The organism is Bradyrhizobium sp. AZCC 1693, assembly GCF_036924745.1.
Taxonomy (GTDB): domain Bacteria; phylum Pseudomonadota; class Alphaproteobacteria; order Rhizobiales; family Xanthobacteraceae; genus Bradyrhizobium.
The window spans coordinates 569,588-623,325 of the sequence record NZ_JAZHSD010000001.1; the positions used below are offsets into that span (position 1 = coordinate 569,588).

At 63.1% G+C, this 53,738-nt stretch carries 60 protein-coding genes (2 of these 60 running past the window's edge); 32 read left to right on the plus strand and 28 right to left on the minus strand.

All coding sequences use genetic code 11. From position 1 onward, the window contains the following. On the minus strand, positions 1-114 hold the beginning of the coding sequence (locus tag V1293_RS02740; protein ID WP_334506483.1) for a Bug family tripartite tricarboxylate transporter substrate binding protein. 870 nt of this gene lie to the left of the window's left edge; only the first 114 of its 984 coding nucleotides appear in the window; it begins with the start codon at positions 112-114; its stop codon lies beyond the left edge, outside the window. A gap of 208 nt (positions 115-322) precedes the next feature. Between V1293_RS02740 and V1293_RS02745 the strand changes: the two genes are divergently transcribed. From V1293_RS02745 to ilvD, 5 genes are all read left to right on the plus strand, one after another. After that, positions 323-1,216, plus strand: a complete 894-nt coding sequence (locus V1293_RS02745; RefSeq protein ID WP_334506485.1) for a LysR substrate-binding domain-containing protein — start codon at positions 323-325, stop codon at positions 1,214-1,216. Positions 1,217-1,311: 95 nt separating this feature from the next. Then, on the plus strand, positions 1,312-2,262 hold the full coding sequence (gene kdgD, locus V1293_RS02750) for a 5-dehydro-4-deoxyglucarate dehydratase (protein ID WP_334506487.1): 951 nt from the start codon (positions 1,312-1,314) through the stop codon (positions 2,260-2,262). 45 nt (positions 2,263-2,307) lie between these two features. Next, entirely contained in the window at positions 2,308-2,439 is a 132-nt protein-coding gene (locus V1293_RS02755) for a hypothetical protein (RefSeq protein ID WP_334506489.1), read from the plus strand. Between the two features lie 200 nt (positions 2,440-2,639). Continuing rightward, the gene (locus tag V1293_RS02760; RefSeq protein ID WP_334506491.1) at positions 2,640-2,990 is read left to right on the plus strand and encodes a Lin0512 family protein; all 351 of its coding nucleotides are present in this window, start codon (positions 2,640-2,642) and stop codon (positions 2,988-2,990) included. A gap of 113 nt (positions 2,991-3,103) precedes the next feature. Then, positions 3,104-4,825 (plus strand): dihydroxy-acid dehydratase, encoded by a 1,722-nt coding sequence (ilvD, locus tag V1293_RS02765; RefSeq protein ID WP_334506493.1) that lies wholly within the window; start codon positions 3,104-3,106, stop codon positions 4,823-4,825. A 54-nt stretch (positions 4,826-4,879) separates the two neighbouring features. Here the strand turns inward: ilvD and V1293_RS02770 are convergent, their stop codons facing one another. After that, a complete protein-coding gene (locus V1293_RS02770; RefSeq protein ID WP_334506495.1) occupies positions 4,880-5,410 on the minus strand; it encodes a GNAT family N-acetyltransferase in 531 nt (176 codons plus the stop codon). Between the two features lie 3 nt (positions 5,411-5,413). Next, positions 5,414-5,716, minus strand: coding sequence for a type II toxin-antitoxin system TacA family antitoxin (locus tag V1293_RS02775; RefSeq protein WP_334506497.1), 303 nt, complete (start codon positions 5,714-5,716; stop codon positions 5,414-5,416). 106 nt (positions 5,717-5,822) lie between these two features. Between V1293_RS02775 and V1293_RS02780 the strand changes: the two genes are divergently transcribed. Further along, the gene (locus V1293_RS02780) at positions 5,823-6,365 is read left to right on the plus strand and encodes a 2'-5' RNA ligase family protein (RefSeq protein ID WP_334506499.1); all 543 of its coding nucleotides are present in this window, start codon (positions 5,823-5,825) and stop codon (positions 6,363-6,365) included. 42 nt (positions 6,366-6,407) lie between these two features. On the opposite strand, the gene V1293_RS02785 is transcribed toward V1293_RS02780, so the two are convergent. Next, complete coding sequence (locus V1293_RS02785) at positions 6,408-7,043, minus strand: HAD hydrolase-like protein (protein WP_334506501.1); 636 nt, start codon at positions 7,041-7,043, stop codon at positions 6,408-6,410. Between the two features lie 21 nt (positions 7,044-7,064). Further along, positions 7,065-7,937 carry an SDR family oxidoreductase gene (locus tag V1293_RS02790; protein ID WP_334506502.1) on the minus strand — a complete coding sequence of 291 codons (873 nt, stop codon included), beginning with the start codon at positions 7,935-7,937 and terminating at the stop codon, positions 7,065-7,067. A gap of 78 nt (positions 7,938-8,015) precedes the next feature. Here V1293_RS02790 and V1293_RS02795 point away from each other — a divergent pair, with 78 nt between their 5' ends. Further along, on the plus strand, positions 8,016-8,720 hold the full coding sequence (locus V1293_RS02795) for a glutathione S-transferase N-terminal domain-containing protein (protein ID WP_334506503.1): 705 nt from the start codon (positions 8,016-8,018) through the stop codon (positions 8,718-8,720). Here V1293_RS02795 and V1293_RS02800 read toward each other — a convergent pair. Next, positions 8,717-9,274: a disulfide bond formation protein B gene (locus V1293_RS02800; protein ID WP_334506504.1), complete on the minus strand. Its 558-nt coding sequence runs from the start codon at positions 9,272-9,274 to the stop codon at positions 8,717-8,719. The two genes, V1293_RS02795 and V1293_RS02800, sit on opposite strands and share 4 nt — an antisense overlap. A 7-nt stretch (positions 9,275-9,281) precedes the next feature. After that, positions 9,282-9,440 (minus strand): DUF5993 family protein, encoded by a 159-nt coding sequence (locus V1293_RS02805; RefSeq protein ID WP_334506506.1) that lies wholly within the window; start codon positions 9,438-9,440, stop codon positions 9,282-9,284. Positions 9,441-9,552: 112 nt separating this feature from the next. On the opposite strand from V1293_RS02805, the gene V1293_RS02810 reads away from it, so the two are divergent. Beyond that, entirely contained in the window at positions 9,553-9,924 is a 372-nt protein-coding gene (locus V1293_RS02810; RefSeq protein ID WP_334506508.1) for an ArsC family reductase, read from the plus strand. On the opposite strand, the gene V1293_RS02815 is transcribed toward V1293_RS02810, so the two are convergent. Beyond that, complete coding sequence (locus V1293_RS02815) at positions 9,921-10,550, minus strand: hypothetical protein (protein ID WP_334506510.1); 630 nt, start codon at positions 10,548-10,550, stop codon at positions 9,921-9,923. The two genes, V1293_RS02810 and V1293_RS02815, sit on opposite strands and share 4 nt — an antisense overlap. A gap of 6 nt (positions 10,551-10,556) precedes the next feature. Next, positions 10,557-11,159 (minus strand): PAS domain-containing protein, encoded by a 603-nt coding sequence (locus V1293_RS02820; protein WP_334506512.1) that lies wholly within the window; start codon positions 11,157-11,159, stop codon positions 10,557-10,559. Positions 11,160-11,533: 374 nt separating this feature from the next. On the opposite strand from V1293_RS02820, the gene V1293_RS02825 reads away from it, so the two are divergent. The 7 genes from V1293_RS02825 (at position 11,534) to V1293_RS02855 (ending at position 18,109) form a co-directional block, all read left to right on the plus strand. Then, positions 11,534-12,289, plus strand: coding sequence for an ABC transporter ATP-binding protein (locus V1293_RS02825; protein ID WP_334506514.1), 756 nt, complete (start codon positions 11,534-11,536; stop codon positions 12,287-12,289). After that, positions 12,282-13,025, plus strand: a complete 744-nt coding sequence (locus V1293_RS02830) for an ABC transporter ATP-binding protein (protein WP_334506516.1) — start codon at positions 12,282-12,284, stop codon at positions 13,023-13,025. The genes V1293_RS02825 and V1293_RS02830 overlap by 8 nt, the downstream gene beginning before the upstream one ends. Before the next feature lie 38 nt (positions 13,026-13,063). Beyond that, the gene (locus V1293_RS02835; RefSeq protein ID WP_334506518.1) at positions 13,064-14,284 is read left to right on the plus strand and encodes an ABC transporter substrate-binding protein; all 1,221 of its coding nucleotides are present in this window, start codon (positions 13,064-13,066) and stop codon (positions 14,282-14,284) included. Positions 14,285-14,373: 89 nt separating this feature from the next. Continuing rightward, complete coding sequence (locus V1293_RS02840; RefSeq protein WP_334506520.1) at positions 14,374-15,261, plus strand: branched-chain amino acid ABC transporter permease; 888 nt, start codon at positions 14,374-14,376, stop codon at positions 15,259-15,261. 1 nt (position 15,262) lies between these two features. After that, entirely contained in the window at positions 15,263-16,231 is a 969-nt protein-coding gene (locus tag V1293_RS02845; protein WP_334506522.1) for a branched-chain amino acid ABC transporter permease, read from the plus strand. A gap of 152 nt (positions 16,232-16,383) precedes the next feature. Then, the gene (locus tag V1293_RS02850; protein ID WP_334506523.1) at positions 16,384-17,028 is read left to right on the plus strand and encodes a DUF47 domain-containing protein; all 645 of its coding nucleotides are present in this window, start codon (positions 16,384-16,386) and stop codon (positions 17,026-17,028) included. A gap of 76 nt (positions 17,029-17,104) precedes the next feature. Beyond that, on the plus strand, positions 17,105-18,109 hold the full coding sequence (locus tag V1293_RS02855) for an inorganic phosphate transporter (RefSeq protein ID WP_334506524.1): 1,005 nt from the start codon (positions 17,105-17,107) through the stop codon (positions 18,107-18,109). Here the strand turns inward: V1293_RS02855 and sugE are convergent, their stop codons facing one another. Then, positions 18,110-18,424 (minus strand): quaternary ammonium compound efflux SMR transporter SugE, encoded by a 315-nt coding sequence (gene sugE / locus V1293_RS02860; protein ID WP_334506525.1) that lies wholly within the window; start codon positions 18,422-18,424, stop codon positions 18,110-18,112. A 154-nt stretch (positions 18,425-18,578) separates the two neighbouring features. On the opposite strand from sugE, the gene V1293_RS02865 reads away from it, so the two are divergent. From V1293_RS02865 to V1293_RS02885, 5 genes are all read left to right on the plus strand, one after another. Beyond that, positions 18,579-20,198: a peptide chain release factor 3 gene (locus V1293_RS02865; protein ID WP_334506527.1), complete on the plus strand. Its 1,620-nt coding sequence runs from the start codon at positions 18,579-18,581 to the stop codon at positions 20,196-20,198. A gap of 306 nt (positions 20,199-20,504) precedes the next feature. Continuing rightward, positions 20,505-21,107: a hypothetical protein gene (locus tag V1293_RS02870; protein WP_334506529.1), complete on the plus strand. Its 603-nt coding sequence runs from the start codon at positions 20,505-20,507 to the stop codon at positions 21,105-21,107. An 87-nt stretch (positions 21,108-21,194) separates the two neighbouring features. After that, a complete protein-coding gene (locus V1293_RS02875) occupies positions 21,195-21,779 on the plus strand; it encodes an NnrU family protein (protein WP_334506531.1) in 585 nt (194 codons plus the stop codon). A 1-nt stretch (position 21,780) separates the two neighbouring features. Then, positions 21,781-22,602: a 3-methyl-2-oxobutanoate hydroxymethyltransferase gene (panB, locus tag V1293_RS02880; protein WP_334506533.1), complete on the plus strand. Its 822-nt coding sequence runs from the start codon at positions 21,781-21,783 to the stop codon at positions 22,600-22,602. A gap of 11 nt (positions 22,603-22,613) precedes the next feature. Next, positions 22,614-24,233 (plus strand): class I adenylate-forming enzyme family protein, encoded by a 1,620-nt coding sequence (locus V1293_RS02885; protein WP_334506535.1) that lies wholly within the window; start codon positions 22,614-22,616, stop codon positions 24,231-24,233. Here V1293_RS02885 and V1293_RS02890 read toward each other — a convergent pair whose 3' ends face one another. Both V1293_RS02890 and V1293_RS02895 read right to left on the minus strand, forming a co-directional pair. After that, complete coding sequence (locus tag V1293_RS02890; protein WP_334506537.1) at positions 24,234-24,533, minus strand: hypothetical protein; 300 nt, start codon at positions 24,531-24,533, stop codon at positions 24,234-24,236. A 95-nt stretch (positions 24,534-24,628) separates the two neighbouring features. After that, on the minus strand, positions 24,629-25,456 hold the full coding sequence (locus tag V1293_RS02895) for a hypothetical protein (RefSeq protein ID WP_334506539.1): 828 nt from the start codon (positions 25,454-25,456) through the stop codon (positions 24,629-24,631). A gap of 298 nt (positions 25,457-25,754) precedes the next feature. Between V1293_RS02895 and V1293_RS02900 the strand changes: the two genes are divergently transcribed. From V1293_RS02900 to V1293_RS02915, 4 genes are read left to right on the plus strand one after another with little or no spacing between them, the layout of a single operon-like run. After that, positions 25,755-26,408 (plus strand): tetratricopeptide repeat protein, encoded by a 654-nt coding sequence (locus tag V1293_RS02900; RefSeq protein WP_334506541.1) that lies wholly within the window; start codon positions 25,755-25,757, stop codon positions 26,406-26,408. A 33-nt stretch (positions 26,409-26,441) separates the two neighbouring features. After that, the gene (locus V1293_RS02905; protein WP_334506543.1) at positions 26,442-26,954 is read left to right on the plus strand and encodes a hypothetical protein; all 513 of its coding nucleotides are present in this window, start codon (positions 26,442-26,444) and stop codon (positions 26,952-26,954) included. Positions 26,955-27,009: 55 nt separating this feature from the next. Beyond that, a complete protein-coding gene (gene der, locus V1293_RS02910; RefSeq protein ID WP_334506545.1) occupies positions 27,010-28,395 on the plus strand; it encodes a ribosome biogenesis GTPase Der in 1,386 nt (461 codons plus the stop codon). Then, positions 28,392-29,642: a TCR/Tet family MFS transporter gene (locus V1293_RS02915; protein ID WP_334506547.1), complete on the plus strand. Its 1,251-nt coding sequence runs from the start codon at positions 28,392-28,394 to the stop codon at positions 29,640-29,642. Before der ends, V1293_RS02915 begins: the two co-directional genes overlap by 4 nt. Positions 29,643-30,077: 435 nt before the next feature. Here the strand turns inward: V1293_RS02915 and V1293_RS02920 are convergent, their stop codons facing one another. The 3 genes from V1293_RS02920 to V1293_RS02930 all read right to left on the minus strand — a co-directional run bounded on the left by V1293_RS02920 (position 30,078) and on the right by V1293_RS02930 (position 33,768). After that, positions 30,078-31,184, minus strand: coding sequence for an IS110 family transposase (locus V1293_RS02920; protein ID WP_334506549.1), 1,107 nt, complete (start codon positions 31,182-31,184; stop codon positions 30,078-30,080). Positions 31,185-31,380: 196 nt separating this feature from the next. Continuing rightward, positions 31,381-32,607, minus strand: a complete 1,227-nt coding sequence (locus V1293_RS02925; protein ID WP_334506551.1) for an ABC transporter substrate-binding protein — start codon at positions 32,605-32,607, stop codon at positions 31,381-31,383. 93 nt (positions 32,608-32,700) lie between these two features. Then, positions 32,701-33,768, minus strand: coding sequence for a hypothetical protein (locus tag V1293_RS02930; RefSeq protein ID WP_334516599.1), 1,068 nt, complete (start codon positions 33,766-33,768; stop codon positions 32,701-32,703). A 279-nt stretch (positions 33,769-34,047) separates the two neighbouring features. Here V1293_RS02930 and V1293_RS02935 point away from each other — a divergent pair, with 279 nt between their 5' ends. Then, the gene (locus tag V1293_RS02935; RefSeq protein WP_334506553.1) at positions 34,048-35,364 is read left to right on the plus strand and encodes an ISNCY family transposase; all 1,317 of its coding nucleotides are present in this window, start codon (positions 34,048-34,050) and stop codon (positions 35,362-35,364) included. A gap of 215 nt (positions 35,365-35,579) precedes the next feature. Here V1293_RS02935 and V1293_RS02940 read toward each other — a convergent pair whose 3' ends face one another. From V1293_RS02940 to radA, 4 genes are all read right to left on the minus strand, one after another. Further along, the gene (locus tag V1293_RS02940; protein ID WP_334506555.1) at positions 35,580-36,320 is read right to left on the minus strand and encodes an SDR family NAD(P)-dependent oxidoreductase; all 741 of its coding nucleotides are present in this window, start codon (positions 36,318-36,320) and stop codon (positions 35,580-35,582) included. A 157-nt stretch (positions 36,321-36,477) separates the two neighbouring features. Further along, positions 36,478-37,995, minus strand: a complete 1,518-nt coding sequence (purF, locus tag V1293_RS02945; RefSeq protein WP_334506557.1) for an amidophosphoribosyltransferase — start codon at positions 37,993-37,995, stop codon at positions 36,478-36,480. A 31-nt stretch (positions 37,996-38,026) separates the two neighbouring features. Then, positions 38,027-38,656 (minus strand): CvpA family protein, encoded by a 630-nt coding sequence (locus V1293_RS02950; protein WP_247778316.1) that lies wholly within the window; start codon positions 38,654-38,656, stop codon positions 38,027-38,029. Between the two features lie 164 nt (positions 38,657-38,820). Beyond that, positions 38,821-40,278: a DNA repair protein RadA gene (radA, locus tag V1293_RS02955; RefSeq protein WP_334506559.1), complete on the minus strand. Its 1,458-nt coding sequence runs from the start codon at positions 40,276-40,278 to the stop codon at positions 38,821-38,823. A gap of 145 nt (positions 40,279-40,423) precedes the next feature. Between radA and V1293_RS02960 the strand changes: the two genes are divergently transcribed. Beyond that, the gene (locus V1293_RS02960) at positions 40,424-41,320 is read left to right on the plus strand and encodes an alpha/beta fold hydrolase (protein WP_334506561.1); all 897 of its coding nucleotides are present in this window, start codon (positions 40,424-40,426) and stop codon (positions 41,318-41,320) included. A 324-nt stretch (positions 41,321-41,644) separates the two neighbouring features. Here V1293_RS02960 and V1293_RS02965 read toward each other — a convergent pair whose 3' ends face one another. Both V1293_RS02965 and V1293_RS02970 read right to left on the minus strand, forming a co-directional pair. Further along, entirely contained in the window at positions 41,645-42,367 is a 723-nt protein-coding gene (locus tag V1293_RS02965; RefSeq protein ID WP_334506562.1) for a sulfite exporter TauE/SafE family protein, read from the minus strand. A 150-nt stretch (positions 42,368-42,517) separates the two neighbouring features. Further along, positions 42,518-43,246: an adenylate/guanylate cyclase domain-containing protein gene (locus V1293_RS02970; protein ID WP_334516601.1), complete on the minus strand. Its 729-nt coding sequence runs from the start codon at positions 43,244-43,246 to the stop codon at positions 42,518-42,520. A gap of 165 nt (positions 43,247-43,411) precedes the next feature. Here V1293_RS02970 and V1293_RS02975 point away from each other — a divergent pair, with 165 nt between their 5' ends. Then, the gene (locus V1293_RS02975) at positions 43,412-43,852 is read left to right on the plus strand and encodes a cupin domain-containing protein (RefSeq protein ID WP_334506564.1); all 441 of its coding nucleotides are present in this window, start codon (positions 43,412-43,414) and stop codon (positions 43,850-43,852) included. A gap of 16 nt (positions 43,853-43,868) precedes the next feature. Here the strand turns inward: V1293_RS02975 and V1293_RS02980 are convergent, their stop codons facing one another. Together V1293_RS02980 and V1293_RS02985 are read right to left on the minus strand one after the other, a co-directional pair. Then, complete coding sequence (locus V1293_RS02980) at positions 43,869-44,840, minus strand: Bug family tripartite tricarboxylate transporter substrate binding protein (RefSeq protein ID WP_334506566.1); 972 nt, start codon at positions 44,838-44,840, stop codon at positions 43,869-43,871. A gap of 111 nt (positions 44,841-44,951) precedes the next feature. Next, positions 44,952-45,722: an exodeoxyribonuclease III gene (locus V1293_RS02985; protein ID WP_334506568.1), complete on the minus strand. Its 771-nt coding sequence runs from the start codon at positions 45,720-45,722 to the stop codon at positions 44,952-44,954. Between the two features lie 49 nt (positions 45,723-45,771). Between V1293_RS02985 and V1293_RS02990 the strand changes: the two genes are divergently transcribed. Next, a complete protein-coding gene (locus V1293_RS02990; protein WP_334506569.1) occupies positions 45,772-45,993 on the plus strand; it encodes a cysteine rich repeat-containing protein in 222 nt (73 codons plus the stop codon). 48 nt (positions 45,994-46,041) lie between these two features. Here V1293_RS02990 and alr read toward each other — a convergent pair whose 3' ends face one another. From alr to V1293_RS03005, 3 genes are all read right to left on the minus strand, one after another. Continuing rightward, positions 46,042-47,277: an alanine racemase gene (alr, locus tag V1293_RS02995; protein WP_442894202.1), complete on the minus strand. Its 1,236-nt coding sequence runs from the start codon at positions 47,275-47,277 to the stop codon at positions 46,042-46,044. Positions 47,278-47,323: 46 nt separating this feature from the next. After that, the gene (locus V1293_RS03000) at positions 47,324-48,823 is read right to left on the minus strand and encodes a replicative DNA helicase (protein WP_334506570.1); all 1,500 of its coding nucleotides are present in this window, start codon (positions 48,821-48,823) and stop codon (positions 47,324-47,326) included. Positions 48,824-49,131: 308 nt separating this feature from the next. Further along, positions 49,132-49,296 (minus strand): hypothetical protein, encoded by a 165-nt coding sequence (locus V1293_RS03005; protein WP_334506571.1) that lies wholly within the window; start codon positions 49,294-49,296, stop codon positions 49,132-49,134. A 102-nt stretch (positions 49,297-49,398) separates the two neighbouring features. On the opposite strand from V1293_RS03005, the gene V1293_RS03010 reads away from it, so the two are divergent. Next, entirely contained in the window at positions 49,399-49,605 is a 207-nt protein-coding gene (locus V1293_RS03010; RefSeq protein WP_334506573.1) for a transcriptional regulator, read from the plus strand. Between the two features lie 20 nt (positions 49,606-49,625). On the opposite strand, the gene V1293_RS03015 is transcribed toward V1293_RS03010, so the two are convergent. Continuing rightward, positions 49,626-50,876: a cyclopropane-fatty-acyl-phospholipid synthase family protein gene (locus V1293_RS03015; protein WP_334506575.1), complete on the minus strand. Its 1,251-nt coding sequence runs from the start codon at positions 50,874-50,876 to the stop codon at positions 49,626-49,628. Positions 50,877-51,135: 259 nt separating this feature from the next. Between V1293_RS03015 and V1293_RS03020 the strand changes: the two genes are divergently transcribed. From V1293_RS03020 to V1293_RS03030, 3 genes are all read left to right on the plus strand, one after another. Further along, positions 51,136-52,245 (plus strand): hypothetical protein, encoded by a 1,110-nt coding sequence (locus V1293_RS03020; protein ID WP_334506577.1) that lies wholly within the window; start codon positions 51,136-51,138, stop codon positions 52,243-52,245. 102 nt (positions 52,246-52,347) lie between these two features. Next, entirely contained in the window at positions 52,348-52,953 is a 606-nt protein-coding gene (locus V1293_RS03025) for a TetR/AcrR family transcriptional regulator (protein WP_334506579.1), read from the plus strand. Then, a complete protein-coding gene (locus tag V1293_RS03030; RefSeq protein WP_334506581.1) occupies positions 52,950-53,414 on the plus strand; it encodes a PaaI family thioesterase in 465 nt (154 codons plus the stop codon). The genes V1293_RS03025 and V1293_RS03030 overlap by 4 nt, the downstream gene beginning before the upstream one ends. Before the next feature lie 47 nt (positions 53,415-53,461). On the opposite strand, the gene rplI is transcribed toward V1293_RS03030, so the two are convergent. Then, a protein-coding gene (gene rplI / locus V1293_RS03035) for a 50S ribosomal protein L9 (protein WP_334506583.1) crosses the window boundary here: on the minus strand, positions 53,462-53,738 show its 3' end. Its footprint extends 323 nt past the window's final position; the window shows 277 of its 600 coding nt (coding positions 324-600); its start codon lies beyond the right edge, outside the window; it ends in the stop codon at positions 53,462-53,464.

Below are 53,738 nucleotides of genomic sequence, written 5' to 3' on the forward strand. Positions count from 1 at the left end.
GATGATGCGCACCGGCCGGTCGAAGTTTTGGGCGTAAGCGGCGCCGGGCAGTTGGCTGAACAGGATGGCTGCGGCGGCGGCAAGGGCGGCGCGGCGCCCGAAACGTGGGAGCATTATTTTTTCCTCCAGTCGGAATTTGCACAAGCGCTCTGCGGCGTCGCGCATCGCGGTCTTTGGCCGCGCTGTTGGCACGATAAGCGATCATCGATCCAATAGCGAACCAGAATGAGGATGGTCCGATACCAATTTTGGATCAAATCGTGGGATGCGGTAGGCTAGCGAGACGGAAACGATCAGTGCGGTTGCGAAAAAAGGAAGCGATATGTTCGAATTGAGCCAGGTGCGCTGCTTCGTGGCCGTGGCGGAGGAGCTGCATTTCGGCCGCGCCGCTGCCCGATTGAACATGACGCAGCCGCCGCTCAGCCGGCAGATCCAGATTCTCGAACGGATACTGGGTGCAAAACTGCTTCAGCGCGGCAATCGCCTGGTCAAGCTGACGCCGGCCGGCCAAAGCTTTCTGACCGAGGCGCGGCTGATCTTGAAGCTCACGGAGAGCGCGGCCCTGCTGGCAAGGCGCGTCGCCGAGGGCAAGGCCGGCTCGGTCAATATCGGCTTCACCGCCGCATCTTCCTACAGTTATGTGCCGGAATTGGTGGCGGCCTGTGGCCAGCAGCTGCCGGATGTCGAATTGATCCTCAAGGAGATGGTCAGCGGCGACCAGCTCAAGCGGCTTGGCGCCGGCGAGATCGATATCGGCCTGTTGCGGCCGCCGATCCCGCGCACCGGTCTGCAATTCTTCCGGGTGAAGGCCGAACCGATGATCGCGGCCGTGCCGGCCGGGCACAGGCTGGCCCGGACCGCGACGATCGGCCTCTCGGACCTCGCGGCCGAACCCTTCATCATGTATGCGCCCTATGAGGCCCGTTACTTCCACGACCTGCTGGTGGAGCTGTTTTCACGCGCCGCGCTGGCGCCGGTCTATATCCAGCACCTCGCGCAGATACATTCGATCCTGGCCATCGTGCATGCCGGCGTCGGCGTCGCACTGGTGCCGGAAGCGGCCGAGAATCTGCGGTTCAGCGGAGTCGCGCTGCGGCCGCTGGCCGATCCGCAGCAACGCGCGGCCGAACTCTACTTCGTCTGGCGGGACGACAACGACAATCCGCTGTTGCCGGTGATCGCGGCGATCGCCCGCAACCTCGTGGGCGGCCCCTGAGCCATCCAATCAATGGATCATTCGATCCAGCAATTGGTCTCCCGCGGCATCGAGCCTGGTCTAGTTCTGTGGCTTCCACAGCGAGGACCGGCACGATGAGCAGAATGACCCCGAAGGAGATGGCGCTGACGATCGGCAACGGGCTGCTGTCGTTTCCCGTCACGCCGTTCGACGCATCCGGCAAATTCGACGCTGCGCGCTATCGCTCCAATCTCGACTGGCTGTGCAGCTATGAGGTGGCCGGTCTGTTCGCGGCCGGCGGCACCGGCGAATTCTTCTCGCTGACGCCGGCCGAAGTCGTCGACGTCGTGACCACAGCCGTGCAGCAGACCGCCGGCCGCGTGCCGGTGCTGGCCGGTGTCGGCTACGGCACGGCGATGGCGACCGAACTCGCCGGCGCCGTCGAGCGCGCCGGTGCCGACGGCATTCTGCTGCTGCCGCCCTATCTGGTGTTCTCCGAGCAGGCGGGACTGGCGGCGCATGTCGAGGCGGTCTGCAAGGCGACCAGCCTTGGCGTCATCGTCTACAACCGCGACAACGCCATCCTCACCGAGGACACGATCGCAAAACTTTGCGAACGCTGCCCGAACCTTGTCGGCTTCAAGGATGGCATCGGCGACATCGAACAGATGACGCGCATCCGTCTGTGCATGGGCGACCGGCTGACCTATGTCGGCGGATTGCCCACCGCCGAAACCTTCGCGTTGCCCTATCTCGAAATGGGCGTGACGACCTATTCCTCCGCCGTTTTCAACTTCGTGCCGGAGTTCTCGACCAGATTCTACGCGGCGGTGCGGCGGCGCGACCGCGGAACCGTGCAGGCGGGCCTGCGCGACTTCATCATGCCGCTGCTCGCGATCCGCAACCGCAAGCGCGGTTATGCGGTGTCGATGATCAAGGCCGGGATGAAGGTGATCGGCCGCGATTCCGGCCCGGTGCGGTCGCCGCTGACCGACCTGACATCAGGGGAAGTCGAGGAACTGTCTGTTCTGGTCAGCCGGCTGAAAGCAAGCGAGTTTGCCAGCCGGTCGTTCGCAGCCGCCTGACGGCAAATATTGTGTCTGAAGAAATTGGCCCGGGCACGCGTTGGCATGCCCGGGGCCCACGCGATCACGGCGTCCGACGATCACCCGATCGCCTTTGCGGTCGATCTCGCTGACAGCCTTGCCGAGATACGTCCCGCCGTGCGGCTGCGAGCCCACGACCTTGTCGCGCAGCGCTAAGCCGCGGCGATTCTCCGGGCCTGAACCGGCTTTTCTCGATGCCTTACCAGCGGGCGCCTCGGGCGAAATCGCGCCGCGAGATCTATGCGCATGTCTGCCGCGCGCCTCTGCGCAATGGCTTGACGCGGTGGCCGCAAGCGAGGATTGAGAGAGCGGGCCTTCGTCGAATACGATCGCACCCAACGACAAGAGGAACTGCCATGGCACGCGTGCGCTGTATCACCGAAATGGGCATGGGCGTCGACGTTCACGGCCGCGACGCCACCAAGGCCGCCAGGCGCGCCGTCTCGGACGCCATCCGCCACTCCAGCCTTGGCTTCTTCCGGATGCTGGGCAAGACCGCCAACGACATGTTCGTCGAGGTCACCGTCGCGGTGCCGGACCCGGGCGGGGTCGACACTGCGGCAGTTGCCAAGGAATTGCCGTACGGCACCGTGAACGTGACGGCGGTCAAGGGCGGGCTGGAAGTGCCTGCCGAGAGCGGAAGCGATTCCATCATCATCGCGAACGCCGCCGTGATTGTGAGTTTCGACGACGGCAAGACTGGCTAAACAAGGAGATTGGCTAAACAAGACTGGCTAAATTCGTTTAGTGCCAAGCAGGCCGCACGCCTGGTCCGCGATCAACCAGAAGACGCGATGAACCAGAAGATCTGGAGCACCCCATGACGACGCAGGACAGCAGCACCTATTGGAAGCGAGGGCGGGTGGAGCTGCGCGCCGCCGGATTCGATCCGGACCGCGCGGCGGAGACCAACGCGGTGGTGACGATTGCCAGCGCCTGGACCAATGCCCATCGCTGCAACAACCGCGTGCGCGCCATTACCGATCTGCTGGTCGAGATCCTGGCGGAGCGCGGCGGGCAGGGGCTGATCGTCGGCGCGCCGGCGGTGTCGGATGCGCTGACGCAGGGCACGCCGACGGCGGGCTACAGCCTCGCCTCGCGCGACGTCGTCGCCGATTGCTTCGAGATCGGCCACTACGCGCATCACGGCGACGCCATGATCGTGATTTCCGGCTGCGACAAAACCGGCGCCGCCGCGCTTATGCCGCTCGCGCGCACCAACGCCTTTGGCCTCGTGCTCTATCCCGGCACCGGCACGCCGGGCCGCGTCTCGTTCGGGGCATGGGCCGGCAAGGGCAACAACATCACGATCCTTGATTACGCCGAGGCGCGCGCTGCAAACGAGTCCGGCCGCATCTCCGGCGAGGAGCTGCTGGAAGTCGAGCGCAACGTGATGCCGGGCAGCGGCACCTGCGGCGCGATGTTCACGGCCAACACCATGAGCACGATCGCGGAATCGATCGGCATGATGCTGCCGCGCGGCGCTTCGCATCCCGCCGACTACAACGCCGGCAGCGACATCCACGCCGATGTCCGCGCGCAGGCGCGGGCTTCGGTCGATGCCCTGTACCGGCTGATGGAGGCCGGCATCCGGCCGCGCGATATCATGACGGAGCGGGCGTTCGAGAATGCGATCACCACCGTCTATGCGATGGGCGGATCGACCAACATGTATCTGCATCTGCTCGCGGTCGCGCGCGAGGCGCAGGTGCCGATCACGATCGAGCGCATCCAGGCGGTCGGCGAGCGCGTCCCGCTGCTGGCCGATCTGCAGCCGCACGGCCCGTTCGCGATGGGCAGCCTGCATGCCATCGGCGGCGTGCCGGTGGTGATGAAGGAACTGCTTCGCGCGGGACTTCTGCATGGCGACGTCATGACGGTGACCGGCAAGACGCTGGCGGAAAATCTCGCCGATGTTCCGACGCTGGAGCAGATGCCGCCGCAGGAGATCGTCCTTCCGGTGTCGAAGCCGATCGCGCCCGCGAACAATCACATCAGCGTCCTCAAAGGCAATCTGGCGCCGGAAAGCTGCCTGCTCAAACTGTCGGGCAAAACCCTTGAAATGGGCCAGTTTCGCGGCACCGCGCGCGTCTTCGAGTCCGAAGCCGACACGATGGCCGCGATCCGCGCCGGCGAGATCGTGGCCGGCAATGTCATCGTGGTGCGCAATGTCGGCCCGGTCGGCGGGCCCGGCATGCCGGAAATGGTGATGCTGACGATCCAGTTGCAGGGGCGGGGCCTTGGCGAGGACGTCGCGCTGATCACCGACGGCCGCTTTTCCGGCGTCTCGCACGGCATCCTGATCGGCCACGTCTCCCCGGAAGCCGCGCGCGGCGGCCCGATCGCCGCGGTGCGCGATGGCGACGTCATCTTGATCGATCCCGGCGCCCGCACCGTGAATCTCGAAGTGCCGGCAGAAGAGATCGCCCGCCGCATGGCCGACTGGCGCGCACCGGCTTCGTTATCGGCGGTACGGCCGGGATCGGTGCACGACAAGTACATCCGGCTGGTGTCGTCGGCGCATTATGGATGTGTGCTGTAACTTTGCGGTGTGCCGGGTGCAGAGTCGGGTTCGAACTGTCGAACATCCAACAAGTCACGAGAGGTTTTGAGATGACGAGCCGGAAGGCGAGGCGATCGATGCCGCGATGTCGGCGAGAGACCTGAACAGGATCAGCGGATCATCCTTCGAAGGAATAAAGCCACGCCGCTTCCAAAAATGCGCAGCCTCGATATCGACGGCATTGACGATGAGGGCGCGTCCACCAATCAGGCTGGCCGCCATTACACAGCGTTGCAGCGCATGCTTGAGCAATCCAGTGCCAATTCCTTTGCCGATGTAATTCTGATCTGCCGCAAGCTGGCCCAGCAGCAGGCAAGGAACGGGATCAGGCGGTTGACCGGTACGGATCGATCGCGGCAACGTTGCAGGAAGAACCGCCGTAGGCGCGAGGCCGTAATAGCCAAGTACCCGATTGGCTTCATGTACGACCATGACGGCTGTGAAACCCTTCTCTTGATTGGAGAGCGCGCGTGTTTTCAGCCATCGATCCAGAGACGGCTTGCCACAGGAGAATTCAGAGACGTCGTGAGTCGCTGTAAGTGGCTCCGGCCCGGAAATAGCCACCTTTCACTTCTCGGCTTTTGCGTCCCTGGATTCCCACGGAGCGGTGCGTTGAAAGAGTTCGACCATTTCAGGTACCGGGCGCCCGGGTTGCGAAAGAACCTCCATGAAGGCCTTGAAGCCGGCCTGACTCATCCGGATGGGCGCCGCTTCCATTAGAACATCTTCCGCCGCACGTACCGCAGCCTCGCGCACGAAATCGGTGCGCGAACGGCCACGCAAGCTGGCCGCACGATCGATAATCGCGATGTCAGTTTCGGGCAGTCGCATCGATACCGGATGCTCTTTTCGCTTTATGACGCGCGACATTCGGAATCTCCTGTGGAAGAAATCGATATTTTCGCTGTATTGTATTTTACAATACGAACTTTTCAAGTTGTCAAGTGAGTTAGTTCATGATTTGTTCTAGTTTATCATGGACGAGTTTGCAAGCCGTAGTAGTGCCCGATTATTCCTTGCGGCCGTTCCCGATGCAGGCACGGCAGAGCGAATTCACCAACTGGCTGGCGCACTCAAGCGGGCGCATCATTTCGACGGCAAGCTCATTGCGCCCGAGCGGCTGCACATTTCGCTGTTCGCTCTCAGCGGGTTACCTGAGGGCCAGCTTTGCGCCGTGTGGGAGGCGGCCATGGATGTGCGAAACGAGCCGTTCGAGGTCTCGTTCGATCGCACGGCAAGCTTTCGGGCGCGGCCGGGCAATCGCCCGTTCGTCCTGGTCGGAGAGAAAGGATTGCGCCGGCTGCAGTCGTTCCGGCAATTGCTCGGCGCCGCGATGACGCGAAGAGGGTTGAGGCGGCTGGCCAACACGAATTTCACGCCACATGTCACGTTGTGGTATGACGCGCGTAGCGCAGACGAGTATCCAATCGAACCGATTGGCTGGACGGTTACGGAGTTCGTACTCGTCCGCAGCTTGAACGGCCACGAACACCTCGTGCGATGGCCTCTGTGGGTATGACAGGTAATTTGCGGAGTTATCCAGCGGACATTCCGCGACGTATTATTTCGTCATAGTGAGCCGTTGCGTCATCTCCTCGATCGAATTGAACAGATGCGTCGGTTCCGCCGCCTGCAGCGCGCTCGGAAGTGCGTAGCCCCAGGCCACCGCGCCGGAATCCATGCCGGCGGCTCTGGCCGCCTCGATGTCGCGGATCTCGTCGCCAATGCAGATGGTATCGGCTGGCTCCGCTCCCAGCCCTCGTGCGACCCGCCGAAATTTCCAGTGCTTGCCGAATATGGCGGCGCCGCAGTCGAAGCGAGTGATCAGGCTGGTGGCGGGTCCAAGCACATGCCGGACGGATGCTTCGCTGTCGGAACTGACGATGGCGGTCTTGATGCCGAGGCGTTGCAGGTCGGTCAGGATCGCCGGGATGCCGGCGAATAGCGATATCTCGCTCGCTGCCGCGAGCTTGCGCTTTCGCATGTCGCTGACGATGGCCGGCAGTTGCCACATGGATACGTTGAGCCGCGCCATGATTTCACGCGCGGACATTCCGCGCAGCCCTTCCACCTCGTCGTCGCGGACGGGCGCAAGATCGAACCGCGTGATCATGTCCTGGAACGAGGCACGAAACCAGGGAAGCGAGTCGGCCAGCGTGCCGTCGAAATCGAAAATGGCGAGGCGATAACGGGTCATGAGGAAAGGGCCTTCAGCGGGCTACTTGTCATCGCCGCCGAAATAGGCGGGCTTGCCCGTGGTCCAGGTCTCGCCCCAGAGCTGGCCGCCGCCGTCGACCGTCAGCGTCTCACCGGTGACGAATTTTGCGGATGGTCCGGCAAGGAAGACGCTGGCCTCCGCGACGTCCCAGGGCGATCCGACACGCATCATCGGGTTCGAGCGCGGGTAGGCCGCGCGTGCCTCAGGCGAATAGACGTTCCAGCCTTCGGTTTCGATCGCGCCGGGCGCCACGCAATTGACCCGGATGTTCAAGGGCGCCCATTCGACGGCGACGGCGCGCGAAAGCCCGATCACGCCGCTTCGCGCGGCAATGGTGTGGGCGATGCCGTAGAGGCCGTGCGTCGTGACCACCACGATGTTGACGATACTGCCGGGATGTTTGTGGTCGCGCCAGCGTTGCGCTGCGGCCTGCATCATGTACCAGGTGCCGTTCAGATTGGTGTTGATGACGGCGTTCCAGCCCTTCACGGAAAAATCGATTGCGGCTTGCGGAAATTGACCGCCGGCGCTGTTGATCAGGCAGTCGACGCGGCCTTGCGCGGCCCAGATCGTGTCGAACAGGGCGTTGACCGCATCGGGCTCCCTGATGTCGGCTGTATGCGCGGACGCCTTGAGACCGCGGCTCGCCAAATGGGCTACGAGCGCATCGAGCTTGGCTCCATCGCGCCCGACCACGGCGACATGCGCGCCCAGCCGCGCGAACAGCCAGGCGATCGCCCGCCCGATGCCGCCGGCGCCGCCCGTTACGACGACGACCTGATCCTTACATGCACCGGCCGCGAACATGGTCGGATGAGCCGCAAGCTCCTCATCGGTGAGGCCGAGCTTCGCCGGAGACGGTTGATCGGTCATGAATGGCGCGGACCCTTGTTATATGCGGCATCAGCCGTACATTAGCCGCGCAACAACAACCATGCAAAACGAGTTCTGATGTCCGAGCTCTCCGCTTTCCCGATCACCGCACGCTGGCCTGCCAAACATCCCGACCGCCTTCAGCTCTATTCGCTGCCGACGCCGAACGGCGTCAAGGCCTCGATCATGCTGGAAGAGATCGGCTTGCCCTACGAGGTGCATCTGGTCGACTTCAACAAGGACGACCAGAGGACGAAGGAATTCCTCTCGCTGAACCCGAACGGCAAGATTCCCGCGATCCTTGATCCCGATGGGCCGGGAGGAAAACCGCTGCCGCTGTTCGAGTCCGGCGCGATCCTGCAATATCTGGCGGAAAAAACCGGAAAGCTCCTGCCTGATGATCCGGCGCGGCGATACCAGGCCATCCAGTGGCTGCACTTTCAGATGGGCGGAATCGGGCCGATGTTCGGGCAGGTCGGCTTCTTCCACAAATTCGCCGGCAAGGAGTATGCCGACAAGCGGCCGCTCGAGCGTTATGTCGCCGAGTCGAAGCGCCTGCTGGATGTGGTGGAGACGCGGCTTGCCGGGCGGCAATGGATCATGGACGATGAATACACCATCGCCGACATTTCCATGCTCGGCTGGGTGCGCAACCTGATCGGCTTCTACGGTGCGCGCGATCTCGTCGCATTCGATACGCTGAAGCAGGTGCCGGCATGGCTGGAACGCGGGCTCGCCCGGCCGGCGGTGCAGCGCGGGCTCGAAATACCGAAGCGGCCTTAAGCCGCGCGCTTGAGCAGTTCGTAAACGACGGGATCGTCCGCGCAGGCGCCGAAGCCGCATTCCAGCAGCGTCGCCACCACGTTGGCCGCGGTGAGCGCGATCACGAGCCACACCGCGGTTTGCGCGAAGGCGCCGCCGGTGGCCGGCAGGATGGCTTTGTCCTCTTCGAACTGGCGGTCGAACAGCAGGACGGCGGCAATCAGGACGATGGCGGCAATGAAGCCGATCAGCGCCCACGTATAATAGTGATAGCCGAGCAGCGCCGAACCATAGCCGGCGTCGCCGGGCATGATGTGCAGCAGCACCTGCCGGGTCGACGCGACCGCGCCTGCGACCGCCGCCAGCAGCGACATCGCATAGTGGCTGGGACGCGGGCCGAAGCGGATATTGAGGATCGGCCCGACGGCCAGCGCCGCAAATAGAATACGCTGCAGCAGGCAGAGCGGGCAGGGCAGTTCATGCAGGATGAACTGCGCCGCATAGGCCGCAGCCAGCACCAGCGCCACGGCGTAGAGGCTGAGTGCATTCAGCGTGATGGCGCGCGTCTGGCTCATGCGTCCCTCAGAACGACAGTTTCAGTGTATCGGTCGCGTGGTGCAGATAGGTCGCGACGCAGGCGATCAGGACCGCCGCAAACAGCCCGAGCGCCAGCGGACGCGGACCACGCCAGGCGGCCAGCATCACGATGGCCGTGGCCAGAAACAATAGGGTGAATTCCATCGCCGGTCCTGACTTCGCGAACGATGGTCCAGTCTATGATAGATTCGCCGTTCCGCTTTGTATAAAAAACCGCCTGGCAGGACCAAAACGTCATTTCCGGAATGCATCGAAAATGCCCATCACCATCTACGGGATCAAGAACTGCGACACCATGAAGAAGGCGCGCGCCTGGCTCGACGACCACGGCGTGGCTTACGATTTTCACGACTACAAGCTTGCCGGGGTCGCCAAGGACAAGCTCAAGCAATGGTCCGACGAAGTTGGCTGGGAAACGCTGCTCAACCGCGCGGGCACCACGTTCAAGAAGCTGCCGGATGGCGACAAGGAAGGCCTTAACGAGCGCAAGGCGCTGGCGCTGATGCTGGAGCAGCCCTCGATGATCAAGCGGCCGGTGCTCGATCTCGGCGGCAAATTGCTGGTCGGGTTCAAGCCGGATGTCTACGGCAAGGAAGTGCCGTCCAAATCGCGCGGGCGCAAACCCTAATCGAGGTCGACGATGTTGTCGCGCAAGGGTGCGTCCGCCGGTGCCACGGCCGGCACGAACTGACGATCGATGATCGCCATGACCAGAGTCACCGGCTTGGCCTTTGGCCTGAGGCCCATGAGATTGCTGATCTTGAACCCGCCTTCGATGCTGATGCTCTTGAAGGATCCGACGATCTGCCTGACGACATTGCCGTCGCCGAGCGGCATCAGCAGCCGCTCGTAGGATACGTCCTTGCCGTCGGCATCCTGTACCGTCGAAATGGAATAGGTCGGCCGCTGACGGGTCACGCAAGCCCGGTACGAGGCAACGACGTTGGCATATCGCTCGGGGCCGATCGCATCGTCGAGATAGCGGTTGGTTCGCTGCGCGGGCTCGATATGGTCGCTGCCATAAGTGGTGGCGAGCCTGGCGCCCTCATGTGTGATCAGAAATCGCGCGCCACCGCCCTGGCCGACGACCTCATATTGCATCATGTCGACCAGTTCGTCGGCGACCTGCTCAGGCTGAAAATCGCCGGGCGGAGGCATGGTTCGCTGCTTGCCGGCCGCGCGCAGCCATTCGTTCAGCAGATAACGCTGCCTGATCGATTTGATGACCGAGGGATCCGCACTAGCAAATTCCATTGCGGCTTAACCGAATTCCAGCACGTCGCCCGACGGAATACGGCCGGGCGCGCGATGAAAGAGATCGCGGTCGATGATGGTGCGCAGCTTCGGCGCCGGCAGCTTGTCGTTTCCACGCATCAGATTCTTGATCTCAAAACCGCCATCCTCGCTGATGGTCTTCAGCGAAGCGACGATGTGGGTGACGCCGCCGCCATCGGAGAACGGCAGCAACAGCCGCTCATAGGCGACGATTCGCCCGTAGATGTCCTCGATATTGGCGATGGTGTAGGCGGGAAGGCGGCGCGCGATGCATTCATGATAGACCGGCAACACGATCGGAGCGAGCCTTGCGCCGAGATACTCGTCAAGATAGCGGCCCTTGCCGGTATTCCCATAAGCTGTCGACATCCGCGTGCCGTCGCTCTCGATGGTCAGGCGCGGCGGCTCAGCCTGCGTGTCGACGGTGTAGAATACCAGGTCTGGAAGTTCGTCCTCGATCCGCGCCGGCTGGTATTCCAACATGCGGGGGATCGACTGGTTGCGGGCGTATAGCCGCAGCCAGGTGTTCAGCAGGTCGCGCTGCTTGATAGATTTGACGACCGACGGTCCGGCGCTTTCAAATTCCAAGGCGGCAATTCCTGGCTATCTAAATCGCGTGATGATGCGGGCTGAGGCGGAAATATTATGTGAAAGCGCCTGATTGCAGCAGAACACCGTTAACGATGGCTTGCCGGAGAGAAGGTTGCGGTCGAAAGTGGGCGGCGCGCCGGCTGTGCCGGGTGAGCCGGGCAATTCGACTTATGGCGCATGCGGAACCGGCGCGCCTGCTTTGGCCGTGACTGCTTTCCGCCTTGCCTAATCCATCGCGTTGACGGCATATTCCGGCCCGGAGGCGGCGGGTTCGGGACGATTTCCAGGACGTCCAGGAGAGCCTGCCCGTACAGGGAAAAATTGGCCGCGCGCGAGCGAACTCGCGGAGACGGCTGACGGGGGAAATTTGTTTGGCTGATGAGTTCATTCTCGAAACCCACGGATTGACCAAGGAATTCGCGGGTTTCTTCGCCGTTCGCGATGTCGCTTTGAGGGTGCGCCGCGGCAGCATTCATGCGCTGATCGGCCCTAACGGCGCCGGCAAGACGACATGCTTCAACCTCTTGACCAAGTTCTTGAGGCCGTCGGCAGGCCAGATCCTGTACAAGGGACAGGATATCACCGCGATGGAGCCGGCCGACGTGGCCCGCCTTGGGCTGGTGCGTTCGTTCCAGATTTCAGCGGTGTTTCCGCACCTGACGGCGCTGGAGAATGTCCGTGTCGCGCTCCAGCGCCAGCATGGAAGCTCATTCGATTTCTGGCGCTCCAAGAGCGTGCTCGACCGCTTCAATGGCCGCGCCCATGACCTGTTGAACGACGTCGGCTTAAGCGAGTTCGCCAACACGCCGGCAGTCGAGATGCCTTACGGGCGCAAGCGCGCGCTCGAGATCGCGACGACGCTGGCGCTCGATCCCGAGATGATGCTGCTCGACGAGCCGATGGCCGGCATGGGGCACGAGGACATCGACAAGATCGCGGCGCTGATCAAGCGGATCTCGGCGAAGTACACCATCCTGATGGTCGAACATAATCTCTCGGTGGTGGCCAACCTGTCCGACATCATCACGGTGCTGACCCGCGGGCAGGTGCTGGCCGAAGGCAATTATTCTGAACTGTCCAAGGACGAACGCGTCAAGGAAGCCTATCTGGGGGCCGGTCATGCCTGAGTTGAAAATGGCCGAAGCTGCCGCCAAACCGGCGGGCGCGGAAATTCTTTCCGTCTCCGACCTGCAGGCCTGGTACGGCGAATCCCACATCCTTCACGGCATCAACTTCAATGTGAAGGCCGGCGAGGTGGTCACGCTGCTCGGCCGCAACGGCGCCGGCAAGACCACGACGCTGAAGTCGGTGATGGGAATTATCGGCAAGCGTACCGGTTCGATCCGTTTCAACAATGATGAGATCATCCGCGCCTCGTCCGACAGGATCGCACGCCAGGGCATCGCGTTCTGCCCCGAGGAGCGTGGCATTTTCGCAAGCCTCGACGTGCGCGAAAACCTGCTGCTGCCGCCAATCGTGCGCAACGGCGGGCTGTCGCTCGACCAGATCTTCGAATTGTTTCCGAACCTGAAGGAGCGCCTCAACAGCCAGGGCACCAAGCTTTCGGGCGGCGAGCAGCAGATGCTCGCGATCGCGCGAATCCTGCGCACCGGCGCGCGCTTCCTGATGCTGGACGAGCCGACCGAGGGGCTCGCGCCCGTCATCATCCAGCAGATCGGCCACACCATCGCGCGGCTGAAGTCGGAAGGCTTCACCATCCTGCTGGTCGAGCAGAATTTCCGCTTCGCCTCGACGGTGGCCGACCGCTACTACATCGTCGAGCACGGCAAGGTCATCGACGGTTTTGCGAATTCGGAGCTGTCGGCCAATATGGACAAGCTCCACACCTATCTCGGCGTTTAATCGGTACTACGGCTGCACTCTTGATTAATGGAGATACTATGAAACATCGGATTTCAGCTCTCTTCCTCGGCACGGCGCTCGCGCTTGCCGCCGGCGGCGGCGCCATGGCGCAGGACAAGACCGTCAAGATCGGCGTGCTCACCGACAATTCCGGACTTTACTCCGACCTTGGCGGCGCCGGCTCGACGCTGGCGGCGCAGATGGCGGTCGAGGATTCCGGGCTCGCGGCCAAGGGCTGGAAGATCGACATCGTCTCCGCCGACCACCAGAACAAGCCCGACATCGCTACCACCGTCGCGCGTCAATGGATCGATGTTGAGAAGGTCGATATCTTCGTGGATGTGCTGAACTCCGGCGTCGCGCTGGCGGTCAACAATCTGGTGAAGGAAAAGAACGCGATCATGATCAATACCGGCGCGGCGACGTCGGACCTCACCAATGCCCAGTGCTCGCCGAACACGATTCATTGGGTTTACGACACCTACATGCTCGCCAACAGCACCGGGCAGGCGCTGGTAAAAGCCGGCGGCGATACCTGGTACTTCCTGACCGCGGACTACGCGTTCGGCCATGCGCTGGAGCGCGACACCGCTGCGGTCGTTGTTAAATCGGGCGGCAAGGTTATAGGCACCGTCAGGCACCCCCTGAATTCGTCGGACTTCTCCTCGTTCCTGCTGCAGGCGCAGGCTTCCAAGGCCAAGATTATCGGCATGGCGAACGCCGGCGGCGACACCACCAACACCATCAAGCAGGCCGCGGAGTTCGGCATCGTTGCGGGCGGCCAGAAACTCGCTGGACTGCTGCTGTTCATCAATGACGTTCACTCCCTCGGCCTCAAGGTGGCTCAGGGGCTGAATTTCACGGAAACCTTCTACTGGGATTTGAACGACGGCACCCGCGCGTTTTCCAAGCGCTTCTCCGAGCGCATGAAGAACAAGGCAATGCCGTCCATGGTGCAAGCCGGCGTGTATTCGGGCCTGATCCACTATTTCAAGACGATCGATGCGATGGGCGGCAATCCGCATGACGGCGTCAAGGTGGTGGCGAAAATGAAGGAGGCGCCGACAGACGACCCGTTGTTCGGCAAGGGCACGATCCGCGCCGACGGCCGCAAGCTTCATCCCGCCTACCTGTTCGAGGTCAAGAAGCCTTCGGAATCCAAGGGGCCGTGGGACTATTACAAGCTGGTCGGAACCACCCCGGGCGACCAGGCCTTCCGGCCGCTTTCGGAAAGCGCCTGTCCGCTGGTAAAGAAGTAACAACGATGGCCCGCCGGCGCCGCGCCGGCGGGCCTCCTCTCGCGTCCCCACGCGATTCCGCGTCTTAAACGAGATTGAGTGCGAAACCGATGCAAGCTCTTTACGCCCAGCTTTTGGTGGGACTGATCAACGGATCGTTCTACGCGCTGCTCAGTCTCGGGCTCGCCGTGATCTTCGGCATGCTCAACATCATCAATTTCGCCCATGGCGCGCTCTACATGATGGGCGCGTTCTGCGCGTATTTCCTGCTGAACCTCACCGGCATCGGCTACTGGTGGGCGTTACTCGTCGCTCCCATCGTGGTCGGCATCTTCGGCATGATCCTCGAGCGGACCATGCTGCAATGGCTGGCCGGCCTCGACCACCTCTATGGTCTGTTGCTGACCTTCGGCATCGCGCTGATCGTGCAGGGCGTGTTCCAGAACTATTTCGGCTCGTCCGGGCTGCCCTATGCGATTCCCGATTACCCACAGATCGGCGAATGGCGCGGGCTGCAGGGCGGCATGAATCTCGGCTTCATGTTCCTCCCGGTCTACCGTGGCTGGGTCGTCATCTTCTCGCTCGTGGTCTGCATCGCGACCTGGTACCTGATCGAAAAGACGCGGCTTGGGGCTTACCTGCGCGCCGCGACCGAAAATCCGACCCTGGTGCGCGCGTTCGGCATCAACGTGCCCAGGATGATCACGCTGACTTACGGGCTCGGCGTCGGCCTGGCCGCGTTGGCCGGCGTGTTGTCGGCGCCGATCAACCAGGTGCGGCCGCTGATGGGCGCCGATCTGATCATCGTCGTGTTCGCGGTGGTGGTGATCGGCGGCATGGGATCGATCATGGGATCGATCATCACCGGATTTGCGCTCGGCGTGATCGAAGGACTGACCAAGTATTTTTATCCCGAGGCTTCCAACACCGTGGTGTTTGTCCTGATGGTGCTGGTGTTACTGGTGAAGCCAACGGGACTGACCGGACGGGCGGCCTGACATGAGCGCATTGACTGACGACACACTGCCGTTAACGCCGCGCGCGATGCGCGACGAAATGATCGTATTCGCGGCGATGGCGGTGCTGCTGGGGCTTGTGCCACTGACCGGCATCTACCCGTTCTTCGTGATGCAGGCCCTGTGCTTCGCGCTGCTCGCCTGCGCGTTCAACCTGCTGATCGGCTATGGCGGCCTGCTGTCGTTCGGCCACGCGATGTTTCTGGGCACCGCGGGCTACTGCACGGCGCATGCGCTCAAGGTGTGGGGTCTGTCGCCAGAACTCGGAATTCTGGTCGGCGTCGCCGGCGCCGCCGCGCTCTCCGTCGTCACCGGCTTCATCTCGATCCGCCGGCAGGGCATCTACTTCTCGATGATCACGCTGGCGCTGTCGCAGTTGCTTTACTTCATCTACCTGCAGGCGCCGTTCACCCATGGCGAAGACGGCATTCAGGGCATTCCGCAGGGCTACCTGTTCGGCATCTTCAATCTCGCCAGGCCGACGGTGCTTTACTACGTCGTGCTGGCCGGTTTCCTCGGCGGTTTTCTGCTGATCTACCGCACCATCAACTCGCCGTTCGGCGAGGTCTTGAAGGCGATCCGCGAGAATGAGCCGCGCGCGATCTCGCTGGGCTACAAGACCGACCAGTACAAGCTGCTCGCTTTCATCCTGTCCGGCACGCTCGCGGGCTTTGCCGGTTCGCTAAAGGTGTTTGTGGCACAAAATGCTTCGCTGACCGACGTGCACTGGACGATGTCGGGTGAAATCGTGCTAATGACGCTGGTCGGCGGCCTCGGCACCATCTTTGGCCCTGTTGTCGGCGCCTTCGTCATCATCGCCATGCAGCAATATCTGGCCGGGTTCGGCCAGTGGGTGACGGTGATCCAGGGCGTCATCTTCGTCGCCTGCGTGCTGACCTTCCGCCGTGGCGTGATCGGCGAGATCGCGCATTATTTGCGCCGATCCCTGTAAAAAGGCCGGTTTTGGCGCAGTTTTCGGCTTCACAAAGCGGTGGATGACCCGGTTCCCGAGTCGCCTCGTGGCGCGTTTTTCCCTCGAATGGTCTATGACAGCTTTGTGACAGGCCGCCTGGGCGGCCGTTTCTGAACGACGGAAAAATGCCCATGCTGCGCTGGTTTCGTGCCTTTTTGCCCAAGGAGGAGCGTTTTTTTGACCTGTTTGCTCGCCACGCCCAGACGGTCGTGCAGGGGGCGCTGGCGCTTCAGGACATGCTGCGCGGCGGCGACGAAACGCCGGTGTTCTGCCAGCGCGTCAACCAGTTCGAAAATGACGCCGACGGCATTACCCGCGAGGTGCTGACCGCGGTCCGCCGCACTTTCATTACCCCGTTCGACCGCGGTGACATCAAGAACCTGATCACGTCGATGGACGACGCGATCGACCAGATGCAGCAGACCGCAAAGGCGGTGGTGCTGTTCGAGGTCCGCACTTTCGAGCCGCCGATGCGCGAGATCGGGACCCTGCTGGTCGAGTGCGCCAATCTGGTCGGTCGCGCGCTGCCGCTGATGCAGTCGATCGGAAACAATGTCGCGATGCTGAGCGCCATTACCGAGGAGATCGGAAAGCTGGAGGGCCGCATCGACGATCTCCACGATATCGGATTGAAGGAACTGTTTCTCAAACATCGCAGCGGCAACACGATGGATTTCGTGGTGGGGGCCGAGATCTACAAGCATCTTGAGAAAGTGTCCGATCGTTTCGATGACGTCGCCAATGAGATCAACTCCATCGTGATCGAACAGGTCTGAGCATGATCCGGAAAAGTGGATACCGGTTTTCCGACAAGATCATGCTCAAGCAAGTGATATAGGGCAGGGCCATCACGTGGATGCCACCCTGGGTCTTCCGATTCTGGTCTTCTTGATCGCGGTCGCGCTGCTGTTCGACTTCCTCAACGGGCTGCACGACGCCGCCAATTCGATCGCAACGATCGTGTCGACGCGCGTGCTGCGCCCGCAATATGCGGTGATCTGGGCCGCCTTCTTCAATTTCATCGCCTTCCTGGTGTTCGGGCTCCACGTCGCCAATACGATCGGCACCGGCATCATCGAGCCGAGCGTGGTCGATGCCACCGTGATCTTCGCGGCACTTGTGGGCGCCATCGTCTGGAACCTGATCACCTGGGCGCTCGGGATTCCCTCGTCCAGTTCGCATGCGCTGATCGGCGGGCTGGTAGGGGCGGGGATCGCAAAAGCCGGAATTTCGGCCGCAGTCTGGACCGGCCTGACCAAGACGCTGCTTGCCATCGTGCTGTCGCCGCTGGTCGGGTTTCTGCTGGCACTGATGCTGGTCGCGATCGTGTCCTGGCTCTCGGTACGTTCGACGCCGTTTGCGGTCGACCGCGCTTTCCGCATCTTGCAATTCGTCTCAGCGTCGCTCTATTCGCTCGGCCATGGCGGCAATGACGCGCAAAAGACCATGGGCATCATCGCGGTGCTGCTGTATTCGCAGGGGCACCTCGGCGCGGATTTTAACATCCCGTTCTGGGTCGTGATCTCCTGCCAGGCGGCCATGGGCCTCGGCACGTTGATGGGCGGCTGGCGCATCGTCCGCACCATGGGGCTGCGGATCACGAAGTTGACGCCGATGCAGGGCTTTTGCGCCGAAACCGGCGGAGCGGCGACCCTGTTCATGGCGACCTATCTTGGGGTTCCCGTCTCCACGACCCACACCATTACCGGCGCCATCGTCGGCGTCGGCGCAGCTCGGCGCGTCTCGGCAGTGCGCTGGAACGTGGCGAGTTCGATCGTCTATGCCTGGGTGATCACCATTCCGGCTTCCGCAATCGTGGCGGCGCTGACCTATTGGGCGGCACTGTTGCTGCGCTGATCAGGTGACAAGCTTGAGCCCGACGATGCCGGCCACGATCAGCCCGATGCAGGCGAGGCGGGCGACGGTGGCGGGGTCACCAAATAGCGCGATGCCCAGGATAGCCGTTCCGACCGCGCCGATACCGGTCCACACCGCGTAAGCGGTTCCGATCGGCAGCGCTTTCAAGGCCAGACCGAGCAGGAGGATGCTGCCTGCCATGCAGGCGAGCGTCAGGACGGATGGAACGAGCCGTGTGAAACCCTCAGTATATTTGAGGCCGATCGCCCAGCCCACTTCCATGAGGCCGGCGACGAACAACACGATCCAGGCCATCACGACCCTCCGAACCAGGCAGGGTCGTCCCCGCGGATGAGCTGTGAATTGGAAGGCCGTCCTTCCGCTGCCGATATGGGACTGGTGAGCTGCCTCCGCAACCACCAAATGAGGCTTGATTAGCCCGGTTTTCCCTGCCAAACGCTCGAGCCTCATGTCCGACATTGCCGTCACCGCCGACTCGCCGTCCCGCTCGCCGCTCTCAGATGAAGTGGCGCGGCGGCGCACGTTTGCGATCATCTCTCACCCGGACGCCGGCAAGACCACGCTGACCGAAAAGCTCCTGCTGTTCGGCGGCGCCATCAATCTGGCAGGACAGGTCAAGGCCAAAGGCGAGCGGCGCAATACCCGTTCCGACTGGATGAAGATCGAGCGCGAGCGCGGCATCTCCGTCGTGACCTCCGTGATGACGTTCGAATTCGAGGGGCTCGTCTTTAACCTGCTGGACACGCCGGGCCACGAGGACTTTTCCGAAGACACCTACCGCACGCTGACCGCGGTCGATTCCGCCGTGATGGTGATCGACGCCGCCAAGGGCATCGAGGCGCGGACGCGAAAGTTGTTCGAGGTGTGCCGGCTGCGCGACATTCCGATTATCACCTTCATCAACAAGATGGACCGCGAGAGCCGCGATACTTTCGATCTGCTGGACGAGATCGAAAAGACGCTGGCGCTCGATACTACGCCGATGACCTGGCCGGTCGGCCGGGGGCGCGATTTCCTCGGCACCTACGACGTGGTCAATGGCGGCGTGCGCCTGCTCGAAGGCGGCGGCGCCAAGACCGGCGCGACCGAGCAGATCGACATCGCCGATCTCGCAGGCCGCAATGCCAATCTCGACGTCGCCGAGATCAAGGATGAACTCGCGCTGGTCTCGGAAGCCTGCAAGCCGTTCGAGCTGGAGGCGTTTCGCGAGGGCCATCTGACGCCGGTCTATTTCGGCAGCGCGCTGCGCAATTTTGGCGTCGGCGACTTGCTGGAAGGTCTCGGCAAGTTCGCGCCTGCGCCGCGCGCGCAGGATTCGAACCTGCGCAAGGTCGAAGCGGCCGAGCCGCGCATGAGCGCCTTCGTGTTCAAGATCCAGGCTAACATGGATCCGAACCACCGCGACCGCATCGCCTTTGCGCGGCTTTGCTCCGGCAAGCTGAGCCGCGGCATGAAGGCGAAGCTGGTGCGCACCGGCAAGAACATGAGCCTGTCGAGCCCGCAATTCTTCTTCGCCCAGGACCGTTCGGTGGCGGACGAGGCGTTCGCCGGTGACGTCGTCGGCATTCCCAACCACGGTACTTTACGGATCGGCGATACGCTGACCGAAGGCGAAGACATCACCTTCGTCGGCGTTCCCAGTTTTGCGCCGGAAATCGTCCGCCGCGTGCGCCTGACGGACGCGATGAAGGCCAAGAAGCTGAAAGAGGCGCTGCAGCAGATGTCGGAAGAGGGCGTGGTGCAGGTGTTCCGGCCGCGCGATGGCGCGCCGGCGCTGGTCGGCGTCGTCGGGCCGCTGCAGCTCGACGTGCTGAAGGCGCGGCTCGATGCCGAATATTCGCTGCCGGTGGAATTCGAGATTTCAGAATTCCAGCTCGCGCGCTGGGTCTCATCCGACGACCGCAAGAAGTTGGAGGCTTTCATCGCGGCCAACGGCTCCGGCATCGCCGATGACGTCGATGGCGATCCGGTGTTCATGGCCAAGAACGAGTTTTATCTCGGCTACACCCGCGAGCGGGCCGAGGGCATTACCTTCTCCAACGTCAAGGACGTGAAGAAGAAAGCGTAGTCGGATTCGCTTTTTCGCGCCAACCCCCGGCGTCGTCCTCCGCGAAAGCGGGGGACCCAGTACGCCGCGGCCTCTCCGTAAATCACTTACCGTCTCTGGAATACTGGATCGCCCGCCGGAGCCTGTCATCGGGCGCGCATTCGCGCGACCCGTTGGCGGGCGACGACGGGTGAGGCTTTGGCCAAGCGAGAAGGCCCTGATTGCGGAACTATCCCGCCATGAACGCAGGGATGTGAACGCCATCGGCCTTGATGCGGACCAATAGGCGCATCAGCTTAATCGGGTCGCCCGTGAGGACCCGGCTGCATGTTTCGACCAGCCATCGTCTGCCTGACCGTTATGTTCGTCGGGATGAGCCCCGCCAATGCCCAGTCGCGGCGGCAGATCGACGCGACGCCGTTTTCGCATGCGCCCTGCAGCGTGCTCGACGGCCAGCCGTGCACGCCCTCATTTTGCAGCGTGTTCAACGACGGACCGTGCATTCCCGAGATTGATTACCCGTACGGCCAGAACCTGCAACTCACGATCGAAAGCGTACCGCCGCAGGACCAGGCCGCGAAATACCGCAAGCCGGACCACGATCTCGATACGATCGGCGACCTGTTCGCGGCGCTGCGGTCCTGCTGGTCGCCACCGCCTTCCGACCTCGCACGGCCGGGCATGCAGATGTCGGTTCGCTTCAGCTTCAAGCGCTCGGGCGAGATCATCGCTACCCCGCGCGTGACCTATGCCACGGCCGGCGCCCCGGCAGATACCCGCGCTGCCTATCTGAAAGCGATCAACACCTCGCTCGCAGGCTGCACGCCGCTCAGGTTCACGTCCGGACTGGGCGGTGCGCTGGCCGGGCGGCCGATCGCCATCCGCTACGTCGACAACCGCGATTCGGCAAAGCAGGCGGAGAAGCCGTGACGACGTCCGCATGACGCATTGCGCACCAAGCCCCTAAAATGATACGCGATTGATCAGAACCAGCCGCGTAGGCAACGGGAGGACGTCATGGGACTGCTGGTGTTGATCCTCGGCCTGATCGTGTTCTTCGGCGTCCACACGCTCACTACCCAGCGCAAGCTGCGCGCGCAGGTCATCGCCGTGACGGGCGAGGGCGGTTACAAGATCGGCTATGCGCTGGCCTCGTTCGCCGGGCTTGCGTTGATCATCTGGGGCTTTGCCCATTATCGCGCAGCCGGCATGTGGCCCATTTGGGAGCCGCCGACCTTCCTCAAGCATATCGCCGTGGCCCTGATGCTGCCCGCGGTCATCATGGTGGTCGCTTCCTACATCCGCGGCCGGATCTATACGACGCTGAAGCATCCGATGCTGACGGGCATCAAGCTGTGGGCGGCGGCGCATCTGCTCGCCAACGGCGATCTCGGCTCGATCATCCTGTTCGGCTCGTTTCTGGCATGGGCGGTCTATGACCGCATCTCGCTCAAACATCGTTCCGACGCCGGCGCGCCGCCGATCCCCGTCGGTGGTCCCGGCAACGATTTGATCGCGATCGCGGTCGGCGTCGTCGCCTATCTGGCGCTCGCATTCGCGTTCCACCCGGTCGTGATCGGCGTCCCCGTGGTTGGAGCCTAGCATGTCGGTTCAGTCTGCCATCAAGCGCAAAACGGCGCCGGATATCCGCGCGCGCAAGAACGGCGAACCGATCGTGATGCTGACGTCCTACCACGCGCATACCGCGGCCCTGGTGGACCGCCATTGCGACGTCATTCTGGTCGGCGATTCCCTCGGCAACGTCATGCACGGTTTCGAAACCACCGTGCCGGTGACGCTCGACATGATGATCCTGCAGGGACGCGCGGTGATGCGCGGTTCGAAGCATGCTCTGGTCGTGGTGGATATGCCGTTCGGCTCCTATGAGGCCTCGAAGGAGCAGGCGTTTCATTCCGCCGTGCGGATATTGAAAGAAACCCATTGCGGCGCGGTGAAGCTCGAAGGCGGCGCGCGGATGGCGGAGACAGTGGCGTTCCTGTCCGAGCGCGGCGTGCCGGTCATGGGCCATATCGGATTGACGCCGCAATCGATCAACACGCTCGGATCGTTTCGCGCGCAGGGCCGCGACGAGGGCAGTTGGGACCCGATCCTGAATGACGCCCAGGCGATCTCGGATGCCGGGGCCTTCTCGGTCGTGATCGAGGCGGTCGCCGAGCCGTTGGCGCGGAAGATCACGCAGACCATCGCGATTCCGACCATCGGCATCGGCGCCAGCGCGGCCTGCGACGGACAGGTGCTGGTGCTGGAGGACATGCTGGGTCTGTCGCCTCGGACGCCGAAATTCGTTCGCCGCTACGGCGACCTCGGCCCTGCGATCGAAGCGGCGATCCAGGGCTATGCCCGCGACGTGCGTTCGCGTGCCTTCCCGGGCCCCGAGCATGTCTACGAGATGAAAAAGAACTGACGAGGCGCGCCATGGACTGGTCGCAGCACTCCATTCCGGCGATGCGGCTCGAGCCTCGCTTTGGCGATCGTATCGTTCCGGCTTTTTGCGAGCGCCCCAAAAGCATCCCGGCGATGGTGGCCGAAGCCGTGGCACGAAACGGCGATGGCGAGGCGCTGGTCTGCGGCGCCACGCGAATGACATGGCGCGAAGTTGCCCAGCAATCGGCGCAGATCGCCGCGGGATTTGAAAAACTCGGCCTGCAGCGCGGCGACCGCGTCGCGGTGCTGCTCGGCAACCGGATCGAATTCGTGCTGACGATGCTGGGCGCGGCCCACGCCGGGCTGGTGACGGTGCTGCTTTCGACCCGTCAGCAAAAGCCCGAGATCGCCTATGTGCTGACCGATTGCGGCGCGCGGCTGCTGATCCACGAGGCCGTGCTGGCCGACCGTGTGCCCGATGCGGGCGACATTCCCGATGTGATGCACCGCATCGCGGTCGATGATGATCCGCGGTTGTCGCGCTTTTCAGAGTTGGCCGATAACGCGAAGCTCGCAGCGCCGGTCGATGTCGGCGAAGAAGACACCGCGATGATCCTCTACACATCGGGCACCACGGGCAAGCCGAAGGGCGCAATGCTCGCCCATTGCAACATCATTCATTCGGCGATGGTGTTCGTGTCGTGCCTGAATCTGACAGCGGCCGATCGGTCGATCGCCGCGGTGCCGCTAGGCCATGTCACGGGCGTCGTCGCCAACATCATGACCATGGTCCGTTGCGCCGGCGCGCTGATCATCATGACGGAGTTCAAGGCGGCGGAATATCTGAAGATGGCGGCGCGCGAGCGCGTCACCTACACCGTGATGGTGCCGGCGATGTATAATCTCTGCCTGCTGCAGCCGGATTTTGACAGCTACGACCTGTCGAACTGGCGGATCGGGGGCTTTGGCGGCGCGCCGATGCCGATCGCCACGATCGAAAAGCTGGACGCCAAGCTTCCCGGTCTGAAGCTGATGAATTGCTACGGCGCGACCGAGACCACCTCGCCGTCGACCATGATGCCGGGCGAACTGACCGCCAGCCATATCGACAGCGTCGGCTTGCCATGTCCGGGCGCGCAGATCGTCGTGGTGAATGCCGAGGGCCGTGAGCTGCCGCGCGGCGAGATCGGCGAAATCTGGATTCATGGCGGCTCGGTCATCAAGGGCTACTGGAATAATCCGAAGGCAACGGCCGAAAGTTTTACGGCCGGCTTCTGGCACTCCGGCGACCTTGGCTCGATCGATGCCGAGAATTTCGTCCGCGTATTCGAGAAGGACATGATCAACCGCGGCGGCCTGAAAATCTATTCCGCGGAAGTCGAGTCGGTGCTCGCCGGTCACCCCGACGTGGTCGAGAGCGCGATCATTGCAAAACCGTGCCCGGTGCTGGGCGAGCGCGTGCATGCGGTCGTCGTGACCCGCAACGCCGTCGGGGCCGAGGTGCTGCGCGCCTGGTGCGCCGAGCGGCTGTCCGATTACAAGGTGCCGGAGACCATGGAGGTGCGGTCAGACCCGTTGCCGCGCAATGCCAATGGCAAGGTGATGAAGCGGCAGCTCCGCGAGGCTTCCGCGACGGTCTCGGCTGCGGCGCAGCCATCGGCTGGCCGCTAGTCAACCGACACGGCTGCCTACAAAGTCTTCCAGATAATCTGGAACCTTCTGCCCTTCGATGTCGCAGCGGCACTGGATTTCGCGTGCGACATCTCTCGATAGGTCTTCGGTCCAATGTTCGAGCGTGTTGAAGGCGACGACCTCGATCGGGTCGCGGAATTGGCCCGACAAAAGGTCGGCAACGATCGTTTCGAAATCAGTCCGCTCGACCTTCCGGACGATGGCGTCCGGCCCCGCTTCCAGGACGAGATAGATGGTTTGATCGGCGCCATACGGCACAATCGGCGGAAATCCGCGCATTGCCTGATCTCCCTATAACGAAGATTCAATGACAGCGCAGGGGAAAAGTTCCTGTCACGCGGCGACGTTTCGAAGGCGCCTGCCGCGCGACAGGGCTAGAGTTTCGGCGCGCTGCCCTTGGGTATCGGGCCTTCGCTCGGTCCTGCGGCGAGAGCGGCGCTGTCGATCGCGGCCGCGCTGAGGAGCTGCTTGACATCCAGCAGGGTAAATTGCGCGATGCCAACACGATCTGCCGGCGTGCCCGGGATGAGCTGCACGCTCAACACGCCGTCGCAGTTTGCGCCCTTGGCTTCGGCCAGCATGGCGCTCGATTCCCTGACCTTGGTCTGCGCGCGCTTGACGACCGCCACACAGCTGCCGCGCACAGTGTCGCCGTTGAGCTTGACGGCGGCCCTGGGGTCGAGCGGCTTGTCGATCGCTTCCAGCGCGGTCGCTTCCTTGTACTTGCCGCCGACGGACATGATCGAGCCCTTGCGGTAGATGTAATACAGGTGCTGATCGCCGACGATGGTGGGTACGCCGTATTTGCCCATGACTTCCTTGATCATGTCGGCCTTCGACGGCTGCTGGTCCTGGGCGAAGGTCAGATTGCGCGCGATGAAATAGGCCCGGTTGGCGCTCGCGGGCGAGGAGAAGCTGGTCGAGAGCATCTCGCCGTTCTGTTTCGATCCGGCGGGGAGGCTGAAATTCAGCGCAGTGACATAGCTCGCGCCGCCGTTACCGAATTTCTGCTGCTGGATGTCGGTCTTGGTATCGGTACGGCCCTTGAACAGGGAATCAAAGGTGGCGCGCGCCGATTCGGCGTTCGATTCGGTCGAGATACCCAAAATGTCGGGGCGGAGTTTGCCCGAGAACGCCGTCTCGGGCGCCTTCGGCTTGACGTCGTCGGCCAGTGACGCTGCGGGCAGAGATGCCAGTCCCATTACCAGCCCCATGGCAAGCATCGAAACCGGCACATGGCGAGGCATGAAACACCCAGGAAAATCGGAAATAGGCCAATATGAAAGCGGAGGGATTACGCCAAGCTTTGAACGGCGATGTCAACATTGTCAGCCGATTTTGGAGGTGGATGATGCCACTGTTAACGCTTTGATCCACCTCGCTTTGCCTTGCCACCGCCATATCGATAGGCTACGTCGCGGCCATGCGGGGATCGGGTGCGCGATGCTGCCGCCCAAGGCGCGGTCATGGCGCGGTTCCTCGGGGATGGGATACCTTTAAGTGTCTGAATTATTTGATGAAGTAGACGAGGAGGTCCGTCGCGATCAGCTCAAAAAGCTGTGGGACCAATACTCGCTTTATATCATTGCCGGCATGATTTTGATCATCGCCGCCGTGGGCGGCTGGCGCGGCTACCAGTATCTGGAGGCCAAGAAGGCGGCCGAGGCGGGGGCTGCGTTCGACAAGGCCGTCGAGCTTTCGGAAGCCAGCAAGCACGCCGAGGCCGAAGCGGCCTTCGCCGATCTCGTCGCGAAGGCGCCGTTCGGCTATCGCGTGTTGGCGCGGTTGCGCATGGCTGTGGAAGTCGCCAACCGCGATCCGCAGGCCGCAGCAAAGATGTTCGATGAGATCACCGCTGATCGCAGCGTCGGTGTCGCCGAGCAGGATCTGGCGCGGATTCGCGCCGCCCAGCTGCTGTTGGAAAGCGCGAGCTATCCCAACATGAAGGAGCGCCTCGAAGCCGCGGCTGCGGCGGGCGCAACCTTTCGTCATACCGCGCGTGAATTGCTGGCGCTGTCGGCATGGCGCGCCAACGATGCTGCGGCGACGCGGCAATGGCTGGACCTGATCGCCAACGACGGCGAAACGCCGCCGAGCCTGCGCTCGCGCGCCGAAGCGCTGCAGGCCTTGCTTCCGCCAGTCGCCAAGAGCTGACGCGTACAAACCGGATTGAGTGGGAAACCCAGTATGCGCCGCCCGCAACGTTTGATCGCAACCGCCGTTCTCATCGCGCTTTCCGGCGCGCTGGTAGGCTGTGGCAGCACTGGCAATTTCGATCCGAGCGATCTGCTCGACTTCCTCGACACCAAGAAGAAGCTTCCGGGTGACCGCAAGCCGGTGTTCCCCGAAGGCGTGCCAGGCCTTGAGCAGGGCGTGCCGAAGGACCTCTACAAGGGCTCCCGTCAGCAGGTTGACGACCCGAACGCACAGGCTGCCGCTCCTCCGCCGGCGGAAGAGCCGAAATCGAAGCGTGGCACGAAATCCAAGGGCAAGCAGGCCGCCGCCCCCGCCGCTGCGGACCCTGACGCCGCACCCGAGGAAGAAGGCAGTAACGCCGCCGCGCCGCCGGCGCCCAAGCCGGCCAAGATCGTGCGCAAGCGCACCACCGCGCCGCCGCCCGATCAATCGGCGGCGCCTGCACAGTCCCCGCAACAATCCGCGTTCCCGGCGCCGGTGCCGAGCGGCACTTTCACGCGCTGATTTGTCCTTTTCGTTCGATTGACACGCCCTTCAAAAAAGGGCGTTTGGATCATTTATGTCCTTTACGATCGCCATTATCGGCCGCCCCAATGTCGGCAAGTCGACGCTGTTCAACCGGCTGGTCGGGCAGAAGCTTGCGCTGGTGGATGATGAGCCCGGCGTCACCCGCGACCGACGCGAGGGCGATGCGCGTCTTGGCGATCTCGAATTCACCGTGATCGATACCGCCGGCCTCGACGAGGGCGCCAAGGGCTCGCTCACGGCGCGGATGCAGGAGCAGACCGAAACCGCGATCGGCCTTGCCGACGCGCTGATGTTCGTGATCGATGCGCGCGCGGGGCTAACGCCCAACGATCGTGCCTTTGCCGATTTCGCGCGCCGCGCCAACAAGCCGGTGGTGCTGGTCGCCAACAAGAGCGAAGGCAGGCACGGCGAAGTCGGTGCGATGGAGTCCTACGCTCTGGGGCTCGGTGATCCCATCCAGATTTCGGCCGAGCATGGCGAGGGCTTGAGCGATCTCTACGATGCGCTACGCGTGCTGATGCCGGAGCCGGTCGAGGAGGGGGAAGAGTTCGACGACGACGACATCATCGTATCCGATGAGGAACTCGCGCAGCGTCCGATCCGCGTCGCCATCGTCGGCCGCCCCAATGCCGGAAAATCCACGCTGATCAATCATCTGCTCGGCGAGGAGCGGCTGCTGACCAGCGCCGAGGCCGGCACCACGCGCGATTCCATTTCGGTCGAGATCACCTGGCAGGGCCGCGAGTTCCGCGTGTTCGACACCGCAGGCTTAAGGCGGCGCTCGCGGATCGAGGAGAAACTGGAAAAGCTGTCGGTGGCGGACGCGCTGCGCGCGGTGCGCTTTGCCGAAGTCGTCGTGATGATGATGGATGCGCAGAACCGGTTCGAGGAACAGGACCTGCGCATCGCCGATCTGATCGAGCGCGAGGGACGGGCGATCGTGCTCGCGGTCAACAAATGGGATCTGATGGAGCGCAAGCCGCATCTGATTTCCGCGCTGCGCAGCGACGCCGATCATTGGCTGCCGCAGGTCAAGGGCGTCCCCATCGTCGCGGTGTCCGGCCTGATGGGCGAAGGCATTGATCGGTTGATGACCGCGATCCAGGACGCCTATGCGGTGTGGAACAAGCGCGTGCCCACGGCCACGCTCAATCGCTGGTTCGAGCAGGCCGTAGATGCCAACCCGCCGCCCGCGGTTTCGGGCCGGCGGCTGAAACTGAACTACATTACGCAGGCCAAGGCGCGACCGCCGAGCTTTATCTTGTTCTGCTCGCGCGCCGACGCCGTGCCGCAATCCTATCTGCGCTATCTCACCAACTCGATGCGCGAGGCCTTCGACCTGCCAGGCACGCCGATACGGATCACGCTGCGCGAAAAGGCCAATCCGTTCGCCCACAAGCGCAAGCGGCCATCATGAGCGAAGAAGTATCCGCGCCCGCCGCCGACACAGCGCCGGTGCGCAGCGGCGCGGCGGCCTTCATCTTCGTCACCATCCTGCTCGACATGCTTGCGCTCGGCCTGATTCTGCCGATCCTGCCAAAACTCGTGGAAAGTTTTGTCGACAACGATACGGCGACGGCGGCGCGGATCTTCGGTCTGTTCGGCACCGCCTGGGCGCTGATGCAGTTCCTGTTCTCGCCGATCCTTGGCGCGCTGTCGGACCGCTTTGGCCGGCGGCCGGTGGTGCTGCTGTCGAATTTTGGATTGGCGCTGGACTACGTGCTGATGGCGCTGGCGCCGTCGCTGACCTGGCTGTTCATCGGCCGGGTGATCTCAGGCATCACCTCGGCGAGTATCTCAACTGCGTTCGCTTATATCGCCGACGTGACGCCACCGGAACGGCGTGCCGCGGTGTTCGGCAAGATCGGCGCGGCCTTCGGCGCCGGGTTCATTCTCGGTCCCGCCATTGGCGGCCTGCTTGGCGGCATGGATCCACGCCTGCCGTTCTGGATCGCGGCAGGTTTGAGCTTTGCAAATACGCTCTACGGCTGGCTGATCCTCCCCGAGTCGCTGCCGCAGGATCGGCGCGCGCCGTTCCGCTGGAAAAGCGCCAGCCCACTCGGCGCGCTGCATTTGCTGCGCTCCAACCGGATTCTCGCCGGCCTGTCGCTGGCGAATTTCTTCGGGCAGGTCGCGCATGTGGTGCTGCCGTCCACCTTCGTGCTCTATGCCACCTACCGCTATGGCTGGGATACGACGACGGTAGGGCTCACGCTGGCCTTGGTTGGCGTCTGCGCCATGGTGGTGCAGGGCGCGGGCGTGGGGCCGATCGTCAAGCGACTCGGCGAGCGTCGCGCGCTGCTGATGGGGCTTGCTTGCGGCGCGCTGGGATTCTTCATCTATGGCGCGGCCCCGACCGGGCCGCTGTTCTGGCTCGGCATTCCCGTGATGGCGCTGTGGGGCGTAGCGGGGGCGGCGGTCCAGGCGCTGACGACGCAGTTCGTTGCACCGGATCAGCAGGGCCAATTGCAGGGCGCGACCAACAGCGTCAACAGCATCGCCCAGATGGCCGGACCGTTCCTGTTCACGCTGACCTTTGCCTATTTCATCAGCGATCAGGCGCCCTTCAAAATGCCGGGCGCGCCGTTCCTGCTGGCAGCGGCGTTGTTGGGGCTGGGACTCGTGATCGCGTGGCGGACGCTGGCGGGCAAACGCGACGGTTGAAAACGACTATCTCCGTCGTCCCGGCCAAGCGAAGCGCGAGCCGGGACCCATATGTGGACGGCCCCTGCTGGCAAGAGGCGGAACTGGTTTTTGATCGAAGCGATTGCGGCCATATGTCCGGTCTGATGATGCGGTCGCACATGACCGCTGCCAAGATGGGGTCCACAGCACGAGCTCCAAACATGGCCGCGGCGTCTTTGCACCAACGGGTCCCACGGAGTTTTGCCTCGTGACTGTGATCGATCGATCAGGTTCCATCTTCCGTTCTCGAGCAAGCTTTGGCTGCGGCGTGAGGCTTTGGGCCTCATGCCGAAGTTGATGATCTGCGGGTCGGATATCGGGTCATGTGATTACCTTGGTTGTGTTGTGGGCGAGGCCCGGAGTGCTTCGTTTCACCGATGGCGGCTAGCTTTCGAGCGCCGCGCGCAAGCGTCGTCAAGGCTGGCCGGAGGCCACCGCCGTAGGCGGCGCGCAGCGGCCTTGACGTCGCGAGCACGGCGCTACCCTTGGCCTCGGGGAGACGATGCCGGCGCGCGCCGGGTCGTAGCGTTCACCGCTGACCATCAGTTTCCAGGCGATGCGCGCGAGCTTGTTGGCGAGCGCCACGGCGGCAAGTTTCGGTGGCTTGCGCGCCACCAGATCGCGCAGCCAGGGCGAGGGATGCGCCTTGCCCTTGTTGACCTGCTGGATGACCGAGGTGGCGCCCACCACCAGGGTGCGGCGCAAGGCCTCGTCGCCGGCGCGGGTAATGACGCCGAGCCGCATCTTGCCGGCGGTGGAATGATCCTTCGGGGTCAACCCCATCCAGGCCGCGAAGTCGCGACCGCAGCCGAAGGCATGCGGGTCGGGTGCTTTGACCGCCAGCAAGCAGCCGCCGATCGGGCCGATGGCATCGACCTCGGCAAGGCGCCGGCTCATCTCGTTCTCCCGGTGCCAGACCTTCAGCTTCGCCTCGATCTCACGCAGCTCGAGCTTCAGCCGGCCGTACTCGTCGCCGTGGATGGCGAACAGCTCTTTGGCAAGCGCGGGCACTGTTCCGTCTTCGGCAATACGCGCCAGCAGCGGCCCGACATGGGCAGGCCCTTTGGCGGCCGTCAGCCCGAACTCGGCCGCGTGGCCGCGGATGGTGTTGATGAGCTGCGTGCGATAGTCGATCAGCCGCTGGCGCGTCGTCATCAACATTTGCGCCGCTTGCTCTTCCGCACTCTTGATCCTCACGAAGCTCATGCGCGGCCGGCTCATTGCCTCGCAGACCGCATCGGAATCTCTCTGGTCGTTCTTGTTGCGCTGCACGTACGGCCTTACGTGCTGCGCTGGCAGCAGCTTCGGCTCGTGCCCCAGCGCCGTCAGCTCGCGTGCCCAGTGGTGCGACCCGCCGCAAGCTTCCAGGCCCACCTTGGTCGGCGGCAGCTGCGCGAAAAAGCTCAGGAAGTCGCGTCGGCGCAGCTTCTTGCGCAGCACCGGCCGCTCGGCCGCATCCACCCCATGCAGCTGGAAAACACTCTTGGACGTGTCCACACCAATTCGGATAATATCGCTCATGGACGGCTCCCTTGTTTGAGATCTTTACCGACCTCATTCTGGCACATCGATGCCGTCGGGGGCCGTCCACCCCAACATAACCCCAACTGTCAATGTTGCGTCGAACTGGAGCCCCAGCTCATTCCACAATTGATATCAGTGGTTATGGGTCCCGGCGTTCGCCGGGACGACGATCGTGGAGAATTCGACTCGCTTCTTACTTCTTCACCAGCGGGCACTCGCTGGCTTCGAGCGGCTTGGCGGCGTCTTCCGCCGAGATCGTGGCGATCTGCTTGTAGTAATCCCACGGTCCCTTCGACTCGTCCGGCTTCTTCACTTCGAACAGGTAGGCCGGGATGAGGCGACGGCCGTCGGCGCGCAGTGGGCCCTTGCCGAACAGCGGATCGTCGGTCGGCAATTCCTTCATCTTGGCGACAACCTTGGCGCCGTCATGCGGATTGCCGCCGAGCGCTTCCATCGCCTTGAGATAATGCAGGATCTCCGCGTAGAGGCCCGCGACCGTCATCGAGGGCATCGAGCCCTTTGGCGATAGCTTCTGGAAGCGCTTCGACCATTCGCGGGTCTTGTCGTTGAGATCCCAGTAGAAGGATTCGGTGAAGGTCAGGCCCTGCGCCGTCTTCAGGCCGAGCGCATGCACGTCGTTGATGAAGAGCAGGAGGGCCGCGAGCTTCTGTCCGCCCTGAACGATGCCGAATTCGGCAGCCTGCTTGATCGAGTTGGTGGTGTCGCCGCCGGCGTTGGCGAGCCCAATAACCTTGGCCTTCGAAGACTGCGCCTGCAGCAGGAAGGACGAGAAGTCCGACGTGTTGAGCGGATGCCTGACCGCGCCCAGCACCTTGCCGCCGGTTGCGGTGACGACGTTGCCGGTGTCGCGCTCTAGCGCATGACCGAAGGCGTAGTCAGCGGTGAGGAAGAACCAGGTGTCGCCGCCGGCCTTGGTCAGCGCCTTGCCGGTGCCGTTGGCAAGCATGTAGGTGTCGTAGGTGAAGGAGATCGTGTTCGGCGTGCAGGCCTTGCCGGTGAGGTCGGCGGTGGCGGCGCCGGAATTGAGCAGCACCGAGTTCTTTTCCTTCACCAAATTGTTCACAGCCAACGCGACGCCGGAATTCGGCGTATCGGCAATCGCATCGATCTTGTCGTTATCGATCCACTGTCTTGCGATGTTGGTGCCGATGTCGGGCTTGTTCTGGTGGTCGCCGCTCACCACCTCGATCTTCCAGCCTTTCTGGGCGAGGCCGGAATCGTCTACCGCCATCTTGACCGCAACCACCGAATTGGGTCCGCCGATGTCGGCATAGAGGCTCGACATGTCATTCAGCACGCCGATCTTAACGGTCTTGTCCTGGGCCAAAGCTGGCGTCGCAAGCCCGAGTGCGGCAAGCGCCACTGACGCGGCGAAGCGCCGCGCAATTCTGTTCGTCATGGTATTCCTCCAGAAATGGTTGTTCGCCGGCTCTCTTTGCGGAACCTGCCAGCGATCTTGCGATAGTCTTTCTCGCCGGGACGGGCAATGCACCTATCGTAGCGCGTCCGAGGTCAGCTTGAACTTCTGGATCCGCTTACCGGTATCGACCTCGGCCGTGTAGACGTTGCCCTTGGCATCCACCGCCATGGCGTGAATCCAGTGGAACTGGCCGGCATTGCGTCCGCTGCGGCCAAAACTGCCGACCACGGTACCATCGTCCCGTTTCAGCACCCGGATTTCGTTGTTCTCGCCGTCAGCGCTCAGCAAATAGGTCTGCTTCGGGTCGGGCCAGATCGCGATATCCCACACCGCGCCATTGCCGCGCGTGTTCTTTTCGTAAAACCATTCCTTAACGAAGGTTCCATCTTTCCTGAACACCTGGATGCGGTTGTTGATGCGATCGCAGACATAGACCAACCCGTCGTTGGCCAGCTTCACGCAATGCACGGGATTGGCGAATTGCTGTGGGGCCGGTCCATTGGGATCGTAGGACGGCTGCTTCTCGTCGTTCGGTGGTTTGCCATAAGCGCCCCAGTGCCGTTTGTAGGCGCCTGACGTGGCGTCGAACACGATGACGCGGCGATTGCCGTAGCCGTCGGCGACGAAGATTTCATTGGCATCCTTGTCGATCGCGGTCTCGGCGGGCTTGCCGAGCTGTGTGGTGTCACTGGAGCCCTTGCTCGGCGCGATCTTGCCGATCTGCATCACGAACCTGCCGTCGAGGGTGAATTTCAGGATCGCGTTGTCGTTGTCGGCGTTGCCGCCGACCCACACGAAACCATTCTCATCGACTTCGATGCCATGCTCGCGGCCGACCCATTCGTAGCCTTCGCCGGGGCCGCCCCAGGAGCGCAGCAGATTGCCGTCGGCGTCGAACTCGAGCACCGGCGGCGCCGAGATGCAGCATTTCGAGCGGGGCGGATTCAGCGCAGCACCCTTTTCGTCGTCGGTGAGCGAGCGCGGGCGATGGATCACCCAGATATGCCCCTGCGCATCGACGGTGATGCCGCCGACCTGGCCAAGGATCCAGTTGTTCGGCAGCGGCTTTGGCCAGGACGCATCGACTGCGAACGTCGGGATGTCGCCGGCCTGCGAGGAAGCCGGCGTTCCAATCAGCATTGCGGCGGTGAAGCAGGCTGAAATGGCTTTGCAAAGATTTTGGCGGGCGCGATTACGCGTCGGCGTCATAGGTGCCTCCCGATGTTTTTTCTTGGCGGGGTGTCCCGCTTGGGAGGGCAGTCAATCGCGGGGAGGTCCGGGAGTCAACGGTTTGACACCGTCATGTCAGTAGCGCGTGATCTGTCGTGTGTTTGTAGCTCGTGAAGTGTCGTGTTTTTGGTGCCCTGGAACAAAGGGGGCACGATGGGCACGGCATCCATTCACGAGGGTGTACGACGGATGCGGTTTTCGGATTTGCTGGATCGGACGGAGGCGAAGGAACTGACGCAGGTGGCCGCGGCTGAGCTTCTCGGGATCAACGTGCGGACGTTTCAACGTTGGGCGGAACGCTATGAGGCGGAGGGCGATGACGGGCTTGTCGACCTCCGTATGGGGCGGCGATCGCCGCGGCGCGCGCCGGAGGAAGAGCTTGAGCGGATGCTGGGGCTGTTCCGGGACAGGTACGCGGACTTCACGGTGAAGCACTTCCACGAGCAGCTGCAAAAGCGGCATGGCTATGTGCTTGGCTACACGGTGACGAAGCTGGCCTTGCACGCGGCGGGCTTGGTGCGGAAGGCGCCGAAGCGTTCGGCGCACCGCAAGAAGCGTCCGCGCCGGCCGCTTCCGGGCATGCTGCTGCATCAGGACGGGTCGCGCCACGCCTGGATCGAAGGTCTGCCGGCGATGGACCTGATCGTCACGCTGGACGATGCGACGAGCGAGATCTACTCGATGTTTCTGGTCGAGGAAGAAGGCACGGCGTCGACGTTCCAGGCCTTGGGCGAAGTGATTGGCGGGCGCGGCCTGTTCTGCGCGCTCTACACCGATCGCGGCAGCCATTATTTCTACACCCCGAAGGCTGGCGAGAAGGTCTCGAAGACGCAACAAACCCAGGTGGGACGGGCTTTATCGCATCTTGGGATCGAGCATATCGCAGCCTATTCGCCGGAGGCGCGCGGGCGCTCCGAGCGGATGTTCGGCACGCTGCAGGGCCGGCTGCCGAAGGACCTGCGGCTCGCCGGGATCAGGACGGTCGAAGCCGCCAATGCGTGGCTGAGGGCGCATTACATGGCCGAGCATAACGCGGCGTTTGCGATCAAGGCCGAACAGCCGGGCACGGCGTTCGTCGCCGATCGCCACGAGGCTTGGCGCGAAGCGCTGTGCGTGATCGAAGACCGAACCGTCGCCAACGACAATACGATCGCATGGAACGGTCGGCGGCTGCAGCTGCCGGAGAGCCGGCTCAGGCCCCACTTCGTCAAAGCCCTGGTGCGGGTCCATGAGTATCCCGATGGCACCGCGAGCGTGTTCCTTGGCCCGCACCGATTGGCGACGTTTGCCGCCGACGGACACCAGATCAGCCCCGACGCGCCTCAGCCTGGCAGCGTGCTCGGAGCCGTCAAGGACAAGCCCTTGCGGGCGCGCAAGCGCGCGTCCTTGACCGCCCCTGCGCGCGCCGCCGTCGAGATAGCGCGGGTCGGGGCGGAGAAACGGGCTTCAAGTCGAACAAAGAAACCGACCAGGAGGGCTAACCCGGCAGCAATATCCGTGGCATGACCAACCCGGAGGAAACCGTCCACGCCTTCCGGCTCCTCCGAAACTCAACAACGAAGGCGACAGATCACGAGCTACAAAAATACGACAACTTCACCCGCTACGGACACGGTTTGACACCGTCATTGCGAGCGGAGCGAAGCAATCCATGCCTCAACAAGCGGCACAATGGATTGCTTCGCTCCGCTCGCAATGACGGAGAGCCACTCGCAAGACGCTCAAGCCGGCGGGTGAAAGCTCATCAGCGTACGCGTCTTGTAGTCATAGAGTTTGCCGGTCTCGTTCCACTCAGGCGCGCACATCGGCACGATGAATTCCGCCGCCTGCTCCGGCGTATCCAGCGTCATCGGGTCTTCGCCGGGGAATACGCTGGCGCGCATGCGGGTGCGGATCGGGCCGGGGCTGAACAGATTGACGCGCAGTTTCGTGCTCACGGTCTCATTGGCCCAGGAGCGCACCAGCGTATCCAGCGCGGCCTTCGACGCCGCGTAGGGGCCCTGATACGCATTCGCCTTGCTGGCGGCGCCCGAGGTCACGAACACGGCGCGGCCGGCGTCCGAGACCCTGAGCAGCGGGTCCATGCAGCGGATGAGTTGGAAGTTCGCGGTGACGTTCACCGCCATCACGTCGTTCCAGGGCTTCAGTTCGATATGGCCGAGCGGCGAGGAGGGACCGGCGACACCGGCATTGCCGACGAGAATGTCGATCTTGCCGTGGCGCTCATGCAGCGCTGCGCCAAGCCGCGCGATGCCGTCGAAGTCGGTGAGGTTGAGCGGCACCAGCGTTGCGCTGCCGCCCTCCTTCCGGATCTCGTCGTCGAGTTCCTCGAGGCCGCCTTGCGTCCGCGCGATGGCAACGATGTGCGCACCGGCGCGGGCGAGCGCGCGCGCCGTGGCATAGCCGATACCGCGCGAGGCGCCGGTGACGAGGGCGATACGGGAGGCGAGGGGTTTGGTCATGGAACTAAACTCTCTCCACGGTCGTCCCCGCGAACGCGGGGACCCATACTCCGTGAAGCTTATGGTTGGAGACGGTGTCCGTGTCTAATGCTGTTTGATCAACCACGGCCTGTGGTTATGGGTCCCTGCGTTCGCAGGGACGACAGCGGTGGTTGCCTCAGCTCGCCTCCGCCAGCAGCGACAATTGCCGGGGCTGCGGCTCGGTCTGGGTCTGGTCGGTGAGGTGGGTCGGATAGGCGCCGGTGAAGCAGTGGTCGGAGAACTTCGGATTGGCGGGGTCGCGCCCCGGCTCGCCCATGGCGCGGTACATGCCGTCGATCGACAGGAACGCCAGCGAGTCCGCGCCGATGATGTCGCGCATCTCTTCCAGCGAATGGGTGGCGGCGAGAAGTCCGCCACGGTCCGGCAGGTCGATGCCGTAATAATCGGGATACAGGATCGGCGGTGAGGCGAGGCGGAAATGCACTTCGCGGGCGCCGGCGTCGCGCATCATGCGTACGATCTTTTTCGACGTGGTGCCGCGCACCAGCGAGTCGTCGATCAGGATGATGCGCTTGCCCTCGATCGCGGCGCGGTTGGCCGAATGCTTCATGCGCACGCCGAGTTCGCGCACGCTCTGGGTCGGCTGGATGAAGGTGCGCCCGACATAGTGGTTTCGGATGATGCCGAGTTCGAACGGCACGCCGGAATGCTGGCTGTAGCCGAGGGCTGCGGGCACGCCGGAATCCGGCACCGGCACCACGACGTCGACTTCGACATGGCTTTCGCGCGCGAGCTGCGCGCCGAAGGCTTTGCGGACATCGTAGACCGAGCGGCCGCCGACGATGGAATCCGGCCGCGAGAAATAGATGTATTCGAAGATGCAGGGCCGCGGCGGCTTTGGCGGGAACGGCTTGTGGCTGTGCGCGCCGGCCTCGTCGAACACGATGATTTCGCCGGGCTCGATATCGCGGACATATTTGGCGCCGATCATGTCGAGCGCACAGGTCTCCGAGGTCAGGATCGGGCGGCCGTCGAGATCGCCGAGCACCAGCGGGCGGATGCCGAGCGGATCACGTGCGCCGATCAACTTCTTGTTGGTGAGCGCGACCAGCGCGTAAGCACCTTCGATCGCGCGCAGCGACTCGATGAAGCGGTCGATGAAGCGGCCGCGCTTCGACTGCGCCACCAGGTGCAGGATCACTTCGGTGTCGTTGGTGGATTGCATCATGGCGCCGTTGCGCACCAGTTCGCGGCGCAGGCTCAGCCCGTTGGTGAGGTTGCCGTTGTGGCCGACCGCGAAACCGCCGGCATTGAGTTCGGCGAACAGCGGCTGCACGTTGCGCAGGATGTTGGCGCCGGTCGTGGAATAGCGCACATGGCCGACGGCGAGGTTGCCGGGGAGGCGCTCGATCACCTCGCGGCGGGAGAAGGTGTCGCCGACCAGGCCGAGCCGCTTCTCCGAGTGAAACCGGGAGCCGTCGAAGGAGACGATGCCGGCGGCCTCCTGGCCGCGATGCTGTAAAGCGTGGAGCCCGAGCGCGGTGATGGCGGCGGCTTCCGGGTGGCCGAAGATGCCGAACACGCCGCATTCCTCGCGTAGCGTGTCGCCTTCCAGATCGTCCTGCAACTCGATGCCAAGATTTAAATCAAGGTTTAGATCGAGTTGGCCGGCGGGATCTGAAGGGTTTTGCATCGCGTCCATCGCCTCTCTATTTTGGCCAGAATTAGCGTGCCGCGGGTTTCTCGATCAGCTTTTTAAGGCTGTCGCGGGCAGGTTTACTGTAGCCATCGCCGGACGCAGGGGCTGCCTGGTCGGCGTCAGTTTGATCGTCTTCCGGTTTATTCTTCTTGAATCTCTTTAAGATGGTGTTCTCGGGATCATCCGGCAAGAGCGACATTAACCAATCCCCGGTTCCCTGCAGGACCACCCGGGACTTCGCACCCGTGATCCAGTCCGGCCGCTGCTTGTCCGGGACCAGCCAGCTGAAGAACAGGAACGCGACCACCACGATTAGAAGGCCGCGACCGAGCCCAAACAGGAAGCCGAGCGTGCGATCCAGCGCGCCGATCCGGGAATCCAGGATCATGTCCGAGATCCGCACCGTGATGACGGAGACCACGATCAGGGTACCGATGAAGGTGCCGGCCACCACCACCACGGACGCCACCGTGTCGTTATTGAAATAGGCCTTGGCGGTCGGCAGCAGCTTCGAGAAGGCGTACAGCGTCACCAGCGCCGCCGCGCCCCATGCTGCGATCGACAGGATCTCGCGCATGAAGCCGCGCACCATGGCGAGCAGCCCCGAGATCAGCATTACTCCGAGCAGGACGAGATCGAGTATCGTTATCGGCATCGGCTGGTCAGGTCCGCTCGTAAGTTCTCAAGCAGCGAATCGGCGGGTCAGGATCACCCCAAGTGAGGGCCAGACGGCGCATCCCGCAAGGTCGGATATCGCGCCATCCCGCTCGCCTTTCGCGCGCGTTGTATAGCGGCGAGGGCCGGGCGCGTCACGCCGCTTTAGCTGTTTTCACGACGGAATCGCGCCGGTGTGGCATTTTTCTCTGTCGCGCCCTCGCGAGGGGTGTCCCGGTTGCCTCTGGGAGTGCCGCGCGCGGCGATTTCGGCAACCAGGCTGGTCAACCCGCCGACGCTGTTGAGCGCCAGACCGCCATCGCCGCCCACCTCGCCACGGGCCGATTCGGGCAAAATGGCGCGGCCAAATCCCAGTTTCGCGGCCTCTTTCAATCGTGCCGAGGTCTGTGCCACCGGCCGGACCGCGCCCGAGAGCGAAATCTCGCCGAAATAGACCGCATCAGTCGGTAACGGTGCGTTCACCAAAGACGACACGAGGGCGGCTGCCGCCGCAAGGTCGGCCGCGGGCTCCTGAATCCGCAGGCCCCCCGCCACGTTCAGATAGACGTCGTAGCCGGACAGTTTCACCCCGCAATGGGCCTCCAGCACCGCCAACACCATCGACAGCCGGCTCGGGTCCCAGCCCACCACGGCCCGCCTGGGGGTGCCGAGCGTGGTCGGCGCCACCAATGCCTGCAATTCCACCAGCACCGGGCGGGTGCCTTCGATCCCGGCAAAGACCGCCGTGCCCGGGCTGCCGAGGTCTCGTTCAGAAAGGAACAATTCGGAGGGGTTGGAGACCTCGCGAAGGCCCAAGCCCGTCATCTCGAACACGCCGATTTCATCGGTCGGGCCGAATCGGTTTTTGACCGCTCGCAGGATGCGGAACTGCTGGGAGCCTTCGCCCTCGAACGACAGCACCGCGTCGACCATGTGCTCGACCACGCGGGGGCCCGCGATCTGGCCGTCCTTCGTCACGTGTCCGACCAGAATGATCGCGGCTCCCGATTTCTTGGCGAAGCGAATGAGCGCCTGCGCGGAGGCGCGGACCTGCGTCACCGTTCCCGGCGCTGACTCCACCGTGTCGGTCCACATGGTCTGGATCGAATCGATCACGATCAGACGCGGCACCGCGCCCTCCGACAGCGTCGAGACGATGTCCTCGACCGACGTTTCGGCGGCGAGCTGCACGGGCGCATCCGCGAGCCCCAGCCGCTCGGCGCGCAGCCGCACCTGCGCCACGGCCTCTTCGCCCGAAATATAGACCGCGCGATGCCCGGCGCGGGCCAGCATGCTGGTCGCCTGCGTGAGCAGCGTCGATTTGCCGATGCCGGGATCGCCGCCGACCAGAAGCACCGAGCCGCGGACAAAGCCGCCGCCGGTAACGCGATCGAGCTCGGTCATGCCGGAGGACAGGCGCGGGGCGTCGTTGCTTTTGCCGGTTAGCGATTCCAGCGCGAACGTCCGGCCCCGGCGCTTCGAACGGATCGACACCGGCACGCTGCCGGTCGTGTCCTCCTCGGCCAGTGTGTTCCACTCGCCGCAGGACTCGCACTTGCCCTGCCAGCGATTATACGCCGCGCCGCAGTTCTGGCAGACAAAGGAGAGGGTGGATTTGGCCATGGAGGGAGTGAGTCGCCATTCAGAGGTCTTGCCAGCATCCATAGCATGGAATGGCCGATGGCAAGCATGTACCATCCATGTGGGTAGGCTTTGGACCCGGATCAAAGCCGCCGATATCGCCAGCGCATCAAAACAGGAGAGTGCGATGCTCCGCCCCACGCTTTGTTTCATCACGGCGCTGTTTGTTTTCGAAAACGCTACAATGAGCAGCGCAAACGAAGTGAAGCACGTTTCTGCCAACGGTACCGAACTTGCCTACGTCGAGGTTGGCCAAGGCGAGCCGGTGATATTTCTCCATGGCGGGCTTCAGGACTATCGGATGTGGCTGGCGCACCTGTCGAAATTCGCCGATCGTTATCGCGCAATCGCCTACAGCCGCCGCAACAACTTCCCAAACGAAGTAAGCTCTGATGGAATGCCGGATGGAGCTGCAGACGCGCACGGCGAAGATCTTGCTGCCCTGCTGCGTGCTCTGGGCCTGTCAAAAGTGCGAGTGGTTGCGCATTCGTCGGGCGCGCATGCCGCATTGTTCTTTGCCGCCAAGTACCCTGAAATGGTTGTCAGCCTCGCGCTGAATGAACCGCCCGCCGCCGGTATCCTGATCGGCATTCCCGATGCTGCTGAGATATTGAAAGCGTGGGGCGCTGCTATCGTCCCGGCAAGGGAGGCGCTAAAGGCTGGCGACGCGAAAGCCGGCATCCCGCTATTTGTGAACACCGTAGGTGGACCTGGCACCTACGCGCGCCGCTCCGATGCCGACAAGAGGATGAATTTGGACAATGTGGCGTCATATCAGGCCGATGCCATGATGAAACGTCCGAGGCCGGTTTTCACGTGCGATATGGCCAAGGCCATTAAAGCGCCGACGCTGTTGTCCAACGGCGAACGAAGTCCCAAATTCTTTCATCGGATCGTAGACGAGCTCGAAGTTTGCCTGCCAAATCGCGAGCGGGTAGTCATTGACGGAAGCTCACACACCGTGCCTTCCGAAAATCCTGACGCCTATGACCACGCTGTTCTCGCATTTTTCGCGAAAAACTAGCCGAAGATCACGCCCATGAAACGACGGCGCCTGAGATTTAATCTTTAATCTCAGGTGATGTCAGTTCATTTCATGCGCCTCTATTTCACCGACACGAACGGCACCGATGAGCCCGGCACCATCGTGGTCGGGAGCACGCCGTTCCAGCGTTCGGCTTGCACCAGGGTGACCAGGTTCGGATTGGTACCGAGCGCCTTGGCGCGCGCCTCGATGGCGGCGGCTTCGGCTTCGCCTGTTATCCTGATATTGGTCGCCCGTGCTTCGCCGTTAAGCCGCAGCGCGTCGGCAATTGGTTCAGATCGGCGCGCCGGCTTCGGCGGGATCTTATGAAAAGGCCGTCCACAGCAGGGAGATGCCGGCGACGAGCATGATGCCGTCCATCAGGAGGCGGAAGACGTCGGGTTTAAGATGCAGCACGAAGCGTTTGGCGATGAAGGCGCCGAACATGAGGGAGGAGCCGGCGATCAGGCCCTTTAGCGCGATATCCGGCGTCAGCGCGCCGAAGCGTTCGAACGTCACGGATTTGCTCAGATAGAGCCCGAGCGAGCTGGCGGCTTCGGTGGCGAGAAAGGCGCCTTTGGTCAATCCGTAAAACAGAAACAGCGGCACGCTGAGCGGACCGGTCGACACCACGATGCCCGTCAGATAACCGATGATCGCCCCGCCGATCGCAAGATGCCAGAGCTGCGCTTTGAGCTGATGGCGGGCCAGCCAGTGCCGTACCGGGACCATCGCGATGAGAAACAGGCCGATCGCGATATCGACGGCGCGCGACGGCAGCGCCAGCAATGTCCGCGCGCCGAGTGCGGCGGCTGGAATTCCCGTGGCCGAATAGGCAAGGCAGGCCCGCCAGTCGACCTCGCGCCACCAGGCGAGAATGCGCGAGAAGTTCGCCATCACGGCCGCGACCGCCATGATCGGAACGGCTTCCTTTGGCCCGTACTGATAGACCAATACCGGCATCAGCATGATCGACGAGCCCGTGCCGACAATGCCTGAGATGGTGCCGGCCAGCAGGCCGACAATGAGGACGAAAAGGAAGCCCAACTTGCAGTCTTTCGCGATTCCCTGATGCTGACATCATGGTGGCATCAGGCTCAGGTTACGAGGTTTGAACGTTACTTGGAAAGGAGCGGATCGTGCCAGTCAGGGGAAGCTGCCATTGCAGTCAGACGACACAGGCATCGGTCGACCGCGCTAGGCTGCGTAAAGCTCGATCGGGGTATCGAACCCCTTGAGCCGGAATGGCTTCGAACGACTATCCTTCAGATCCGGTTGGGCGCGCTCGAAAACGGCCTGCGTCACCAGGATCTGGTCGGCTTGCGCGACCGACTGGGCCCGGGACGCCGTGTTGACGACGGTGCCAATCGCCGTCAGATCCCGGTGCGATCGGCCGAACTCACCAAAGCTGAGTTCGCCCGAATGGATGCCAATGCCGATTCCCAGTTCGCTTGCGGTGAGGCCGTGCTCCGCGACGAGAGCCTGGCGCCGATCGCGCCAGCTCCTCTGAATGTCGCGCGCGGCGAGCACGGCGTTTCTGGCATGCTCCTCCCGCTTCAGGGGGAAATTGAAGATCGCCATGACGGCGTCGCCAATCGTCTTGTTGAGGAGCCCGTCATGCTCCCAGATCGCGCTTGCACATTCATCGTAGAATGCGTCGAGGAGGCTTGAGACGGCATCCGGCGACTGCGACTGGGACAGGCTGGTGTAGCCACGCAGATCGGCAAACATGATGGTCGCGTCGATGCAGATCTTGCGCGCCCGCATCACCTTCGTGAACATCAGCTCGCAGATGGTGCAGGTGTTGGGGTTCATCCGGCTCGGACGAATGCCGAATGCACGAAACGGTGCCGAGGCCACGCCGCGAAGCAGCACCGGCACATGCATCTGCTCCCAGCACCCTTTGCAGATAAGCGAATGTTGCAGAGCTGCCATTTTCAGCCGTGACTCCAGAGAGTGGCAGGCATGATGATCCTATAGTTGGCAGTGAGGTTGAGCAAGACAAGCGTCACCACAGCGCACGCCTGCCGGCTGGCGGCCCAAGGCAAAGCTGCTAGGATCGCGTCAAAATAATCAAAACGGAGGATCGCCATGGACGCCGTGACGCCACAGACCGCAGACACGCATTCTCATCTCGTCCGCCCCGACAGCATGGAATGGCAGAAGACCCGTTTCCCCGGCTGCGAAGCCAAGACGCTGCTGTTCGATCGCAAGACCGGCCTGATGACCGCGCTGATGCGGTTCGCGCCGGGCGCGGTGCTGCCCGACCACGAGCACGTCAATATCGAGCAGACCTACGTGCTCGAAGGTTCGCTCGTCGACAAGGAGGGGCCGGCGAAGGGCATCGAATGCAAGGCCGGCGAATTCATTTGGCGGGAGGAAGGCAGCCGCCATGTCGCCTGGTGTCCCGAGGGCGGCCTGATGCTCGCGATCTTCCAGGTTCCGAACAAGTTCTTCGAGGCCGACGGCCGCGTCATCGACGCCGCCGGCGAGGATTGGGACGCGGCCTGGGGGCACACGCGAAAGGGCTGACCTCACCGTCTTCCGGTCATTGTCTGGGAATTCCTGCGGCGTCAATCACGCGCCTCCAGCGCGAAATCTCGGACGAGATCATGTTGCGCATGTCGTCGGGTGATCCGCCGCGGACGTCGTTCCCCATGGCCTGGAGCTTGTCCTTGATGTCAGGCATCTCGAGCACGGCGCGTAATTCGCGATTGAGTTTTTCGACGATGGGTTGAGGAACGCTCTTGCTGGTCGCGACGCCGAGCCAGGATCGAACCGTGTAACCCGGGACGGCTACGGCGACCGGCGGCACGCCGGGGATTGAAAACCACGGTTTTTCGCTGGTCACACCGAGGCCTCGTATCGTACCGGCCGAAAGCTGCGGGGCAGTGATCGTCAGCGTGTCGATGAGAATGTCGATCTGGCCGCCGAGCAGGTCGTTGATAGGGCCGCCGCCGCCCTTGTAGGGCACGTGGATCATCCTGATGCCGGCCATCGACGACAGCAATTCGCCGACCAGATGCTGCGTCGATCCGACGCCGACCGAGCTGTAGGTCAGCGTGTCCGGCTTGGCTTTCGCTTCAGCGATCAAATCCGCAAGCGTCTGAAAGCGGTGGCTCGATTTGACGGCGACGACGAAGGGAAAGAACACCACCGTCGAAATCATCTGGAAGTCCTCGACCGGGTCGAACGGCAGAGCCTTGTACATCCCCGCCGAGACCGCGTGGCCGCCCGTCAGCATGATCAGCGTGTAGCCGTCGGGCGGCGCCTTCGCGGCGCGATCGGATGCAATGTTGCCGCCGGCGCCGGGACGGGCTTCCACGATGACGGGTTTGCCAAGTCGCCGGGAAAGGCCATCGGCTACGATGCGCGAGATCGCATCGGCATTGCCGCCGGCGCCAAATCCATGAGTCAGCGTGATCGGACGGGAGGGATAGTCGTCATCCGCGGATGCAGCAAAACTCGCGAGCGCGCAAAAAAGCACGGCAATTGCCGCAACCGTCCTCGGGATTCCCACGCGCGTTCCTCCGACTTCGTTTTTAAGGTTGCCGAAGCATATCAATCCCTGGTTCGCCGTGCGAAACAAACTGCTTGCCAGGCGGCGGGCATCACGCCGCAATAGATCCCGCTAACGAAGCACGATCCACGCCGGCGCATGGTCGCTGGCGCCTTCCTCGCCGCGGACCTTGCGATCGACACCGGCCTTGAGCAGGCGCGGAGCAATCTGTGGGCTCAGCAACAGGTGATCGAGTCTCAATCCGGCGTCGCGTGGCCAGCGGTTGCGCTTGTAGTCCCAGAACGTGAACATCGGTTTCGACGGATGCAGCGTCCGGATCGCGTCCGTCCAGCCCTGATCCACCAGCGCCTTGAAGGCGGCGCGGCTCTTCGGCTGGATCAGCGCGTCCTTGTCCCAGGATTTGGTCGGATAGATATCTGACGTCGTCGGCGCGACATTGTAGTCGCCGGCCAGCACCACGGGGATATCCTGCTTGAGCAGTTTTGCGGCATGCGACCGCAGCCGCTTGAACCAGTCGAGCTTGTAATCGAATTTCGGCCCAGGCTGCGGGTTGCCGTTCGGCAGATAGAGGCTGGTGACGATGACGCCGTTGACGGCCGCCTCGATATAGCGCGCCTCGTCATCATTGCGGTCGCCGGGCAGGGCGGTGCGGGTCAACACCGGCTCGGCGTTGCGCGCCAGGATGGCGACGCCGTTCCAGGCCTTTTGCCCACGCCACACCGCGCCGTAGCCCGCTTTCTCGATCGCCAGAATCGGGAACTCGGTATCGGTCGATTTCAGTTCCTGCAGGCAGACGACGTCGGGTTTGGCCGCGCGCAGCCAGCGCAACAGGTTCGGCAGGCGGCGGTTGACATTATTAATGTTGAAGGTCGCGATCTTCATGTAGAGCTAGCTCGGCATCACTATGCTTCGCCTGACACCTGGAGACTTCATGTCGAAACTACGCTTCGCCGTTCTCGCGCTCGCCATCGGATGCTCCGGATCCGCGGTTGCCCAAACCGCCGACGGGCGCGGCGCCTGCAAGGCGGACTATGACAAATATTGCGCCGGCACGCCGCCCGGCGGCGGTCGCGTCGTCGCATGTCTGAACAAGCAGCAACACCAGCTCAGCGACGCCTGCAAGAAAGTGTTGGCTAGCCGGAAGGCACAGTAAGACAAACTTCGCCACGAGGCGCCGCGAAGCAACCCTGGGAACGAAGAACTAGGTGGAAGCGGCAGCCGGCTCCGCTGGAGGCGGCGCAGGCGGCTCTGCGATGGCACTGCCGCCCTTGTAAATCCGCGCGTAGCGCTTGCCGAGGCTGGTCAGCACCTCGTAGCCGATCGTGCCGAAATGGTGGGCGAGTTCGTCGACGGTGATGCCTTCGCCGATCAGCGTCACCATATGGCCGCGCCGCACGGCATTCTTGTCGAGATCGGTGACGTCGACGGCCGTCAGGTCCATCGAAATCCGCCCCGCGATCGGGCAGCGCTTGCCGGCGACCACCACCTCGGCGCCGCGGGTGCCGTCATTGGCGCTGGCGGCGCGGAAATAGCCGTCGGCATACCCTGCGGAAACGATCGCTAATCTGGTCGGGCGCCGCGCCGTCCAGGTGCCGCCATAGCCGACGGTGTCGCCACGCTCGACGTTGCGGATCTGCACGATGCGCGCCTTCAGTTCGACGACCGGCTGCATCGGATTGTCGGCTTCGGGCGTCGGATTGATGCCGTAAAGCGCACAGCCCGGCCGCACCAGGTCGAACTGGAATTGGGCGCCTAAGAAAACGCCGGACGAATTCGCCAGCGACGCCGGTACGCCGGAAAACAGACTCGCGATCTCGCGGAAGGCCGTGAGCTGCCTGGCGTTGGCGGGATTGTTGAGCAGTTCCGCGGAGGCGAGGTGGCTCATCACGAGCGTAATGCCGTGATCGCCGGCGTTGATCCGCGGGATGATGCCCTGCGCCTCGGTGACCGTCAGGCCGAGCCGGTTCATGCCGGTATCGATATGAATGGCGGCGCCGCCCGACCAACCTGAGCGGCGGCAGAACACGTCCCATTCGGCGAGTTCGTTGAGGTCGCCGATTACGGGCTTGCAGTCGATCTTGGCATACGACCCGCCGGTGTTCTGGAAGAAGCCGTCGAGCACGTAGATTGCAGCCGCGGGCGTCGCGGCGCGAACCACGCGGGCCTCATCGAGGGTGGCGACGAAAAACGTCTTGCAGCCGGCGGCAGCTAGCGCCCGTGCTACCTGTTCGGCGCCGCAGCCATAGGCATCTGCCTTGACGACACCGGCGCATTCGGCCGGCACCGCTGTCTTCTCGAGCTTGCGCCAGTTGGCGACGATGGCGTCGAGATCGACCGTCAGCACGCCGGTGGCCGTCACGAGCGCCGCCGCCTGGTTCGCCTCCGGCGAGAGCAGGGCGCCTTGCGGAATGGATTTGGGATCGGGGGCAATGTTCATGCCCCATTTTAGGCGGCGGAACGCCGTGGTTCAACCGCAGTTCGTCTCAATAGCCGCGGTCGGGCAAGTGGCCATCCTGCACGAGATCGCTGAAGCGCGTGAACTGGCCTTCGAACTGTACTTCCACGGTCCCGGTGGGGCCGTGGCGCTGCTTGCCGATGATGATTTCGGCCTTGCCGTGCACCAGCGACATATCGAGCTGCCATTTCTCGTATTCGGGCGTGCCGATACGGGGCTCCTTGTTGGCGAGGTAATATTCCTCGCGATACACGAAGATCACGACGTCGGCGTCCTGTTCGATCGAGCCGGATTCACGCAGGTCGGCCAGTTGCGGCCGCTTGTCGTCGCGGTTTTCAACCTGACGCGAGAGCTGCGACAACGCGATGATCGGAACGTTGAGTTCTTTTGCCAATGCCTTGAGGTTGGTGGTGATTTCGGTCACTTCCTGGACGCGATTGTCAGACTTCTTGCCCGAACCCTGCAGCAGCTGGATGTAGTCGATCACGATCATGTCGAGACCCTTCTGCCGCTTCAGCCGGCGCGCCCGCGCCGTGAGCTGCGAGATCGACAGGCCGCCGGTTTCGTCGACGTAAAGCGGCAGCGACTGCAGTTCGATCGAATAGTCGCGGATCTTTTCGAAATCGGCCTCGCTGATGCCGCCACGGCGGATCATGCTGGAGGCGATGCTGGTCTGTTCGGCAAGAATACGTGTGGCGAGCTGTTCGGCCGACATTTCGCACGAGAAGAAACCGACGATGCCGCCGTTGACGGTTTTCATCGTGCCGTCGGGCTGCACCTCGGCGCGGTGCGCCTTGGCGATATTGTAGGCGATGTTGGTGGCGAGCGCCGTCTTGCCCATGCCGGGGCGGCCGGCGACGATGATCAAGTCGGAGGCCTGCAGCCCGCCCATCTTGGTATCGAGGTCGCGCAAGCCGGTGGCGACGCCCGACAGACTTCCGTCGCGCTGGAAAGCCTTGGCTGCCATGTCGACCGCAGTCGTCAGCGCCTGCGAAAAGCGCTGGAAGCCACCGTCATAACGGCCGGACTCGGCGAGTTCATAGAGCTGCCGCTCGGCATCCTCGATCTGCGCGCGCGGGGCAAAATCTACCGGCGCATCGAAGGCGACGTTGACCATGTCCTCGCCGATCCGGATCAGGTCGCGGCGCAGAGACATGTCGTAGATGGTGCGGCCGTAGTCCTGTGCGTTGATGATCGTAGTCGCCTCGGCGGCGAGACGCGCGAGGTATTGGCCAACCGTCATGCCGCCGATATCGGTATCGGCGGGCAGGAAGGTTTTCAACGTCACGGGGGTCGCGACCTTGCCCATCCGGATCAGGCTGCCGGCGGTCTCGAAAATGGTCTGGTGGATCGGCTCGAAGAAGTGCTTCGGCTCCAGGAAGTCGGAAACGCGGTAGAACGCGTCGTTGTTGACCAGGATGGCGCCCAGCAGGCTCTGCTCCGCCTCGATATTGTGCGGCGCGCTCCGGTAGACCGGAGTTCCCGCGTCGGGAGCGAGCTTGAGGACGTTCGAATCAGTCAGAGCCATAGCTTGTGATGTTCTTTGGGTTTTTGGTTTTGTTAGGATCGCCGTGGACGTGGGGCAGCGATAAAGCGCCACGTGCCGACGATCCGAAAGTCCGAGTATTCCTTATGCCCGATTCACACAATGCCATGTGTGAATCCAGAGCAGGCCCCTTGACGGATTTGGACCAGAAAACGGCGCCCGTCCGGCGGTGCCGGAGCGACTTCCGTGAAAATGCGGGGCAAAATCTTAGGAGAGCCTGAACCTTACCATGACTTGGACAGACCTATCCGACGCGGGGAGACGTTTTCGCGCCGCGTCTTAAGCGTTGATCAAAACAGGATCAGGTAGATGAACGCGAACACAGCGGCGCCCACGCCGATTGCGATCAAGGCATAGTCGATCCTGATGTCGGAATCGAACGGGGCTGGGTAGGTCTGCTGGCTCATGGCGGAGATGTAGGACGGGCCGCCGAGGGCTTCTGTGAAGTAGATCACATCGGGTGTGATTTTCTTCGCGGCAGAATGGATTGGTTACGAAATCGGGAACGGGCTGGCGATTTTCGAGTTGCCAGCTGTAACGGACCGGAAGGACAGGCGATGGGTCAGCAAATCCAGGGATGGCGATCGGCAAGCGGCCAGCGCTTGTGGCTGTCGATGCTGATCGACACGATGGAAGCGATTTCGCGCCCGGAGCTGCGTGCCGTACCCTGTGATGACCAGTTGCTTGCGACGGTGCGCGCCCAACTCGCCCGCCCGGCGTTGATTCGTACGCCCTATGCCTCGGCCTACAGCCTGCGGAACTGACGCCACCGTGCCGGCGCCGCCTATTCGCCCGCCAACTGCAGCCGTGGCTGCCTCGCAAGTTCCATCCCGCGCAGCCTCGTTTCTTCCCGGCTAATGTAATCCCGCGTCATCGGCACGATCCCCTGCCGCCGGGTGAGCTGGATCTGGAAATTCATCAGGTTTTGCTTCCGGAACGACATTTCCGACGCTGCCAGGTAAAATTCCCACATGCGGGAAAACCGCTCGTCATAAATGCGCACCGCCTCTTCGCGCCGCGCCATGAAGCGGTCGCGCCAGGCCTTCAGCGTTTCCGCATAATGCAGCCGCAGGATTTCGATGTCGCAGACCAGCAGGCCCGCCTTCTCGATCGCGGGAATGACCTCGGAGATGGCGGGGATATAGCCGCCCGGGAAGATGTATTTGGTGATCCATGGGCTGGTCACATCAGGCCCGGTCGAGCGGCCGATCGAGTGCAGCACCATGACGCCGTCGTCGCTGAGAAGTTCGGAGCAACGCCGGAAGAAGGTTTCATAGAAGTCGATGCCGACATGTTCGAACATGCCGACCGACACGATCCGGTCGAACGGGCCGGCAATATCGCGGTAATCGCTCGGCAGGAATCTTGCCGACCCCGCCAGGTTCTTTTCGGCGGCACGGGCATTCGAGGCCAGCAATTGCTCCGACGACAGCGTGATGCCGGTGACGTCGGCGCCGGTCATTTCGGCGAGGTAGAGGCCAAGACCGCCCCAGCCCGAGCCGATGTCGAGCACGCGGTTGCCGTGCCCGATCAGGAGCTTGGCGGCAAGATGGCGTTTCTTGGCGAGCTGGGCATCGTCGAGCGTGGTGTCGGGCGTTTCGAAATAGGCGCAACTGTATTGCTTGTCGGCGTCGAGGAAGAGGGAATAGAGCCGCCCGTCGAGGTCATAGTGATGGGCGACGTTGTTTCTCGCCCGGCCGCGCCAATTGAATTGCCTGGCGTGCCGGCTGAAATAACGCAGCCACCATTGCAGCTTGGCCCAACGTGGTAGCATTTCGGGCTGGCCGAGCAGTATTTCGAGCGCATCCGCGATCGAGCCGTCCTCGACCACGAAGGTGCCGTCCATATAGGCTTCGCCAAGCGCCAGTTCGGGATTGAGTAGAATACGGCGCTGGGTCCGCTCGGTCAGGAACTTCGCCGACACCGGACGGCCGGTTCCGTCACCGCAAGTAAACTTCGTCCCACTCGCGGCCGTCAAATTCATCGTGCCGCGGCGAATGAACTGACCCAAGAAATAACGCAACAACCGATCCATCGAAGCACCAATGGAACAAACTACTGTTATACCGACGCACCCGGGAAAGATTGGTTCCAGGGATGGATCAAATTATCATAAGTATGATGATGCCGTGGCGCTATTGCGTTGGAGTCAAAGCGGATATTCTCAAAAACGGCGATCACGCAGATGCGCAATAAGCGTGCTTCCATTCGCGTCACAATCGGCTAAAAGGTGACCCCGCCGCCGGCCACGTGATGCGATTCCGGCAGTGATTCCACGTTTGGAGAAGCAGGGAATGTTGAGCCGAGCGCTCAGTTTAGCGACGGTGACGCTCCTGATCGGCTGCCTCACAGCAGGCGTGGCGCGGGCGGTTGAAAATCTCGACGCCGGCAAGAGCCCCTCGCAGATATTCTCGAACACGTGCAGCGCCTGCCACAAGAGCCCGCGTGGCCTGTTGAAGAGCGTGTCGGCTTCGTCGTTGCCGGGTTTTCTGCGCCAGCACTATACGACCGGCACCGACATGGCCTCGGTGCTCTCGTCCTACCTGATATCCAACGGGGCCGCCGACCCCCGGTATCAGAGCAAGGACCAGCCAAAGAAGGACGCCAAGCAGGACGGAAAGGCGGATCAGCCCGACCGGCTCGGTCGCCGCCAGCCGCCGGCCGCACCTGCGCAGGAGGCTTCCCGGCCGGACGCCGACGGCGCACCCCCGCAAGGCGAGGGCGCGCGTCCGGGCCGAGACGCGAAGCGGCTAGCGCGGCCGCACACGGCGCCCGAAGCCGCTAAACCTGCAGATGGCCAGACCCCGGCGCAGGCCGCGACCGACAGCAAATCGGGCGTCAGGCAGAAGCAGGGCAGACGTGGCAAGCCCATCACCGAGGAGCCGCCGAAAACCCAGCAGGCAGCCCCTGGTGATGCCGCGAACGAAGATGCGTCGCGGGATGCCGCCAAGGCTGAAACTGCCGCGACAGAATCCGGCAAGGCCGATCCTTCCAAGACCGATCTTTCCAAGACCGATCTTTCCAAGACCGATCCTGCCAAGACCGATCCTGCCAAGACCGATCCTGCCAAGACCGATCCTGCCAAGACCGACGCGATCACGACGGACGGCGACAAGCCGGCCAATGAGGCGGCGAAGCCCGCGAGCGAGTCGGAAAAGCCGGCACGCGAGGGCAGCTCCGAGACCGCCAAGGTCGACGCTCCCAAGGAGAACGTCGGCAGCGAGCCCAACCCGCTCCGGCCCGATCCGGCGCCGCCGGCTTCCGCAACGACCGTCCCTGAGCCGGCCGCGAGCCCCTCCGCAGCGGAGCCTGCACCCGCGACGCCTCCACCAGTAACGGCCACGGCGCCCGCCGCATCGCCGGTAGCGCCGGCCGGCTCCCCCACACCACCCATCTCGCGCTAGGATTTCAGACGCCCGAATGCCGGTCGATGGTGTGATCTCACTTGACCAGTTCTAGAGCGTTACTCTAGAGTAGAAATCCAACGGCTTGAAAGACGAACGTGAATGACCACGGCGCGCGAGGATCTGCTGGCGGCGGGATTGGCGGTGTTCGACCGTGACGGTTTTGAGGGGGCCACCGTGGCGGCCATCAGAACCCGCGCGCGGGCGTCCAACGGCAGCTTCTTCCATTTCTTCGGGTCGAAGAAGGAACTGGCGGGCACGCTGTTCCTGGAAATCCTCGCCCGTTATCACGCAGCCGTCGTGGCCGCGCTCGATGAATCCTGCGGAGGGCGGGAAGGCGTGGCGCGGCTGATCCGCGCGCATCTCGAATGGGTCGTCAATTCCCGGCGCGAGGCGCGCTATCTGTTCGAAATTTCCCGCAGCGAATGGACCGAGGAGATCCGCGGTGCGCAGCGCGCGCAAAATTCGCGTCTTGTGGAAGCCGTCGAGCGATGGCGCGCGCCGCTGGTTGAGCGCGGCGAATTGCTGCCGATGACTTCGCCGGTGTTCTTCAGCCAGATCATCGGTCCGGCGCAGATTTTTTGCCGCGCATGGCTGTCGGGCCGCGACCGTGCCGATCCAAGAGAGCAGGCCGACATCCTGATCGCCTGTGCCATCCGCGCGGTGGTCGCGCCCGATGCGGTCGACAAACCGGGAGAAACCGTATGAGTGCGAATAACGATCCCGACTTCGCGCCGATTGCGACCCGTATCCGCGACAATGTCGGCCGCCAGGGCTTCATGACCCATATCGGGGCCGAACTGTCCGAGCTGACGCGCGGCACCTGCACGCTTGCGGTCGACCGCCGGCCGGAACTGTTGCAGCAGCACGGCCTGTTCCACGGCGGCGTCACCGCCTTCCTAGTCGACAACGCTACCACGATTGCGGCCGCGACATCGCGGGGGCAGTCGGCGCTGACGGCGGAGTACAAATTGAATCTGCTGTCGCCGGCGACAGGCGAGCGTTTGATCTGCCGGGCGCGCGTGATCAAACCCGGACGTCAGGTCGCCGTGGTTGCGGCCGACGTGTTCTGCGTGATCGACGGCAAAGAGAAGCACACGGCCACGGCGCTCGCCTCGATCGCAATGCTGGACGACAAGGCGGCTGCCAGAATCCCAAGCCCGGCCTGAGGGGCCGGGCTTGAGGTCGTCATAGGGAGTTGTGAGCCGGAAGCGCGTTACTTCTCGGTCGCAGCAGCCGCCGGCGCCTCGTCGTCGTGCTGGGCTTCCGGATCGAAGAACTCGCCGGCCGCGGCGAGCGCCTCGGCGGCGGCGTCCTGGTCTTCCTGACGGGTCGAGATGTCCTCGCCGCGGTTGATGCGCTCGGCCTCATCGGCGCTGCGCGCCACGGTGACGCTGACGCTGACTTCGACTTCCGGATGCACGGCGATGCTGATCGTGTGCTTGCCGATGGTCTTGATCGGCGCATCCAGCAGAACCTGGCTGCGGCTGATG

What these genes read in the sequence shown, in the direction of transcription:
- V1293_RS02990 (WP_334506569.1), top strand. Translation starts at nt 45,772, where the DNA reads ATGTCGAAACTACGCTTCGCCGTTCTCGCGCTCGCCATCGGATGCTCC.
- V1293_RS02840 (WP_334506520.1), top strand. Translation starts at nt 14,374, where the DNA reads ATGCAAGCTCTTTACGCCCAGCTTTTGGTGGGACTGATCAACGGATCG.
- V1293_RS02785 (WP_334506501.1), bottom strand. Translation starts at nt 7,043, where the DNA reads ATGACCCGTTATCGCCTCGCCATTTTCGATTTCGACGGCACGCTGGCC.
- V1293_RS03020 (WP_334506577.1), top strand. Translation starts at nt 51,136, where the DNA reads ATGTTGAGCCGAGCGCTCAGTTTAGCGACGGTGACGCTCCTGATCGGC.
- V1293_RS02905 (WP_334506543.1), top strand. Translation starts at nt 26,442, where the DNA reads ATGCGCCGCCCGCAACGTTTGATCGCAACCGCCGTTCTCATCGCGCTT.
- V1293_RS02975 (WP_334506564.1), top strand. Translation starts at nt 43,412, where the DNA reads ATGGACGCCGTGACGCCACAGACCGCAGACACGCATTCTCATCTCGTC.
- V1293_RS02935 (WP_334506553.1), top strand. Translation starts at nt 34,048, where the DNA reads ATGCGGTTTTCGGATTTGCTGGATCGGACGGAGGCGAAGGAACTGACG.
- V1293_RS02845 (WP_334506522.1), top strand. Translation starts at nt 15,263, where the DNA reads ATGAGCGCATTGACTGACGACACACTGCCGTTAACGCCGCGCGCGATG.
- V1293_RS03025 (WP_334506579.1), top strand. Translation starts at nt 52,348, where the DNA reads ATGACCACGGCGCGCGAGGATCTGCTGGCGGCGGGATTGGCGGTGTTC.
- sugE (WP_334506525.1), bottom strand. Translation starts at nt 18,424, where the DNA reads ATGGCCTGGATCGTGTTGTTCGTCGCCGGCCTCATGGAAGTGGGCTGG.
- V1293_RS02890 (WP_334506537.1), bottom strand. Translation starts at nt 24,533, where the DNA reads ATGCGCGGATTTCCGCCGATTGTGCCGTATGGCGCCGATCAAACCATC.
- V1293_RS02985 (WP_334506568.1), bottom strand. Translation starts at nt 45,722, where the DNA reads ATGAAGATCGCGACCTTCAACATTAATAATGTCAACCGCCGCCTGCCG.
- V1293_RS02745 (WP_334506485.1), top strand. Translation starts at nt 323, where the DNA reads ATGTTCGAATTGAGCCAGGTGCGCTGCTTCGTGGCCGTGGCGGAGGAG.
- V1293_RS02755 (WP_334506489.1), top strand. Translation starts at nt 2,308, where the DNA reads ATGCCCGGGGCCCACGCGATCACGGCGTCCGACGATCACCCGATCGCC.
- V1293_RS02950 (WP_247778316.1), bottom strand. Translation starts at nt 38,656, where the DNA reads ATGCCGATAACGATACTCGATCTCGTCCTGCTCGGAGTAATGCTGATC.
- purF (WP_334506557.1), bottom strand. Translation starts at nt 37,995, where the DNA reads ATGCAAAACCCTTCAGATCCCGCCGGCCAACTCGATCTAAACCTTGAT.
- V1293_RS02885 (WP_334506535.1), top strand. Translation starts at nt 22,614, where the DNA reads ATGGACTGGTCGCAGCACTCCATTCCGGCGATGCGGCTCGAGCCTCGC.
- der (WP_334506545.1), top strand. Translation starts at nt 27,010, where the DNA reads ATGTCCTTTACGATCGCCATTATCGGCCGCCCCAATGTCGGCAAGTCG.
- ilvD (WP_334506493.1), top strand. Translation starts at nt 3,104, where the DNA reads ATGACGACGCAGGACAGCAGCACCTATTGGAAGCGAGGGCGGGTGGAG.
- V1293_RS02865 (WP_334506527.1), top strand. Translation starts at nt 18,579, where the DNA reads ATGTCCGACATTGCCGTCACCGCCGACTCGCCGTCCCGCTCGCCGCTC.
- V1293_RS02775 (WP_334506497.1), bottom strand. Translation starts at nt 5,716, where the DNA reads ATGTCGCGCGTCATAAAGCGAAAAGAGCATCCGGTATCGATGCGACTG.
- V1293_RS03015 (WP_334506575.1), bottom strand. Translation starts at nt 50,876, where the DNA reads ATGGATCGGTTGTTGCGTTATTTCTTGGGTCAGTTCATTCGCCGCGGC.
- V1293_RS02810 (WP_334506508.1), top strand. Translation starts at nt 9,553, where the DNA reads ATGCCCATCACCATCTACGGGATCAAGAACTGCGACACCATGAAGAAG.
- V1293_RS03000 (WP_334506570.1), bottom strand. Translation starts at nt 48,823, where the DNA reads ATGGCTCTGACTGATTCGAACGTCCTCAAGCTCGCTCCCGACGCGGGA.
- kdgD (WP_334506487.1), top strand. Translation starts at nt 1,312, where the DNA reads ATGAGCAGAATGACCCCGAAGGAGATGGCGCTGACGATCGGCAACGGG.
- V1293_RS02895 (WP_334506539.1), bottom strand. Translation starts at nt 25,456, where the DNA reads ATGGGACTGGCATCTCTGCCCGCAGCGTCACTGGCCGACGACGTCAAG.
- V1293_RS02870 (WP_334506529.1), top strand. Translation starts at nt 20,505, where the DNA reads ATGTTTCGACCAGCCATCGTCTGCCTGACCGTTATGTTCGTCGGGATG.
- V1293_RS02800 (WP_334506504.1), bottom strand. Translation starts at nt 9,274, where the DNA reads ATGAGCCAGACGCGCGCCATCACGCTGAATGCACTCAGCCTCTACGCC.
- V1293_RS02850 (WP_334506523.1), top strand. Translation starts at nt 16,384, where the DNA reads ATGCTGCGCTGGTTTCGTGCCTTTTTGCCCAAGGAGGAGCGTTTTTTT.
- V1293_RS02760 (WP_334506491.1), top strand. Translation starts at nt 2,640, where the DNA reads ATGGCACGCGTGCGCTGTATCACCGAAATGGGCATGGGCGTCGACGTT.
- alr (WP_442894202.1), bottom strand. Translation starts at nt 47,277, where the DNA reads ATGAACATTGCCCCCGATCCCAAATCCATTCCGCAAGGCGCCCTGCTC.
- panB (WP_334506533.1), top strand. Translation starts at nt 21,781, where the DNA reads ATGTCGGTTCAGTCTGCCATCAAGCGCAAAACGGCGCCGGATATCCGC.
- V1293_RS03010 (WP_334506573.1), top strand. Translation starts at nt 49,399, where the DNA reads ATGGGTCAGCAAATCCAGGGATGGCGATCGGCAAGCGGCCAGCGCTTG.
- V1293_RS02920 (WP_334506549.1), bottom strand. Translation starts at nt 31,184, where the DNA reads ATGAGCGATATTATCCGAATTGGTGTGGACACGTCCAAGAGTGTTTTC.
- V1293_RS02815 (WP_334506510.1), bottom strand. Translation starts at nt 10,550, where the DNA reads ATGGAATTTGCTAGTGCGGATCCCTCGGTCATCAAATCGATCAGGCAG.
- V1293_RS03030 (WP_334506581.1), top strand. Translation starts at nt 52,950, where the DNA reads ATGAGTGCGAATAACGATCCCGACTTCGCGCCGATTGCGACCCGTATC.
- V1293_RS02930 (WP_334516599.1), bottom strand. Translation starts at nt 33,768, where the DNA reads ATGCTGATTGGAACGCCGGCTTCCTCGCAGGCCGGCGACATCCCGACG.
- V1293_RS02925 (WP_334506551.1), bottom strand. Translation starts at nt 32,607, where the DNA reads ATGACGAACAGAATTGCGCGGCGCTTCGCCGCGTCAGTGGCGCTTGCC.
- V1293_RS02790 (WP_334506502.1), bottom strand. Translation starts at nt 7,937, where the DNA reads ATGACCGATCAACCGTCTCCGGCGAAGCTCGGCCTCACCGATGAGGAG.
- V1293_RS02795 (WP_334506503.1), top strand. Translation starts at nt 8,016, where the DNA reads ATGTCCGAGCTCTCCGCTTTCCCGATCACCGCACGCTGGCCTGCCAAA.
- V1293_RS02960 (WP_334506561.1), top strand. Translation starts at nt 40,424, where the DNA reads ATGCTCCGCCCCACGCTTTGTTTCATCACGGCGCTGTTTGTTTTCGAA.
- V1293_RS02780 (WP_334506499.1), top strand. Translation starts at nt 5,823, where the DNA reads ATGGACGAGTTTGCAAGCCGTAGTAGTGCCCGATTATTCCTTGCGGCC.
- V1293_RS02915 (WP_334506547.1), top strand. Translation starts at nt 28,392, where the DNA reads ATGAGCGAAGAAGTATCCGCGCCCGCCGCCGACACAGCGCCGGTGCGC.
- radA (WP_334506559.1), bottom strand. Translation starts at nt 40,278, where the DNA reads ATGGCCAAATCCACCCTCTCCTTTGTCTGCCAGAACTGCGGCGCGGCG.
- V1293_RS02835 (WP_334506518.1), top strand. Translation starts at nt 13,064, where the DNA reads ATGAAACATCGGATTTCAGCTCTCTTCCTCGGCACGGCGCTCGCGCTT.
- V1293_RS02830 (WP_334506516.1), top strand. Translation starts at nt 12,282, where the DNA reads ATGCCTGAGTTGAAAATGGCCGAAGCTGCCGCCAAACCGGCGGGCGCG.
- V1293_RS02940 (WP_334506555.1), bottom strand. Translation starts at nt 36,320, where the DNA reads ATGACCAAACCCCTCGCCTCCCGTATCGCCCTCGTCACCGGCGCCTCG.
- V1293_RS02875 (WP_334506531.1), top strand. Translation starts at nt 21,195, where the DNA reads ATGGGACTGCTGGTGTTGATCCTCGGCCTGATCGTGTTCTTCGGCGTC.
- V1293_RS02805 (WP_334506506.1), bottom strand. Translation starts at nt 9,440, where the DNA reads ATGGAATTCACCCTATTGTTTCTGGCCACGGCCATCGTGATGCTGGCC.